At 61.0% G+C, this 55917-nt stretch carries 55 protein-coding genes (2 of these 55 running past the window's edge); 25 read left to right on the top strand and 30 right to left on the bottom strand.

Annotation, left to right across the window (positions count from 1 at the left end; genetic code table 11):
• The 7 genes from BLX89_RS04485 to BLX89_RS04455 all read left to right on the top strand — a co-directional run.
• Positions 1–602, top strand: partial view of a DUF1295 domain-containing protein gene (locus BLX89_RS04485; protein ID WP_075289458.1) — the 3' portion only. Its footprint begins 190 nt before the window's first position; 602 of the gene's 792 nt are visible here — the last part of the coding sequence; its start codon lies beyond the left edge, outside the window; its stop codon occupies positions 600–602.
• Positions 599–1627, top strand: coding sequence for an SAM-dependent methyltransferase (locus BLX89_RS04480; RefSeq protein ID WP_075289457.1), 1029 nt, complete (start codon positions 599–601; stop codon positions 1625–1627). The genes BLX89_RS04485 and BLX89_RS04480 overlap by 4 nt, the downstream gene beginning before the upstream one ends.
• Positions 1624–2151, top strand: a complete 528-nt coding sequence (locus tag BLX89_RS04475; protein ID WP_075289456.1) for a hypothetical protein — start codon at positions 1624–1626, stop codon at positions 2149–2151. Before BLX89_RS04480 ends, BLX89_RS04475 begins: the two co-directional genes overlap by 4 nt.
• 159 nt (positions 2152–2310) lie before the next feature.
• Positions 2311–5745: a response regulator gene (locus BLX89_RS04470; protein ID WP_075289455.1), complete on the top strand. Its 3435-nt coding sequence runs from the start codon at positions 2311–2313 to the stop codon at positions 5743–5745.
• Positions 5745–6581: a CheR family methyltransferase gene (locus BLX89_RS04465; protein WP_075289454.1), complete on the top strand. Its 837-nt coding sequence runs from the start codon at positions 5745–5747 to the stop codon at positions 6579–6581. The genes BLX89_RS04470 and BLX89_RS04465 overlap by 1 nt, the downstream gene beginning before the upstream one ends.
• Positions 6578–7153, top strand: a complete 576-nt coding sequence (locus tag BLX89_RS04460; protein WP_075289453.1) for a chemotaxis protein CheB — start codon at positions 6578–6580, stop codon at positions 7151–7153. Before BLX89_RS04465 ends, BLX89_RS04460 begins: the two co-directional genes overlap by 4 nt.
• Positions 7150–8694: a response regulator gene (locus tag BLX89_RS04455; protein ID WP_075289452.1), complete on the top strand. Its 1545-nt coding sequence runs from the start codon at positions 7150–7152 to the stop codon at positions 8692–8694. Before BLX89_RS04460 ends, BLX89_RS04455 begins: the two co-directional genes overlap by 4 nt.
• A gap of 71 nt (positions 8695–8765) precedes the next feature.
• Here BLX89_RS04455 and BLX89_RS04450 read toward each other — a convergent pair whose 3' ends face one another.
• The 4 genes from BLX89_RS04450 to BLX89_RS04435 all read right to left on the bottom strand — a co-directional run bounded on the left by BLX89_RS04450 (position 8766) and on the right by BLX89_RS04435 (position 14238).
• Positions 8766–9740 (bottom strand): threonine ammonia-lyase, encoded by a 975-nt coding sequence (locus BLX89_RS04450; protein WP_075289451.1) that lies wholly within the window; start codon positions 9738–9740, stop codon positions 8766–8768.
• A 148-nt stretch (positions 9741–9888) separates the two neighbouring features.
• Positions 9889–11700, bottom strand: a complete 1812-nt coding sequence (locus tag BLX89_RS04445) for a hypothetical protein (protein ID WP_075289450.1) — start codon at positions 11698–11700, stop codon at positions 9889–9891.
• 124 nt (positions 11701–11824) lie between these two features.
• Complete coding sequence (locus BLX89_RS04440; protein WP_075289449.1) at positions 11825–12787, bottom strand: DUF2950 family protein; 963 nt, start codon at positions 12785–12787, stop codon at positions 11825–11827.
• A gap of 26 nt (positions 12788–12813) precedes the next feature.
• Complete coding sequence (locus tag BLX89_RS04435; protein WP_075289448.1) at positions 12814–14238, bottom strand: DUF3300 domain-containing protein; 1425 nt, start codon at positions 14236–14238, stop codon at positions 12814–12816.
• Between the two features lie 397 nt (positions 14239–14635).
• Between BLX89_RS04435 and BLX89_RS04430 the strand changes: the two genes are divergently transcribed.
• Both BLX89_RS04430 and BLX89_RS04425 read left to right on the top strand, forming a co-directional pair.
• Positions 14636–15634, top strand: coding sequence for a 2-hydroxyacid dehydrogenase (locus BLX89_RS04430; protein ID WP_075289447.1), 999 nt, complete (start codon positions 14636–14638; stop codon positions 15632–15634).
• A 48-nt stretch (positions 15635–15682) separates the two neighbouring features.
• Positions 15683–17302, top strand: a complete 1620-nt coding sequence (locus BLX89_RS04425; RefSeq protein ID WP_075289446.1) for an L-lactate permease — start codon at positions 15683–15685, stop codon at positions 17300–17302.
• Here the strand turns inward: BLX89_RS04425 and BLX89_RS04420 are convergent, their stop codons facing one another.
• Positions 17303–18280, bottom strand: a complete 978-nt coding sequence (locus BLX89_RS04420) for a GlxA family transcriptional regulator (RefSeq protein WP_075289445.1) — start codon at positions 18278–18280, stop codon at positions 17303–17305. It lies immediately after the preceding gene.
• Positions 18281–18370: 90 nt separating this feature from the next.
• Here BLX89_RS04420 and BLX89_RS04415 point away from each other — a divergent pair, with 90 nt between their 5' ends.
• Genes BLX89_RS04415 through BLX89_RS04400 form a run of 4 tightly spaced genes read left to right on the top strand, consistent with a single transcriptional unit; the run spans position 18371 to position 23408 of the window.
• On the top strand, positions 18371–19621 hold the full coding sequence (locus BLX89_RS04415) for a sarcosine oxidase subunit beta family protein (protein WP_075289444.1): 1251 nt from the start codon (positions 18371–18373) through the stop codon (positions 19619–19621).
• Positions 19622–19643: 22 nt separating this feature from the next.
• Positions 19644–19910, top strand: coding sequence for a sarcosine oxidase subunit delta (locus BLX89_RS04410; protein ID WP_075289443.1), 267 nt, complete (start codon positions 19644–19646; stop codon positions 19908–19910).
• Entirely contained in the window at positions 19907–22873 is a 2967-nt protein-coding gene (locus BLX89_RS04405) for a sarcosine oxidase subunit alpha family protein (protein WP_075289442.1), read from the top strand. Before BLX89_RS04410 ends, BLX89_RS04405 begins: the two co-directional genes overlap by 4 nt.
• A gap of 16 nt (positions 22874–22889) precedes the next feature.
• Positions 22890–23408, top strand: coding sequence for a sarcosine oxidase subunit gamma family protein (locus tag BLX89_RS04400; RefSeq protein ID WP_075289441.1), 519 nt, complete (start codon positions 22890–22892; stop codon positions 23406–23408).
• Positions 23409–23542: 134 nt separating this feature from the next.
• On the opposite strand, the gene BLX89_RS04395 is transcribed toward BLX89_RS04400, so the two are convergent.
• Positions 23543–25327, bottom strand: coding sequence for a trimethylamine N-oxide permease (locus BLX89_RS04395; protein ID WP_075289440.1), 1785 nt, complete (start codon positions 25325–25327; stop codon positions 23543–23545).
• A gap of 328 nt (positions 25328–25655) precedes the next feature.
• On the opposite strand from BLX89_RS04395, the gene BLX89_RS04390 reads away from it, so the two are divergent.
• Together BLX89_RS04390 and BLX89_RS04385 are read left to right on the top strand one after the other, a co-directional pair.
• Positions 25656–28025, top strand: a complete 2370-nt coding sequence (locus tag BLX89_RS04390) for a trimethylamine N-oxide demethylase (protein WP_075289439.1) — start codon at positions 25656–25658, stop codon at positions 28023–28025.
• 5 nt (positions 28026–28030) lie between these two features.
• The gene (locus BLX89_RS04385; protein WP_075289438.1) at positions 28031–28426 is read left to right on the top strand and encodes a GFA family protein; all 396 of its coding nucleotides are present in this window, start codon (positions 28031–28033) and stop codon (positions 28424–28426) included.
• A gap of 135 nt (positions 28427–28561) precedes the next feature.
• On the opposite strand, the gene BLX89_RS04380 is transcribed toward BLX89_RS04385, so the two are convergent.
• The 12 genes from BLX89_RS04380 to BLX89_RS04325 form a co-directional block, all read right to left on the bottom strand.
• The gene (locus BLX89_RS04380) at positions 28562–29899 is read right to left on the bottom strand and encodes an NAD(P)-binding domain-containing protein (RefSeq protein WP_075289437.1); all 1338 of its coding nucleotides are present in this window, start codon (positions 29897–29899) and stop codon (positions 28562–28564) included.
• 195 nt (positions 29900–30094) lie between these two features.
• Positions 30095–31135 carry a heme-dependent oxidative N-demethylase family protein gene (locus BLX89_RS04375; protein WP_075289436.1) on the bottom strand — a complete coding sequence of 347 codons (1041 nt, stop codon included), beginning with the start codon at positions 31133–31135 and terminating at the stop codon, positions 30095–30097.
• A 19-nt stretch (positions 31136–31154) separates the two neighbouring features.
• Positions 31155–32120, bottom strand: coding sequence for a PDR/VanB family oxidoreductase (locus BLX89_RS04370; protein WP_075289435.1), 966 nt, complete (start codon positions 32118–32120; stop codon positions 31155–31157).
• Positions 32117–32722: a dimethylamine monooxygenase subunit DmmA family protein gene (locus tag BLX89_RS04365; RefSeq protein ID WP_075289434.1), complete on the bottom strand. Its 606-nt coding sequence runs from the start codon at positions 32720–32722 to the stop codon at positions 32117–32119. Before BLX89_RS04365 ends, BLX89_RS04370 begins: the two co-directional genes overlap by 4 nt.
• A gap of 4 nt (positions 32723–32726) precedes the next feature.
• On the bottom strand, positions 32727–33860 hold the full coding sequence (locus BLX89_RS04360) for an aminomethyl transferase family protein (protein ID WP_075289433.1): 1134 nt from the start codon (positions 33858–33860) through the stop codon (positions 32727–32729).
• A 115-nt stretch (positions 33861–33975) separates the two neighbouring features.
• Positions 33976–34875, bottom strand: a complete 900-nt coding sequence (gene folD / locus BLX89_RS04355; RefSeq protein WP_075289432.1) for a bifunctional methylenetetrahydrofolate dehydrogenase/methenyltetrahydrofolate cyclohydrolase FolD — start codon at positions 34873–34875, stop codon at positions 33976–33978.
• Positions 34876–34881: 6 nt separating this feature from the next.
• Positions 34882–35766 (bottom strand): formyltetrahydrofolate deformylase, encoded by an 885-nt coding sequence (gene purU, locus BLX89_RS04350; RefSeq protein WP_075289431.1) that lies wholly within the window; start codon positions 35764–35766, stop codon positions 34882–34884.
• A gap of 104 nt (positions 35767–35870) precedes the next feature.
• Positions 35871–37178: a type III glutamate--ammonia ligase gene (gene glnT, locus BLX89_RS04345; protein WP_075289430.1), complete on the bottom strand. Its 1308-nt coding sequence runs from the start codon at positions 37176–37178 to the stop codon at positions 35871–35873.
• An 85-nt stretch (positions 37179–37263) separates the two neighbouring features.
• Positions 37264–38592 (bottom strand): FMN-binding glutamate synthase family protein, encoded by a 1329-nt coding sequence (locus BLX89_RS04340; RefSeq protein WP_075289429.1) that lies wholly within the window; start codon positions 38590–38592, stop codon positions 37264–37266.
• Between the two features lie 15 nt (positions 38593–38607).
• Positions 38608–39294, bottom strand: coding sequence for a GltB/FmdC/FwdC-like GXGXG domain-containing protein (locus BLX89_RS04335; RefSeq protein ID WP_075289826.1), 687 nt, complete (start codon positions 39292–39294; stop codon positions 38608–38610).
• 39 nt (positions 39295–39333) lie between these two features.
• Positions 39334–40239 (bottom strand): class II glutamine amidotransferase, encoded by a 906-nt coding sequence (locus BLX89_RS04330; RefSeq protein ID WP_075289428.1) that lies wholly within the window; start codon positions 40237–40239, stop codon positions 39334–39336.
• 92 nt (positions 40240–40331) lie between these two features.
• Complete coding sequence (locus BLX89_RS04325) at positions 40332–40994, bottom strand: helix-turn-helix domain-containing protein (RefSeq protein ID WP_075289427.1); 663 nt, start codon at positions 40992–40994, stop codon at positions 40332–40334.
• Between the two features lie 187 nt (positions 40995–41181).
• Here BLX89_RS04325 and BLX89_RS04320 point away from each other — a divergent pair, with 187 nt between their 5' ends.
• A complete protein-coding gene (locus tag BLX89_RS04320; protein WP_075289426.1) occupies positions 41182–41682 on the top strand; it encodes a YciE/YciF ferroxidase family protein in 501 nt (166 codons plus the stop codon).
• A gap of 35 nt (positions 41683–41717) precedes the next feature.
• Here BLX89_RS04320 and BLX89_RS24115 read toward each other — a convergent pair whose 3' ends face one another.
• Positions 41718–41987, bottom strand: a complete 270-nt coding sequence (locus tag BLX89_RS24115; protein ID WP_075289425.1) for a hypothetical protein — start codon at positions 41985–41987, stop codon at positions 41718–41720.
• A 268-nt stretch (positions 41988–42255) separates the two neighbouring features.
• On the opposite strand from BLX89_RS24115, the gene BLX89_RS04310 reads away from it, so the two are divergent.
• From BLX89_RS04310 to BLX89_RS04300, 3 genes are all read left to right on the top strand, one after another.
• Positions 42256–42699, top strand: coding sequence for a hypothetical protein (locus tag BLX89_RS04310; RefSeq protein ID WP_075289825.1), 444 nt, complete (start codon positions 42256–42258; stop codon positions 42697–42699).
• A 77-nt stretch (positions 42700–42776) separates the two neighbouring features.
• Positions 42777–43040 carry a hypothetical protein gene (locus BLX89_RS04305; protein ID WP_075289424.1) on the top strand — a complete coding sequence of 88 codons (264 nt, stop codon included), beginning with the start codon at positions 42777–42779 and terminating at the stop codon, positions 43038–43040.
• A 55-nt stretch (positions 43041–43095) separates the two neighbouring features.
• Positions 43096–43662, top strand: a complete 567-nt coding sequence (locus tag BLX89_RS04300; protein WP_075289423.1) for a DNA-3-methyladenine glycosylase — start codon at positions 43096–43098, stop codon at positions 43660–43662.
• 24 nt (positions 43663–43686) lie between these two features.
• Here the strand turns inward: BLX89_RS04300 and BLX89_RS04295 are convergent, their stop codons facing one another.
• The 4 genes from BLX89_RS04295 to BLX89_RS04285 form a co-directional block, all read right to left on the bottom strand.
• Complete coding sequence (locus BLX89_RS04295) at positions 43687–43938, bottom strand: hypothetical protein (RefSeq protein WP_143523491.1); 252 nt, start codon at positions 43936–43938, stop codon at positions 43687–43689.
• A gap of 72 nt (positions 43939–44010) precedes the next feature.
• Positions 44011–44157: a hypothetical protein gene (locus BLX89_RS24595; RefSeq protein ID WP_158025936.1), complete on the bottom strand. Its 147-nt coding sequence runs from the start codon at positions 44155–44157 to the stop codon at positions 44011–44013.
• A gap of 44 nt (positions 44158–44201) precedes the next feature.
• Positions 44202–44378 carry a hypothetical protein gene (locus BLX89_RS24110; RefSeq protein ID WP_210187153.1) on the bottom strand — a complete coding sequence of 59 codons (177 nt, stop codon included), beginning with the start codon at positions 44376–44378 and terminating at the stop codon, positions 44202–44204.
• 205 nt (positions 44379–44583) lie between these two features.
• Positions 44584–44763, bottom strand: coding sequence for a hypothetical protein (locus BLX89_RS04285; RefSeq protein WP_075289420.1), 180 nt, complete (start codon positions 44761–44763; stop codon positions 44584–44586).
• Between the two features lie 218 nt (positions 44764–44981).
• Here BLX89_RS04285 and BLX89_RS04280 point away from each other — a divergent pair, with 218 nt between their 5' ends.
• Complete coding sequence (locus BLX89_RS04280) at positions 44982–45188, top strand: hypothetical protein (RefSeq protein ID WP_075289419.1); 207 nt, start codon at positions 44982–44984, stop codon at positions 45186–45188.
• 42 nt (positions 45189–45230) lie between these two features.
• On the opposite strand, the gene otsB is transcribed toward BLX89_RS04280, so the two are convergent.
• The gene (gene otsB / locus BLX89_RS04275) at positions 45231–45980 is read right to left on the bottom strand and encodes a trehalose-phosphatase (protein ID WP_075289418.1); all 750 of its coding nucleotides are present in this window, start codon (positions 45978–45980) and stop codon (positions 45231–45233) included.
• A 158-nt stretch (positions 45981–46138) separates the two neighbouring features.
• Here otsB and BLX89_RS04270 point away from each other — a divergent pair, with 158 nt between their 5' ends.
• The gene (locus BLX89_RS04270; protein ID WP_075289417.1) at positions 46139–47206 is read left to right on the top strand and encodes an ROK family protein; all 1068 of its coding nucleotides are present in this window, start codon (positions 46139–46141) and stop codon (positions 47204–47206) included.
• A gap of 7 nt (positions 47207–47213) precedes the next feature.
• Here the strand turns inward: BLX89_RS04270 and BLX89_RS04265 are convergent, their stop codons facing one another.
• On the bottom strand, positions 47214–47960 hold the full coding sequence (locus BLX89_RS04265; RefSeq protein WP_075289416.1) for an endonuclease/exonuclease/phosphatase family protein: 747 nt from the start codon (positions 47958–47960) through the stop codon (positions 47214–47216).
• Between the two features lie 72 nt (positions 47961–48032).
• On the opposite strand from BLX89_RS04265, the gene BLX89_RS04260 reads away from it, so the two are divergent.
• Positions 48033–48971, top strand: coding sequence for a lysylphosphatidylglycerol synthase transmembrane domain-containing protein (locus tag BLX89_RS04260; protein WP_075289415.1), 939 nt, complete (start codon positions 48033–48035; stop codon positions 48969–48971).
• Here the strand turns inward: BLX89_RS04260 and BLX89_RS04255 are convergent.
• Complete coding sequence (locus BLX89_RS04255; RefSeq protein WP_075289824.1) at positions 48945–50396, bottom strand: phospholipase D-like domain-containing protein; 1452 nt, start codon at positions 50394–50396, stop codon at positions 48945–48947. The two genes, BLX89_RS04260 and BLX89_RS04255, sit on opposite strands and share 27 nt — an antisense overlap.
• Before the next feature lie 125 nt (positions 50397–50521).
• Here BLX89_RS04255 and BLX89_RS04250 point away from each other — a divergent pair, with 125 nt between their 5' ends.
• Genes BLX89_RS04250 through ku (BLX89_RS04240) form a run of 3 tightly spaced genes read left to right on the top strand, consistent with a single transcriptional unit; the run spans position 50522 to position 52526 of the window.
• On the top strand, positions 50522–50770 hold the full coding sequence (locus BLX89_RS04250) for a DUF982 domain-containing protein (RefSeq protein ID WP_075289414.1): 249 nt from the start codon (positions 50522–50524) through the stop codon (positions 50768–50770).
• A 41-nt stretch (positions 50771–50811) separates the two neighbouring features.
• Positions 50812–51696, top strand: a complete 885-nt coding sequence (ku, locus tag BLX89_RS04245; protein WP_075289413.1) for a non-homologous end joining protein Ku — start codon at positions 50812–50814, stop codon at positions 51694–51696.
• A gap of 14 nt (positions 51697–51710) precedes the next feature.
• Entirely contained in the window at positions 51711–52526 is an 816-nt protein-coding gene (ku, locus tag BLX89_RS04240; protein ID WP_075289412.1) for a non-homologous end joining protein Ku, read from the top strand.
• A gap of 27 nt (positions 52527–52553) precedes the next feature.
• On the opposite strand, the gene ligD is transcribed toward ku (BLX89_RS04240), so the two are convergent.
• The 4 genes from ligD to BLX89_RS04220 form a co-directional block, all read right to left on the bottom strand.
• Positions 52554–55172, bottom strand: a complete 2619-nt coding sequence (gene ligD / locus BLX89_RS04235; RefSeq protein WP_075289411.1) for a DNA ligase D — start codon at positions 55170–55172, stop codon at positions 52554–52556.
• Positions 55173–55178: 6 nt separating this feature from the next.
• Positions 55179–55466, bottom strand: coding sequence for a hypothetical protein (locus BLX89_RS04230; RefSeq protein WP_075289410.1), 288 nt, complete (start codon positions 55464–55466; stop codon positions 55179–55181).
• A gap of 75 nt (positions 55467–55541) precedes the next feature.
• Positions 55542–55793 carry a hypothetical protein gene (locus BLX89_RS04225; protein ID WP_075289409.1) on the bottom strand — a complete coding sequence of 84 codons (252 nt, stop codon included), beginning with the start codon at positions 55791–55793 and terminating at the stop codon, positions 55542–55544.
• A 9-nt stretch (positions 55794–55802) separates the two neighbouring features.
• A protein-coding gene (locus BLX89_RS04220; RefSeq protein WP_075289408.1) for a DUF982 domain-containing protein crosses the window boundary here: on the bottom strand, positions 55803–55917 show its 3' portion. The gene runs 185 nt beyond the window's last position; 115 of the gene's 300 nt are visible here — the last part of the coding sequence; its start codon lies off the right edge, out of view; its stop codon occupies positions 55803–55805.

Genomic DNA, 55917 nt, shown 5'->3' with positions numbered 1-55917 from the left:
TCGTCATTGCGGCCTGGGCCCTGCGGCTCGGCGGCCATATCGGCCTGCGCACCAAGGGCAGCGGGGAAGATCCACGCTATGAAAAGCTGATGGCCGAATGGGGCGATCAAGGGCCATGGCGGCTTTTCGTCTTCTTGCAGGTCCAGGCGCTCGCAGCCTTCATTCTGGTGCTTGCGGTTTATCTCGCCGCGGTGAACCCTGCCGGTTTTCCTCGCCTACTCGATATCGCCGCTATCGCAGTCGCGGTTGCAGGTCTTTTGGGCGAGTCCATCTCGGATGCGCAACTCGCGCGCTTCCGCAAGACGCCACAGGCGAAAACGGATGTCTGCGAAACCGGTTTCTGGCGCTACTCCCGCCATCCGAACTATTTCTTCGAATGGCTGTTCTGGTGCGCCTGGCCGCTGCTCGCGCTCAATGCTTCGCCCTGGAGCTGGCTGTCCCTTGCTGCTCCGCTCCTGATGTATTGGCTGCTGGTGCACGTCTCCGGCATCCCGCCGCTGGAAGAACACTTGCTGCGCTCGCGCGGTGATAAGTTCCGGGCGGTACAGAGGCGCGTCAACGCTTTTTTCCCTGGACCCCGTAAAAATGGAGCCCCCTTATGAACATGCTGGCCTTGGCCATCAATGCGGCAGAACGCGCGCCCATCGGCGACGGGATGACCCTTTCGGCAATTGACTTCCTCTGCGGCCGCACCCGTCGTCGCCTGGAAGCCACATCGGCAGACACTGAAAACGCCTTTGTCGAGACAATGACCAAGTTTCCGATCGCAACCCACACCCAGGATGCCAACCGGCAGCACTACGAGGTCCCTGCGGAGTTTTTCGCCCTGGTCCTGGGTCCGCAGCGGAAGTATTCGAGCTGCCTCTATCCATCGGCGGATACCACGCTGGCGGAAGCCGAAAACTATGCCCTGTCTGACACAGTGCGGCATGCCGCGATCGAGGACGGGATGCGCATCTTGGAGCTTGGCTGCGGCTGGGGTTCGCTGTCGCTTCACCTCGCCCGCCAGTTTCCGAACTCCCGCATTACGTCCGTCTCGAATTCGGCGTCGCAGCGCGCCCACATCCTCGCGCTTGCCAGAGCCTCCGGGCTGGACAATCTTGAGGTGGTGACCGCAGACATGAACGACTTTTCGACCGATGACCGGTTTGATCGCATCGTCTCGGTGGAAATGTTCGAGCATATGTCCAACTGGCGGATGTTGCTGGAGCGCCTGCGCGGGTGGTTGACGCCGCAGGGCAAACTGTTTCTCCATGTCTTCACGCACAGGAACCGGTCGTACAGGTTCGATCATGACGACCCGGCGGACTGGATTGCCCGGCATTTCTTCACCGGCGGCATCATGCCGGCCCACGACCTGCCACACCGCTTCGGCGATCTCTTCAGCGTGGAGCACGAATGGCGTTGGTCCGGCACCAACTACCGCCGGACAGCACTTGACTGGCTCGCGAATTTTGACCGCAACATCGAGGATATCCGCCCGATCCTGCAGAAGGTCTATGGCCGAGATGCGAGCCTCTGGCAGCAGCGCTGGCGGCTGTTTTTCCTCGCGACCGCCGGTCTGTTCGGCCATGAGGACGGCAAGGTCTGGGGGGTGGGCCACTACCTGCTTGCGCCCGCGCGATGAAGCCCAACGAAGCTGAAGAGCTTGATCCGCTGACCCGGGCAACGGTTACGGTTGCCTGGGTGATCTTCCTCAACAAGCCCTTCTACCCGCTTTACGTCTGGTATCTCGTCGGACACGGCATCACCGCGTCGCTCGCGACGCTGATATCAGCCCCCTTCTTTTTCGCGGTCGTCCTTGTGGCGAAACGTTCGCCTCTGGCATCCCGCATCCTGCTTCCGGCAGTCGGGACGCTGGATACCGCCTTTGAAACAACGCTGTTCGGCCAGGGCTCCGGCACCGAACTGTTCTTTGCCGCCTGCATCATGCTGGTCGCCTTGTCGTTTCGACCGCAGGAGAAATTTTGGCAGTATGCCATGACAATCTTCGTCTTTGGCGTCTTCGTCGCCTCTCGCACCTTCAACGGCCAACCCTGGTATCCCTGGAATGCAGGCGAGCTTTCCACCCTGCTCAACCTCAACATTTTCGCGGTGGCCAGCCTTTTGGCATTCATTGCGCTTCGTTACGCCAGCAGCGCGCGGGCGTAGACGCCTCATCCTTTCATTCATCGTTCATAACGTTTCGATCAAGCCCTTGATACCGCCGCGCGACGCTCTATGTCGCGCGAGCGGCCTTGCGCTTGATCCGTCGATTATCAGGCGCTCGGGGTAGCTGCAGTTCCTACCTTTGATGAAATCGAGTTCTTTATGAATCAGCCTAAAGCGCCGGACACGTTCACAAGCCGGCTCGGCCTTGATCCCGTCGTGGCCATCAGCCTGGCCGGAGCCTTCGTGTTTTTCCTGGTCAGCGGTGCGATCGGTTATCTCAATCTGCAGACGCTGCGGGCCAACACCGAAAGGGTCGTGCACTCGCACAACGTCATCGTTTCCATCAACGAGCTTCTGTCAAAAACGCAAGATGCAGAGACAGGGCAGCGCGGCTTTCTTCTGACGAACGATGCTCGATATCTCGATCCCTACAACGCGGCGCTGATCGCGATACCGCAACTCATCAACAGGATCGGCGAACTCACGATCGACAATCCCGTACAGCAGCGGCGCCTGCAGGCTGCCAAACTGCGCGTCGATGCGAAGCTTGCGGAGCTCAAGGAAACCATCGACGCCCGGCGAGAGCGAGGCCTGGAAGCCGCCATTGCGATCGTCAACTCCGATCGTGGCAAGGTCGAGATGGATGCCGTGCGCGGACAGCTTTCCGTCATGAGCAGCGAGGAACTGAAACTTCGGGTCGAGCGCCTTGCGGAAAACGACAACGCCTACAACACGGCTTTCATCAGCAGCGTGCTTGCCGCCGTCCTCGGCATCTTGCTGACAGGGGCGGTCGGTATGCTTATCCGGCAGGCAACCCTCGCCCGCCGCCGCGAGGAATGGCTGCAATCCGGTCAGGTCGGGCTTTCCGGTGCCCTGATGGGGGATCAGAAGCTTGACGAACTCGGAGACAAGATTCTCGAATTTCTGGGGCATTACGCAGGCGCCGTCGCCGGCGCGGTCTTCGTTGCCGGCAATGACGACTACGAGCGCGTGGCAACCTACGGCGTGCCTCCGGAGGCCAACGTTCCGACCCGTTTTCGCTCCAAGGAAGGCCTGCTTGGGCAGGCGGCGTCCCAGGGGCGTGCGGTCATCGTCAGCGACGTACCGGATGGTTATCTCGCCTTCGGCTCGGCGCTCGGCCGCGACAAGCCACGACATCTTGTCATCTCTCCCGGCCGCGTCGATGGCGTGGTCAACACGGTCATCGAACTCGGCTTCGTCCGCCCGGTCAGCGAAAATCTCCTGACCCTGCTCGAACAGGCCTCGACCGTGATCGCAACAGCTGTCCGTTCGGCCAACTATCGCACGGAACTGCACAAGCTCCTTGCCGAAACGCAGCGCCAGTCGGAAGAACTTCAGGTTCAGGGCGAGGAGTTGCGGGTTTCCAACGAGGAGCTGGAAGAACAGAGCCGCGCCTTGAAGGAATCCCAGGCGCGACTGGAGCAGCAGCAGGTGGAGCTTGAACAGACAAACTCCCAGCTCGAGGAACAGACCCAGCAGCTGGAAAGCCAGCGCGACGAACTTGAGCGCGCCAATGCTGCAACCCAGCTGAAGGCACGTGAGCTGGAACAGGCAAGTCGCTACAAGTCCGATTTCCTTGCCAATATGTCTCACGAACTGCGCACGCCGCTCAATTCGTCCCTGATCCTTGCCAAACTGCTCGCCGACAATCCCGACGACAATCTGACGGCAGAGCAGGTGAAATATGCACAAACGATCCAGTCCTCGGGCAACGACCTGCTGAACCTGATCAACGACATCCTCGACCTCTCGAAGATCGAAGCCGGCCATGTCGAAATCCGGCCGGAAACAGTCTCCGTCGAGCGGCTGGCAGGCAATCTCCGCCAGGTTTTCGAGCCCATCGCCGGCAACAGGAATCTCGGCTTCGACATCGAGATCACGCCGGAAGCACCGGCCATCATCGAAACGGACCTTCAACGACTGGAGCAGGTGCTGAAGAACCTGCTCTCGAACGCCTTCAAGTTCACCGAAACCGGCAGCGTGAAACTTTCCGTTCGCCCGGCGCCCGATGGCCAGCTGGCGCTCTCGGTCACCGACACCGGCATCGGCATTGCCGAAGCGCAGCAGAAAAGCATCTTCGAGGCCTTCCATCAGGCCGATGGCACGATCAGCCGCAGATACGGGGGCACCGGGCTCGGGCTCTCCATTTCGCGCGAACTCGTGCGGCTTCTCGGCGGCAGCATCCACCTGAGGAGCAAGGAAGGCCAGGGCAGCACCTTCACCGTGATCATTCCCGTCGCCTACGATCCGGCGCTGGTCGCACCCCGCGATGTCGCCTCGCCCGCCCCCTTTGCTGCGGCCGCCGCGCCGGCGGAGAAGCCGCAGGTTCCTTCCGTGGTTCGTCAGGGCATCGTGGAAGACGACCGGGCCGCACCGTCAGACGACAAACGCATCCTGCTCGTCATCGAGGACGACAACAGTTTTGCCGCGATCCTGCGTGACCTTGCCCGCCAGATGGGTTTTCGTGCACTCGTTGCCGGCACAGCTCAGGAGGCCCTGCAGCTTGCCAAGCAGCACATGCCGAGCGCCATCGTCCTCGATATAGGCCTGCCGGACCAGTCCGGGCTCTCCGTGCTCGATCGGCTGAAGCGCGATATCCGCACACGCCATATCCCGATCCACATCGTTTCCGCCGATGACCATACTGAAACCGCGCTCTCGCTCGGCGCCGTCGGCTATGCGCTGAAGCCGGTCAAGCGCGAGCAACTCGTTGAAGTGTTGCAGAAACTGGAAAGCAAGCTCTCGCAGCGCATGCATCGCGTTCTGATCGTGGAAGACAACGAGGTTCAGCGCGAGGCCGTATCGAAGCTTCTGACCTCGCACGACGTCGAGACGGTCGCCGCCGGCACCGCTGCCGAGTGCCTGAGCCTACTGAAGGAACAGACGTTCGACTGCATGGTGCTCGACCTCTCGCTACCGGATGCCTCAGGGTATACGCTGCTGGAAACCCTGAGCCAGGACAGCGAACACTCGTTCCCGCCGGTCATCGTCTATACCGGCCGCGTGCTCTCCCCCGACGACGAACAGCGCCTGCGTCGCTATTCGAAATCGATCATTATCAAGGGCGCGAAATCGCCGGAGCGGTTGCTCGACGAAGTCAGCCTCTTCCTGCATCAGGTCGTTTCCGAGCTGCCGGACGAACACCAGAAGATGATCCGCAAGGCGCAGAGCCGGGATGCCCTGCTGGAAGGTCGCCGCATCCTTGTGGTCGAGGACGACGTTCGCAACGTCTACGCGCTTACCAATATTCTTGAGCCGCGCGGCGCGATCATCGAGATCGCCCGCAATGGGCAGGAAGCGCTGGACAAGCTGCAGAAGGCCGCGGAGCGGCAGGACGGCGCCATCGATCTCGTGCTGATGGACGTCATGATGCCGGTGATGGACGGGCTTACCGCCACCCGGGAAATCCGCAGGAACCCGGACTGGAAGAAACTGCCGATCATTACGCTGACGGCCAAGGCCATGCCCGACGACCAGCAGCGCTGCATCGATGCCGGCGCTAATGACTACATGGCAAAGCCGCTCGACGTGGAAAAGCTGTTGTCGCTCGTGCGCGTCTGGATGCCCCGCTGATGGAAATGCCCGGCCCGGAAAAGGTAGAGGACATCGAAATCCGGCTTCTTCTGGAAGCGCTCTACCATCAGTATCACTACGACTTTCGCAATTATGCCATGGCTTCGGTGAAGCGGCGGCTGAAGCAGGCGCGCGAGCAGCTGGGTTTCTCGACCATCTCGGCATTGCAGGAAAAGGTGCTGCACGATCCGTCCATGCTGCCGCGGCTCTTGGGCTTCCTTACCGTGCAGGTCAGCGAGATGTTTCGCGACCCCAGCTATTTCAAGGCGATCCGTGAACAGGTCATCCCGCACCTTGGCACCTATCCCTCGCTGAAGGTGTGGGTCGCCGGCTGCAGCGCGGGCGAGGAACTGTATTCACTCGTCATCCTCTTTCGCGAGGAAGGTCTCGAAGAGCGCACGCTGTTCTATGCGACCGATATAAACCAGGACGCCCTGCGTATGGCCGAAGCGGGTATCTACAGCCTCGACCGTATCCAGCAGTTTACCGAAAACCACCGCCGGTCCGGCGGGAAATCCTCGCTCTCCGACTATTACACCGCCGCCTATGGCCACGCCTCCTTCGACAAGTCACTGCGCCAGCGGGTCGTGTTTTCCGACCACAGTCTGGTGACGGACGCCGTCTTTGCCGAAATGCACCTGATCTCCTGCCGCAATGTCATGATCTATTTCGACCGTCCGCTGCAGGACCGCGCCATCGGCCTCTTCAAGGAGTCCCTGACCCGCAAGGGTTTTCTGGGGCTCGGTGCCAAGGAAAACCTGCGCTTTTCCGCTCACTCCAGCGCCTTCAACGATTTCGTGCGCGAAGAGAAAATCTATCAGCGGTGCGCGACATGAGCGACGTGCCGGAAAAAGCCGTCGTTATCGGAGCCTCCGCAGGCGCGCTGGAAGCGCTCTCCGTCATACTTCCGCAACTGCCGGCGGATGTTACGCCTCCGGTTATGATCGTGGTCCACGTCCCGCCGGACAAGCGAAGCGTGCTTTCCGAGCTTTTTCAGGCGAAATGCCGTGTTGCTGTTCTGGAAGCGGAGGACAAGGAGCCGATCCGGTCCGGCACGGTTTACTTCGCGCCGCCGGACTACCATCTGCTTGTCGAGACGAACGGATTGTTGTCTTTGTCGAGCGATGAACCGGTGCTTTTCTCCCGCCCGTCGATCGACGTCCTTTTCGAAAGCGCCGCCGACGCCTATGGTGCAGGTCTGACTGCCGTTGTCCTGAGCGGTGCCAACCAGGATGGCGCGCAGGGCCTGGCAAGCGTCGTGGAAGCCGGCGGCACGGCCATTGTTCAGGACCCGGACACGGCATTTGCGTCGGCGATGCCGCAAGCCGCTGTCGCGATGTGCCCGACCGCCCTAATTATGTCTCTGGAAGAGATCGCAACCTACCTGCAGAAAGCCCGATCAGCATGACCCCCGTTTCCTTTCTCCTTGTGGATGATCTCGAGGAGAACCTCCTATCGCTCGAAGCGCTCCTGCGGCGTGACGGCCTTCAGCTGCTGAAGGCGCGTTCCGGCGATCAGGCCCTGGAACTGCTGCTGGAACACGACGTCGGGCTAGCCTTCATCGACGTGCAGATGCCGGGCCTGAACGGTTTCGAGCTCGCCGAACTGATGCGCGGCAACGAGCGCACCCGGCGTGTGCCGATCATCTTCGTGACCGCCGGCAGTGCCGACGGCCAGCGAAGATTTCGCGGATATGAAGCCGGCGCCGTCGATTTCATCCAGAAGCCGATCGAACCGGACATTCTGCGCAGCAAGGCCGATGTATTCTTCGAACTGTGCAGGCAGCGGCAGCAGATCGCCGAGCAGCGCGACGCGCTGGAAGCGCAGGCCGCCGCCCTGAAGGAAGCCGACCGGCGAAAGGACGAGTTCCTCGCGACACTGGCCCACGAGTTGCGCAACCCACTCGCGCCGCTGCGCCACGGGCTGGATATCCTGCGCCGCAACCCGAACGTCGAGGCGTCCGCCGATGTTCGCGACATGATGGACCGCCAGCTCGTCCACATGATCCGGCTGATCGAGGATCTTCTGGACGTGTCGCGGGTCAGCCAGGGCAAGATCGAGCTACGCCGGCAACAGACACGGGTGGAAGACGTTGTTCGCGCGGCCATAGAGACAAGCCATCCGCTGATGGAACAGGCCGGGCACAAGCTTTCCGTCGATATGCCGCCTCACCCCATCTGGCTCGATGCGGATCAGGCCCGTCTCTCGCAGGTGGTGGCGAACCTCCTCAACAACGCCGCAAAGTATACGCCAGCCGGCGGCAGCATCGGCGTGACCGTGGCCGTCGAGGGGAACAACGCCGTCATCGACGTATCCGACACCGGCGTCGGCATTCCCGCCAATATGCGCTCGAATATCTTCCATCTGTTCGAGCAGGTAGATCATCACCTTGACCGGTCGCAGGGCGGTCTCGGTATCGGCCTTGCACTCGTTCGGCAACTGGTCGCGTTGCATGGCGGAACGGTGGAAGCGTTGGAAGGTCGAGGCGGTCGGGGCAGCATTTTCCGCGTTCGCCTGCCGCTCGCAGCCGGCTTCGACCTTACACCGGACGTCCCCGCCCCGCCGAAGGATGACCTGCCATCGCGCCCGCTCAGGGTGCTGGTGATCGATGACAACGTGGATGTCGCGAACACCATGGGCTGGATGCTGGAAGAGATCGGCCACGACTACGAACTTGTGCATGACGGCCGTGAGGCGTTGCAGACGGCGCACCACTACCGCCCCGACGTCATCCTGCTCGACATCGGGCTACCGGGCATGAACGGCTACGAGGTCTGTCAGGCCTTCCGCCAGGACGCGCTCTTCACCGGCACGCCGATCATCGCCCAGACGGGCTGGGGGCAGGATCGCGACAAGGAACGGGCCTCCGAAGCCGGCTTCAGCCATCACCTCACAAAGCCGGTTGCGCTCGATACGCTTCAAGAGACGCTCGCAAAGATCACCGCCTGATCTCCCACGCGCGCGGCGCCGACACTGCTCAGTAGCGGGATGTCACATCCTCCGACTGCGCGAACGAGGCGTTATCCGAAACGCGCCAGAGCAGTGGCAAACATCTGCGTGTCGACATTGCCGCCCGAGGCGACGGCGATCACGGCATCGCCGTCCAGAGCGTGACCATGGAACAGGGCAGCCGCGAGCGCCACGGCACCGCCCGGCTCAATGACGAGCTTCAGCCTTTTGAACGCCAGCGCCATCGCCTGCAAAACGTGTTCTTCGGAGAGGGCGATGCCGGCGCCGGCCAGACGCTGCAAGATCGGCAACGTCAGTTTTCCCGGCTCCGGGGTGACAATGGCATCGCAGATGGAGCCGCTCAGCGCCGCATTGCGTTCGACCTTGCCGGATGCCAGCGAGCGGGCAGTGTCGTCGAAATCTTCAGGCTCGCAGGTCCGCACGCGAAACCCGGGAGCAACCGCCTCGAGCGCGAGCGCGATGCCCGAACTCAGACCGCCGCCGCCGCAGGGCACCAGCACATCCGCCGCGTTCACCCCCTCATCCTGCGCCTGCTCGGCCAGTTCGAGACCGACGGTGCCCTGACCGGCAATCACGAAAGGCTCGTCGAAGGGCCGTATCAGCGTGAGGCCCCGTTCTGCGGCGATACCCGCGCCGATCGCATCCCGGTCCTGCGTTTTGCGGTCATAGAGCACGACCTCCGCTCCAACGGCCCTGGTATTGTCGATCTTCAGCCGCGGCGCATCCGACGGCATGATGATCACGGAGTCAACGCCGTGCAGCTTGGCGGCCAGCGCGACACCCTGAGCATGATTGCCGGAGGAGAACGCGATCACGCCCCGCGCCCGTATCTCCGGGTCGAGGCCCGACACCGCCGACCATCCGCCGCGAAACTTGAAGGACCCGGTGTGCTGGAGGCATTCCGCCTTGACCAGCACCCGTCTGCCCGCGATCTCGTCGAGGAAAGGCGAAGACAGCAAAGGCGTGCGCCGTGCCCGTCCCTGTAGCCGGGCGCGCGCGGCGACAATCATTTCGATCGAACTCATGTACGTCTCTTCCCACCTGAATGATCCTCCCTGATTAGAGGGCAAACCGGGGAATGTGAACGCAGGATATTGTCACCGTGACATACCCAAGAGGCAATGCGGGAAAGGTGATGGGCCTGCGATATGCATGAATCCGTAGCCGATCCGGTTATCCGCGCGATAGCGCAATCGGCGTTTCCTGCTGTTCGGATCGCAGGGTGCGCTGCACGGAAACATCGATACCGGCTTTCCGCAGGCCGTCGATGAAATGCTCCTGATCCTCGGTCCGCAGAATGCGCCGGGCCACCTCATCGCGCGCGCCCGCGACATATTCCGGGGCGTTCAGCTCCAGCCAATTCCTCTCCAGCTGCGCCTCCAGAAGCTTTCCGCGCTGGCCGTATATCGCCGTCAGGATCAGGTGGTGGATCGGATTGTCCTGCAGGTCAACCGCACGGGCCAGGCGCTCGGCCTCTTCATAATCGCCATCCATGTAGTTGCAGACGGCCATGGCCGCCCGGAAATAATCGACCGGGCCGGGATTTCGATCGACCGCCCGGGAAATCAGGCCGCAACCGCGCGCCCAGTCGCCGGAAAGGGCAAGGCGGAAGCCATATTCACCCGTGAATTCGGTATCGTTCGGATTGAGGGCGAACGCCCGCTCGCCGACGGCGAGTGCATTTCGCACGTCGCCTTTGAAGAAATAGCTGAGCATTTCCGCCTGGAGCGCGCGCACATTGCCGGGGTCGAGCTCCACCGCACGCTGCGCCGCCTGCACGGCCATGTCCAGCGGCGGCGGGCCTTCGGGTTTCAGGCGGTATCGAAACCGCAGTTCGTCGAGATAGGTAAGCGACAGCAGCGCCCAGCCGGTCGCATGGTTCGGGAAGCGGGAGACAACCTCCTTGAGGCAGGTCTGGACCGCGGCGTGGCTCTGCCGCTTGAGGTCGGCGCGATAACCGTAATAGGACAATCCGCAGGCATAGGCCGCGGCGTCTTGGGAAGGCGCGTCGAGTACCTCCGACGCATTGGCCTGAAAGATCACGCCGTAGGGCTGGGCCAGCGCGGTCGCCACCTCGCCGGAAATCTCGGTTTCGACGTCCATGAGCGCACGCTGGCTCATTTTCGCGTCATAGGTTTTTGTCCAGACGATCGCGCCATCGGCACGATCGACCAGCCGGGCCGAAAACCGCAGCCGTTCGTTATCGAGCCGGATGCGCCCCTCCAGCCGATAGAACGGGAGATCCGACACGGAAGACGCCGCACCGCTTGCCGTCGCGGCGTCTTCCGAGACGACCCTGATCTCCTTGAAGCGCGCCATCTGGCCGATGACTTCATCGTTGAGCCCCCGCGTCAGGAGAGCGGATGTCGGCGTTCCCGTAATATCCTCGAAGGTGGCGACCATCACGTTCGGCATGGCCGGCACGGTGTTGTCGGCGACACTTTGGCCCGTTCCCGAAAGTTTCTGCAAGGAGAAGCGATCGGCCAGGCCCCAACATGCAAGCCCTACGACCAGAAGGGCGGCGCCCGCCAGCAAGACTGTCTGGGAACGGCTCCTGGGTAGCGCAACCGCTGGCTCGGTGGCCTCCCTCGCCGTCCTGATCGTGAGCTCGTTGAAACGGGTGAAAGCCGGAACGTAGCCGCCTTTCGGGATCGTGATGAGGATCGGGTCCCTCTGCCCGGCAAGCAGATAATAATGCTCAAGCGCACGACGCACCCGCCCCGCCTCGATGCGAACCACGGGATCGTTCTGGGCATCGAAGGATGCGTCACGCCCAAAGACCTCGATCGCGATGGAATAAGCCTTGATCCGGTCGGCGCGGCACTGCAGCGTCTCCTCGATCACGTAGGCGAGAAACCTCTGCGCCCGCTCGGGCGCATCGAAAGCAGGACTCGACCGGATTTTCGCTAGCTGTTCGCGGATTTCCTGATCTGTGGGCGGCGCATAGGCATCCGCAGAAATCTCATCGGGACGTGCAGATGTCATTCTGTTACCCCCACTCTGGCGCTCTCCCAGAAGAACGGCCCCCGCACGTCTGGGTACGCGCAGATACACTACGCAACATAAGGGCGCAGATCAACGACAGTTTCTTGCACGATTGTGGTCGCGGCTACTCCTTCACGATGTCCCAACGGTCGCCAGGATTGAATGTCCGGATTTTTTCCGCGAGCGCGGACGTCTCGCCGCCCAAGTTCGCTTCGTAGAGAATACCGCTCTTGTTGATCACAAAGGTCTTGACGCCGGTGATGCCGTATTTGACCGGCCATGCGACGAGCCCGAAGCCGGCGATCATGTTGCCGTTGATCACGTAGTCATACCTTCCACCGGCCACGTTTTCGCCTTGCGCGGTCAGGATACGATAGCGATAACCGTTATAGCCGAGCCCTGCCTTCGCCTTCTCCAGGGCATCGCCCTCCACGAGGCCGGAGCCGGCCGGGCTTTCATCGGCGTCTCCCTGTTCGGATGGCCAGTAAAGCCCGTCATGCTGGCCATCGCTGCTGATCAGCTTCTGCGCATATTCCAGCACGCCGTCGTTGTCATGGTCTTGCGAGGTGTAATCCTCCTGCGCCTCGACATAAGCGCGCATGGTGTCGATCGTCGATATCTCGTTTTCGCCCACGCGACGATCGGCAATCTCCTCAAGCCCCGCATAGGTATCGAAAGACCATTTGCCGTTGTCGGCCTTCACAAGCGGAAATGGCAGCGGCCAGAGCTGGTCTCCGATTTCCAGGATCTTGTCGCCCTCGCGGTCCTCAAGAACCAGCTTTTCCTTCACGCCGGCCTGGATGTCGGCATAGGTATCAGTTGCGCCGTCGCTGCCCTTGGCCTTGGCCGCATCCAGCCCGAGAAGGCCCGCCAGCGCGTCGAAATCGCCACCCTCGACTGTCGACCTGAAAGCCTCGACAGCCTGCTCGGGCGTATCGAACTCCGGCGGGGCAGTCTGCGAAATATACGCCTCAAGCGGTGGATCGTTATCGTCTTCGGCGGCGAAGGCCATTCCCGTCAGGAACGTACCGTTCAGCAAAAGCGCCGCGAGCGCCGAAAGCATCAGTCTGTTGCGCGCCATGGTCATTGTTTTCGCCTCCTGATCGCTCGCCCTTACCGCCGACGTCCGCCACCGCCGCCGCGGTGAACCTGACGTCCACCACCGCCCCGGTTGCCCATGGACTGCGGACGGCGTTGGCCGCCGCCGTGCATCGACTGACGGCCGCGATTGGACGATATCTGCGTCTGCCGCTTGTTGCTTACATTGCCGATCGCCGACTTGTTTCCGGACTTCTTCTTGATCTGCGTTCCGGGCTTCGGCTTGGTGACCTTGCGGTTGGCATTCGGCTTGTTGCTGATCTTGTTGCCTCCGGCCGGACGGTTGGCAGCCGCCTTTCCGCCCTCGCGCCGCGCCGAGGCTGCCGGCGCGGCTTTCTGCCGATCACCACGGTTTGCGCTGGCCGCCCGATCGCGCTCTGAACGGGCCCGGTTGGCATCCACCTTGCTCTTGCGCACATCGTCCACCGTGATCTTCGGCTTTCCGGCAGGCCGATCGCCGCCGGCGCGGCGCACGTCCTTTGCCCGGGCGGCGATGTTGTTGTCGCGGTTCGCCTTGAAGTCGTTCTTGAATTTCGTCCTGTCGATATTGGCGATCTGGTTCTTGTCGAACTTGATCTTGGAGCGGTCGATATTCTTCCAGTCGACATCGCCCATCTTGAACTTGTCGCGGTCTATATCGATGTCGTTGAAGCACTTGTTACAGTCGATATCGACATCGCCGCCGTTCCAGCGACCGCCCCAGACACCCCAATCGTCCCAATCCACCACAGCGGCCCAGATGGCGGCACCGGTGATCGCCGCCGCGAAATAGGGAGCCGAGGGATAATAATAGCTGGGATACGGCTCTTCGTAATAGGTGATCGGCGCCTGCACGTAACCCGGCTCGTAGAGCATTTCGGGCTCGTATTTCGGCACGTAAATCTTTTCCGGGTCAGCCGCCTGGATGACGATGTTTTCACCCTGGGTCTCAACCTTGACCTTCTCGTCCGTCTTGATGACGTTGTTGGCAACAGCTTTGTCGCGCAGGGTCTGGATGGCGATCAGCACATCCCGCTGCTGATAGCTGAGAGCACTGCCGAGCGCTTGTGTCCAGTCCAGGTCGTCGCTCATCATCTTGACGATCTCGGGATAGTTCAGAAGCGAGATGATGCTGTCGTCCCAGCTGTCCTTGGGCAGCGCAGCCTTGTCCTTCGTTTTCTGTTCCAGGAAGCGCTGCGCCTCGATGACCTGCAGCGGATAGAGGGAGGCAGACGATACCAGCGCAACCAGTTCGTCCGGATAGAGTGCGATGCGGGCGACCAGAACTTCCAGTTCGTCTTCCGTCAGCAAAGGCGGAGTTTCCTGCTCTTGCCCGCTTGCGGGCGCAGCTGCAGCCGTCTGTTGCTGGGCTCCGGCCGGAGCGGCCGTTATCACCGCAAGACCAAGTCCGAATGCCAGAAACAGCGAAAAATTGCGTTTGGAAAGGCCGTGCAGTCGCATCACAGAAACCCTCACGCTGGGCGGCGCCACACACGGCGCCTCTCCTGAAGCGGAAGACCGCTATCCGAAATCCGCGGATCGCAAAACATGGACGCACGCATCCGGACGGGTCGCTCCCAGCCGAACACTGCGCCCCAATCCGGACGGAAGGTAGTATTCTGCCAGTAGATACGTGTAACTTCGGGTGGAAGACCCCTGAGGATTTCAGGGGCGCCAAGGCGAGAAGCATCTCCTCCGGCGGATAGGCACAGGCCCGACCGCATCCATCCCGACAGAGCCTACGTGATACTACACGCCTTGTCGTAAACCCCGTGATACCGTTCCCATGGGTCAAGAGAGTCGATGGCGCTTCCGGCGGGCGGAAGGATGCACGCCCGAGCTTCAGGATGGGATTTTCATGAAAATTGCGGTGTTCAGCGCCCACTCCTACGACAGGAAGTTTCTGGACGAGGCGAACGGGCGTCAGTCGACCCCCTTTGAACTGGTCTACCAGCAGGCCAGCCTTTCCCTGCAGACCGTCGCCTTCGCGCAGGGGTGCGACGCGATCTGCGTTTTCGTCAACGACGTGGTCAACGCAGCCGTTCTCGAAGCCTTGAACGGCCTTGGCGTAAAAGGTGTGTTTCTGCGCTGCGCAGGGTTCAACAACGTCGATATCGAGGCGGCGCGCAAACTGGGAATACTCGTTGCCCGCGTGCCGGCCTATGCTCCGGAGGCGGTTGCGGAACACACCATCGCGCTGATCATGACGCTGAACCGGCACACGCACCGCGCCTATAACCGCGTGCGAGAAGGAAACTTCATGCTTGGCGGCCTTTTGGGCATGACACTTCACGGAAAGACGGTCGGGATCGTCGGAACCGGCAAGATCGGCCTTGCCGTCGCAAGGATCATGAAGGGCTTCGGCTGCCACGTCCTCGGGTTCGACCCTGCCCCGTCCCCGGAGTTCTCTGCCCTGGGCGAGATCGTCGATCTCGATCAACTCCTGGCCCGCTCCGATATCGTCACGCTGCACTGCCCGCTGTTCGAATCCAACCGGCACATGATCGATGATGAGAGGCTTGCCCGGATGAAACCCGGCGCCATGCTGATCAACACGTCGCGCGGGGCGCTCATCGATACCCGCGCGGTTATCTCCGCCCTGAAGTCCCGTCGGCTCGGCGCCCTCGGCATCGATGTGTACGAGCAGGAAAGCACGCTGTTTTTCCATGACCGCTCGTCCGACATCATTGACGACGACATCTTCCAGCGGCTGATGACGTTTCCCAACGTGCTCGTCACGGGTCATCAGGGCTTCTTCACCATCGAGGCCCTGCGCGAAATCGCCGCCGTCACCTTCGACAACCTGAATTGCATGGCGAATGGAACGCCCTGCGCGAATGCTGTCCTGAAAGCGTAAGCCCCCTATCGACATAAGACCTGAAACCGGACCAGCCAGGAAAAGCAGATGTGGCAGCAGACATACGATCCTTTGGGAAATCTCTATCTTTCCGCGCTGGTGTCCGCCCTGCCGATCCTGTTCTTCCTCGCCGCCCTGACGCTGCTGAAACTCAAGGGGTTGACGGCGGCCATCCTCACGCTCGCGCTGTCGATCGTCGCATCCTTCGTCGTCTTTCACATGCCGCTGGAGAAGATCATCGGAGCCGCCGTCTTTGGCATTCTGGGCGGCCTTTGGCCGATCGGCTACATCGTGCTCATGGCGGTCTGGCTTTACCGGCTTGCAGTCAAGAGCGGCAAGTTCGACGTCATTCGCGCCAGCATCGCCACGATTTCCGATGATCAGCGCATCCAGGTCATCCTGATCGCTTTCTGCTTCGGGGCCTTTCTGGAAGGTGCTGCCGGGTTTGGCGTGCCCATTGCCATCTGCGCGGCGCTCCTCGTGGAACTGGGCTTCAAGCCGATCAAGGCGGCGATGCTCAGCCTCTTGGCAAATGCCGCAAGCGGCGCCTATGGGGCAATCGGCATCCCGGTTCTGGTAGGGGCGCAACAGGGCGGCGTCGATCTGCGGGATATGTCCATGATGATGATTGCGATCGTCCAGCTTTCGACGCTGTTCGTGCCGCTGTTGCTCATCCTCGTTCTCGACGGCCTGCGCGGGGTCCGCGAAACCTGGCCCGTGCTGCTCTTGATCGGCTTCCTGTTCAGCGGCCTGCAGACGCTCACCCTCTATTTCATCGGGCCGGAGCTGACGGATATCATCGCGCCGCTTGGCTCCATGGGAACGCTGGCCCTGTTCATGCAGTTCTGGCAGCCGGGCCGGATTTACCGGGAGGAGGGAGCGCCGCCGATCTCGGCCCAGCGCTGGTCGCTGACGGAGGTGATCAAGGCCTGGTCGCCGTTCTACATCCTGACGGCCTTCATCCTTCTTTGGAGCCTGCCGCAGTTCAAAGCCCTGTTTGCTGCCGATGGCCCGCTTGCCGCAACGGTGCTGAAACTGGAAATCCCGTTCCTCCATCTTCAAGTGGAGGAAATGCCGCCGATCGCCGCGGCCGCACGTGCGCTTCCCGCCGTGTGGAATGTCGCCCTCATAAGCGCGTCGGGAACAGCCATCCTGATTTCCGTTGTGCTGACCACGTTGCTCTCGTCTCGGCTTTCTCCGTCAATAGCCTATGCCCAGCTCAAGGCGGTGATACGCGATCTCTGGAGCCCGCTTGCGATGATTTCGCTGATCATGGCCGTCGCCTATATCGCCAATTTCTCCGGCGCCTCCTCCAGCATCGGGCTGGGGCTCGCCCAGACGGGCGGGGTCTTCCCGCTGATTGCGCCCGTGATCGGCTGGTTCGGCGTGTTCATCACCGGTTCTGTGGTCAACAGCAACACGCTGTTTGCCCATCTGCAATCGGTCACCGCATCCCAGATCGGAACCAGCCAGGCGCTGCTGGTCGCGGCCAACACGAGCGGCGGCGTGATGGCGAAGCTCATCTCGCCCCAGTCTATTGCCATCGCGGCGGCGGCGGTCGGTCAGGTCGGGCGCGAAGCCGATATCATGCGCACGACCCTGCTCTACAGCTTTGCGCTCCTCCTCTACGTCTGCCTGTGGACGTTCCTGCTGTCGTTTGCGGTATGACTATCGATCGTGCAGAGCATCGGCGCGAAAGCCGCCCGGTGATTTTCCCGTCAGGGCGCGAAACGCCCTGGAAAAATGACCGGCGCTGGAAAAGCCTGTCGCATAGGCGATCTCGGCAATCGAGAGCGGGCTTTGCTCCAGAAGCCGTCGGGCATGATCAAGGCGGATCCTGCGATAGGTTTCCAGAAAACCGCTCATGAGATGTTCGTTGAACAGCCGGTCGAGATGACGACTGCTGATACCAGCGAGCTTCGCCATCGCCGCCCGATTGACCGGTTGCTCGATCGTCGCCTCCATCTTTTCAAGAACGGTCAGCAGCGCCGGATGATGCGTCCCAAAACGCTCGGCGGCGGAGCCGCGCTGCGGGGCACCGGGCTCGGCCACGGCCGTATGCAGGTACCAGTCGCTGACCCGACGGGCGAAATGCGATCCCATGCGATCCGATATCATCGCATGCATAAGGTCGAGCGGCGCGACGCCACCGGCGCAGGTCACCCGATCGCCATCGATCACATACCTCGCCTGACGTGGTGTCAGATGCGGGAATGCTTCTTTCAATACCGTCGCATGTTCCCAGTGAATGGTGAAATCGCTGGTTCCGAGCAGTCCCGCAGCGGCGAGAACGTAGGCGCCGCTCGATATGCCGCCAATTCGCACCCCTTGCCGCGCAAGCCGCCGCAATGTGCCGTGCAACTCGTTCATCGCCGCCCAGTCCTTGGGATCACCGCCGGCGCAAACGAAGATCGTGTGGCAGCTGGCGCCCACCGTTTCCAACGGCCCGCACCCCACCACCAAGCCAGAAGAACTCTCTACCGGCTCGCCACCGCCCGACAGCGGAACGATGTCGTAGAGATCGACACCCGCCAGGAGATTGGCTGCCCGAAGAGGCTCCACGGCCGAAGCGTAGGACATCAGCGCAAAATTCGGCGCGAGCAGGAAACCGATCTTCTGAGTGCTTTTTGAATCGAAAGATATCATGTCCTTTTTTTATATGGAAACGTCCCCTTCATGCAACGCAATCTCCCCCAAACACGCTAGTTTCTCGCCAGATATGTTCGAGGCCCCGCGATGCGCTATTCCGCTTTTTCGATCTTCCTGAACGGCCTGAAAGGCAACAAGAGCTGGGCGCCCGCCTGGCGCGATCCGCAGCCGAAGCAGCACTATGACGTGATCATCGTGGGTGGTGGCGGACACGGGCTGGCAACGGCCTATTATCTCGCCAAGGAATTCGGCATCACCAATGTCGCGGTGCTGGAGAAGGGCTACATCGGCTCCGGCAATGTCGGCCGCAACACCACGATCATTCGCTCCAACTATCTGCTCGAAGGCAACAACCCGTTCTACGAGCTTTCGATGAAGCTTTGGGAAGGGCTGGAGCAGGACTTCAACTTCAACGCCATGGTTTCCCAGCGCGGCGTGCTCAATCTCTATCATTCCGACGCCCAGCGCGACGCCTATACGCGGCGCGGCAATGCCATGCGGCTGCACGGCGTCGATGCCGAACTGCTGGATCGCGCGGCGGTGAAGGCGAAGCTGCCCTTCCTCGATTTCGACAACGCCCGTTTCCCGATCCAGGGCGGGCTTCTGCAGCAGCGCGGCGGCACCGTGCGCCATGACGGCGTGGCCTGGGGTTACGCGCGCGGTGCCGACAACCGTGGCGTCGATATCATCCAGAACTGCGGAGTGACCGGCATTCGCCGGGAGAATGGCCGCGTCGTTGGGGTCGAGACGTCCAGAGGCTTCATCGGCTGCGGCAAGATCGGGCTCGCTGCCGCCGGCAATTCTTCCCGCGTTGCGGAAATGGCCGGCATGAAGCTGCCGATCGAAAGCCATGTGCTGCAGGCCTTTGTCTCGGAAGGCCTGAAGCCCTTCATCGATTGCGTCGTCACCTTTGGCGCCGGGCATTTCTATGTGTCCCAGTCCGACAAGGGCGGCCTCGTTTTCGGCGGCGATATAGACGGCTACAATTCCTATGCCCAGCGCGGCAATCTCGCGACAGTCGAGCATGTCGCGGAAGCCGGCAAGGCGATGATCCCGGCCCTGTCGCGCATCCGGGTGCTGCGCTCCTGGGGCGGCATCATGGATATGTCGATGGACGGCTCGCCGATCATCGACAAGACGTCCTTCGACAATCTCTATCTCAATGCCGGCTGGTGCTACGGCGGCTTCAAGGCGACGCCTGCCTCGGGCTTCTGCTTCGCCCACCTGATCGCTCGGGACATGCCGCACGCCACCACGCGGCAGATGCGGCTCGACCGGTTCGAGCGCGGCTACCTGATCGACGAAAAGGGCCAGGGCGCCCAACCAAACCTACACTGATTGCCGGACCAAGGAACACGACATGGCAAGCCTCGTCACCTGCCCGCATTGCGGCGCACGCCCCAAGGAAGAATTCACCGTCAAGGGTGCAGCCCTCACCCGCCCGGCGCCGGATGCGTCGCAGGAAACATGGTTCGACTACGTTTACCTGCGCGACAACCCGCGCGGCGCCTATCAGGAATACTGGCATCACACCTCCGGCTGCCGGCGCTGGCTGGTGGTGAACCGCGATACCGCCACGCACGAGATTTTCGAGACCAGAGACGCAGCGCGCAAGGTGACCGCATGACCCCCTATCGCCTTTCGTCCGGCGGCCTTGTCGACCGCAGCAAGCCCCTCTCCTTCTCCTTCGATGGCAAGGAGATGCAGGGTTTTGAGGGCGACAGTCTCGCTTCGGCGCTTCTGGCAAACGGCCGGCTGCTCGTCGGCCGCAGCTTCAAGTATCACCGGCGGCGTGGCATCCTGACAGCGGGGGCGGCCGAACCCAACGCCCTGATGACCATCGGTGAAGGCGGCCGCACGGAGCCGAACACCCGCGCCACAGTGCAGGAACTCTATCAGGGTCTGACAGCGCAAAGCCAGAACCGCTGGCCCTCGCTCGATGTTGATGTCGGCGCGCTCAACAGCCTTCTTTCCCCCTTCCTCGGGGCCGGGTTCTACTACAAGACCTTCATGTGGCCAGCAGCGCTCTGGGAAAAGCTCTACGAGCCCTTCATCCGCCGCGCCGCGGGCCTCGGCCGCGCGACCTACGAAGCCGATCCGGATGGCTATGAAAAGAGCTGGGCGCATTGCGACCTGCTTGTGGTTGGCGCAGGCGCTACCGGCCTTGCAGCAGCTCTTGCCGCCGGCCGCGCCGGCGCGCGGGTCATTGTCGCCGATGAACAGTCGCAGGCCGGCGGCGGTCTTCTGTCCGAGACCGCAACGATTGACGGAAAAGCCGCACACGCCTTCGCGGCCGAAACGCTGGCCGAACTCGCCGCCCTGCCGAATGTCACGCTGCTGCCGCGCACCACCGTCTTCGGCTGGTATGACGGCAATGTTTTCGGCGCTGTCGAGCGCGTGCAGAAACATGTCGGCATCCCTGCAGCTCATCTCCCCGTCGAACGCCTCTGGCGCATCGTCGCCAAGGAAGCGCTGCTGGCCACCGGCGCCGAGGAGCGTCCGCTGGTTTTCGGCGGCAATGACGTCCCCGGCGTGATGATGGCGGGTGCGATGCGCACCTATCTCAACCGCTACGGCGTGGCGCCGGGCCGGCAGGTCGCGATCTTCACCACCAATGACACCGGCTACGCGCTGGCCGCCGATCTGGAGGCAGCCGGCATTCCGGCGGCGGTGATCATCGACAGCCGGTCGAGGCCGGCACCGAGCGGCTATAACGGCAGAACCCGGATCATCTCCGACGCCGTTGTCAGCGACGCCAGCGGCGGCAAGGCGCTTTCCGGCATCACCGTCCGCACGAGAAACGGCAGCGAGACGATCAAGGTCGATGCACTTGCCATGTCGGGCGGCTTCAACCCGGTGATCAATCTCGCCTGCCATCGCGGCGGCAAGCCGCAATGGTCGGATGAGAAGGCGACGTTTCTTGCACCGTCAGGCCTGAAGGGGCTCTCGCTTGCCGGTGCAGCCGCCGGTATCGACGGGCTCGCTGCTTGCCTGGAAGATGGCGCGGCAAAGGGCACGGCTCTCGCCGAAAGCCTTGGCTATGGCAGCACGCAGCCGTCTTTTGGCGCTGTAACGGGTGAAATCGCCCCTGCCCCGGCAAAACCGCTCTGGACGATCAAGGGCGTGCGCGGAAAAGCCTTTATCGATTACCAGAACGACGTGCACCGCAAGGATCTGGGCCTCGCCGTACAGGAAGGCTATGGCCATGTGGAGCTTGCCAAGCGCTACACCACCAACGGCATGGCAACCGATCAGGGCAAGCTTTCCAATGTCAACGCCATTGCGCTTCTCGCCGAAGCACGCGGCGTCTCGCCGGCCGAGGTCGGCACCACCACCTTCCGGCCGTTCTACACACCCGTTTCCTTCGGTGCGCTGACGGGCACCTCCCATGGCCATCATTTCCAGCCGGTGCGCAAATCGCCGCTGCACAACTGGGCGAAGAAGAACGGCGCGGTCTTTGTCGAAACAGGCCTCTGGTATCGCTCCTCGTGGTTTCCGCGCGCCGGCGAAACCGGCTGGCGTGAAAGCGTCGATCGCGAAGTCAAAAATGCCCGCAAGAATGCCGGGCTTTGCGACGTCTCCATGCTCGGCAAGATCGAGATCACCGGCGCCGATGCCGCCGAGTTTCTGAACCGCGTCTATTCCAACGCTTTCCTGAAACTGCCGGTCGGCAAGGCGCGCTACGGCCTGATGCTGCGCGAAGACGGCCATATCTATGACGACGGCACCACCAGCCGTCTCGCGGAAGATCGCTACTTCATGACGACGACCACGGCCTATGCGGCCGGCGTCATGAACCATTTGGAATTTTGCGCCCAGGCGCTTTGGCCGGACCTCGATGTCCGCCTCGCCTCGGTCACTGACCAGTGGGCGCAGATGGCGATCGTCGGCCCGAAAGCGCGCGCCATCCTCGAGCGCATCGTCGATGCCGATCTGTCGAACGAAGCCTTCCCGTTCCTTGGCGCGGCAGAGATTTCGCTGTTCGACGGTGCGGTTCACGGCCGCCTGTTCCGCATTTCGTTTTCGGGCGAGCTTGCCTATGAGCTTGCGGTTCCGGCCGGCTATGGTGAGTCGGTGGCCGATGCGATCATGGAAGCCGGCCGCGAAGACGGCATCCAGCCTTACGGCGTCGAGGCACTCGCGGTCCTGCGCATCGAGAAGGGCCATGTCACCCACAATGAAATCAACGGCACGGTGGTCCCGGGCGATCTCGGCTTCGGCCGCATGGTTTCGAGCGCAAAGCCGGATTTCATCGGCAAGCATATGCTGGCCCGCGAAGGCCTGAACGCGCCGGAGCGGCCGCAACTGGTTGGCGTCGTGCCGCTCGATCCGGCGAAGAGTTTCAAGACCGGCTCGCATATTCTGGCGAAGGACGCGGCCGCGACGCTTGAGAACGATCAGGGCTATGTCACGTCAAGCTGCTACTCGCCACATATCCACTCGACCATCGGCCTCGCGCTCGTGCGTCGCGGTTCAAGCCGCCATGGCGAAGAGGTGATGATCTGGAACGGGCTGCGTGACGAATTCACACCAGGGCGCCTCTGCGATCCCGTCTTCTTCGATCCTGCCAATGAAAAGCTGCATGTCTGATCAAGGGAACTCTACGATGTCGAAATACCGCGTCACCCTTCGCCCCGCTCTTGACGGCAAGCAGCCGATCCAGCGCAACGGCGTCAGCCTTGAAGCCCGGCCGGAAGGCACGCTTCTGCATCTGCTGGCCCCGCCGAGCACAAACGAACTGCCGTGCTTTTCCGAGTACGCTGCCAATCTGTCGCTGCGTCCAGTATCGCCGGGCCAATGGTTTGCCGTTGGCGATACCGCCCTGCCGCATGCCGATCTTCAAGCGCTTGCGTCCTCGCTAAAATCGGAGGCCGATATCGTCGATCAGAGCCACGGGCGCATTCGCATTCTTGTGCGCGGACCGATGGCGATGCGGGTGCTCGCCAAGGGCACGGCTGTCGATCTCGCTATCTTCCCCGTCGGCCATTCGGCGACAACGCTGATCGGGCATATCACTGCCCATGTGACGCGGATCGATGAGGATGCATTCGAACTCATCGTGCTGCGCGGCTTTGCCGAAAGCCTGTGGGATGAGCTGGTGCAAATGAGTCTGGAATTCAGCTGAGGCAAGCGGCTTGCTCCCTCTCCTCCCCGATGGGAGAAGTGCCGAGCGAATGCTCTCCCGGCCTCTCATCATTTTCACCCTGAAACGCAAAAGGCGCGGGCCGAAACCCGCGCCTTTTTCAGTCGTTCTGCCGGTCAAGCAGGGAGCTGGAACACATGGTTGGCGATCAGCACGATGGCCAAGCCGAGAAGAAGCGCCAGATAGGGCAGCGTGCCCGCCTTTTTCACACCGAGATCCTGGCCGGTAAGACCGAGATCCTCCATCGCGCCCGCCGGGAACTTGCCGCCGTCGCGCACATAGTGGCGATAGGCGAAGACCGGGAGAATGAGCGCGGCGAAGATAAAGCCGACCCAGAGCGCGTTGGAGTAGCCCCAGACCTTGGCGCCAGCGCCGAGGAACAGGGCGTTGACGAAGGCGAGCACGGTGTTGACACCGATCAGCCATGTCGGAGCCTTCCAGGGGCGCGGAATGTGGCCCGAATCCATCCGGTGAATCCAGCCGGAGTTGAGGTTCAGGAAGTTGAAGATGATGTAGCCGACGTTGGAGACGGCCAGGACGAAGAAGTATCCACCCACATCGGACGCGATCGCCAGAAGGATGAGGTTGAAGCCGAAATCGGTCCACATGGCGCGGGTCGGGGCCCCATGTTCGTTGACGTGATCGAGGTACTTCGGCAGCCAGCCATCCTTGGAACCCTGATAGAGCGTGCGTGACGAGCCGGCCATCGCGGTCATGATCGCGAGGAACAGAGCCAGGATCATCAGGATGACGAGCAACTGGGTGACGATGCGGCCTGCGCCGATCAGCCCGCCGAGCGCCTCGCCGACGCCGGTGCCATCGACGATGCCAGGTGCCAGCATGCCGGCATGGCCGAGAACACCCTGGAAGGCGAAGGGAACCAGGAAGAAGAACAGGCAGCAGACAAGGCCGGAGTAGAAAATAGCCTTGAAGGTATCGGTCTTCGGGTTCTTCAGTTCGCGGGTGTAGCAGACCGCGGTTTCAAAGCCGTAGGTCGACCATGCCGCGATATAGAGACCACCGAGGAACAGTGTCCACCCGCCGATGTTCCAGGTGCCATCGACACCCGAATAAGCGGCGGTCGGCGGCACGAGGCCGGTGACATTCGACCAGACGATCTGTCCGCTGATGATCGGATAGACGCCGATCAGCAGCAGCGGAACCAGCACGATAATCGCCAGCCATTTCTGAACGCTGGCGGTCTCGGAGATGCCGCGATGCTGGATCGCAAAAATGATCAGCATCAGGGCGGCGCCGATGAAGAAGGTCGCGTTGAGATTGGCCGTCGCCAGGAACGGAATGTTGAAGCTGAACAGAGACCAGCTGCGGATGGCAGGGGTCAGGGCAGCAACGGCATCGCTGTGCAGGAGGACCGTGATCGCATCCGCCGGCGCTGTGCCGGCGTTGGCCGCAATATATTCGGCGACGCGCGGGCTATCGGCGGTCAAGGACGCGGCATTGGCTGCGATCCAGTCGAGCACAGGCTGCGCATCAGCCGCCGGAATGGGGAACAATGCGTTGAGAATATAGCCGGCAGCGATGGCGCAGCCGAGGGACAGAACCGGTGACCAGGCGAACCAGTTGCACCACACAGAAAGCGGCGCGATGAATTTCGAATAGCGCAGCCACGCGGTTGCGCCGTAGACGGAGGCACCGCCGGACTTGTTGCCGAACATGCCGGCAATCTCGGCATAGGTGAAGGACTGAAGGAAGCCCATCACCATCGAGATGATCCACACCAGGAATGCCAGCTTGCCGGTCACGCCGGCGATGCCGCCAATCGAGAAAAGGACGAGCGGCGGCACACCGGCAGCCACCCAGAAAGCGCCCTTCCAGTCGAGCGCACGTATCAACTTACTTTCGACGGCGGGTGTTATCCCCGTCTCCACAGCGTCGGTCATGCTAGTTCCCCATTTATTGTGTTCGGATGTCATTCCGTACGGTCCAAAGCGCGTCGCGATTTTCCCTTTCGCGTCGACACTTCAGGTCTCAGTTTTCACGTCTGCACTGCCGCGGAATTGCTCGAACGCTCTTGCGCGACATGCCTTCGTGAACGCGCCTCCCCAATCTGTCCCGCCGCATTTTCTGGTTTCGTCACGGTTTTTCGGAGGTCAGGTTGTTTATGATAGTGAAGATATTTTCTTTTTAGTCAACGGGCCTTTACTTTTTTTTGACATTTCGTAGGCTGTTCCAGCACGCCTGAGTGCGTAGCCCCTTGCGAGAATTGAAATGCGCGAACTTCATTCGACGGCGGGCGCGGTTCGGACCGTTTCCCCCAGCCTCATCCGTTATCCCGGCCTTCCCGGAATCCCACCCGGCACCGAGCGTTACCGCGTCAAAGGCGGCGGCTCCGTCGTTCTCAGGGTCGAGCCGGGCGATCATGTCACCGTTACTGATATGGAGGGCGGGCAGCCTTGCGAGCTTTCCTTTGTCGATGAGAGCGGCCGTTTCGTTGCTGCCGGGCTGGGCGTCGCCTTCACCAATGCGGCGGAGGGCTTGAAGACCATTCTGGCTTCGGACGATGAAAGCGTTCGCCGCACACGGGCGGCCTTTGCGCGGCGCAATGTCGATCTGGCAAAGGCGGGTGCCGTGCGCCTTTTCGGTGAGGCATCGACGGCCGGCAGCCGGGCGGAATTCACCATTGCAGCGAAGGGCTTGCTGATTGCCGCGGCCCCCGCCTCCGCCATGTCGCCCGAGACGCAGGATACGGCAACGCCGATCGAACTGAGGGTTCGGCGCAGCACGCTGATCCGGGACTATTCCGCAGCGCTTCCCGAACCGATGGCCGATCCGATCGAGGACATCCGGATCCGGGCGGCGACGGCGAAAGCCTATTTCGTGCGCGCCGGCGAGTTCATCCAGATCATTGATGTCTACGGCCGGCAATGCACCGACTTTCAGGCGTTTTCGGCCCGCAAGGTCGACAAGGGGCTTGATCTCGCTCTTGATTCGACGGTCACCCGCACGCTGCTCGGCCGCAGCTATCCCGCGCCCGGCCTGCCGTCAAAAGCCTTCGACCGCGATTTCGAGCCGCTGGTCGAGATCGTGCAGGATACGGTCGGTCGGCACGATGCCTTCGCGACCGCCTGCAATTCCCGCTATTATGACGATATGGGCTATCCGGGCCACGTCAACTGCACGGACAATTTCAATGGGGCACTCGCGCCCTATGGCATTGCCCCGCGAAAAGGCTGGGAAGCGCTGAACTATTTCTACAACACCAATGTCGATCACAACAATCAGCTCTATCTCGACGAGCCTTGGTCTCGGCCGGGGGATTATGTGCTGATGCGGGCGTTGACCGATCTGGTCTGTGTCTCGTCGTCCTGCCCCGACGACATCGATGCGGCGAACGGCTGGGACCCGACGGATATCCACGTTCGCACCTTTTCCGGAAAAGAGAAATTCTCACGAGCGGTTGCCTATCGCATGAGCCCTGACGCCGACGCCGAACTGACGCGGGAAACCGCATTCCATCCCCGCCTCTCCGAAATGACGCGGGATTTCACTGAATATCGCGGCTTCTGGCTGCCCAACCGGTTCGCGACCGCCGGCCCTGTCGAGGAATACTGGGCCTGCCGCGAGCACGCTGCGCTGATCGATCTTTCTCCGCTCAGAAAATTCGAGGTCACCGGCCCGGATGCGGAAGCGCTGATGCAGTATTGCCTGACCCGCGACGTGCGCAAGCTCTCGAACGGACAGGTCGTCTACTCGGCCATGTGCTATGAGAACGGCGGCATGATCGACGACGGCACGCTGTTTCGTCTTGGCGACACGAATTTCCGCTGGATCGGCGGTGATGACTACAGTGGGATCTGGCTGCGCGAACAGGCGGAGAAGAAGGGGTTCAAGGCCTGGGTGCGCTCGTCCACCGACCAGATGCACAATATCGCCGTCCAGGGGCCTAAGAGCCGCGATATCCTGAAGGACATCATCTGGACCGGTCCACGCCAGCAGACCGTCGCCGAGCTCGAATGGTTCCGTTTCACCGTCGGCCGCATCGGCGGCTTCGAGGGCGCACCGGTCGTCGTCTCGCGCACGGGTTATACCGGGGAGCTGGGCTACGAAATATTCTGTCATCCCAAGGATGCGCTCACCGTGTTCGATGCGGTGTGGCAGGCAGGCGAGCCGCACGGACTGAAGCCGATGGGGCTTGAAGCGCTGGACATGGTGCGTATCGAAGCCGGGCTGATCTTTGCCCATCACGAATTTACCGACCAGACCGATCCCTTTGAGGCCGGAATCGGCTTCACCGTGCCGCTCAAATCCAAACCCGACGATTTCATCGGTCGCGAGGCGCTCATCCGGCGCAAGGAGCATCCGCGCCACCTGCTCGTCGGTCTCGATATTCACGCCAACGACGCGATCGGCCATGGCGATTGCATCCATATCGGCCGCGCCCAGATCGGCGTCGTCACCAGCGCCACCCGCTCGCCGATCCTCGGCAAGACGATTGCGCTCGCCCGCGTCGATGTCGCTCACGCTGCCGTGGGTACGGAGGTCGAGATCGGCAAGCTCGACGGCCACCAGAAGCGCATCCCGGCGGTGATCGTGCCCTTGTCGCATTACGACCCGCAGAAAACGCGGCCGCGGTCGTAAGCGAGGTGATATCCGGAGGCTGCCTGTGCGGGAAAATTCGCTATCGTCTGGATGGCGCGCCCGCGCTGTCGGTGAATTGCCACTGCCGCATGTGCCGCAAACACAGCGGCTCGGCTTTCCTGACCTATTACCTCGTGCAGAGAGCAGCGCTGCACTTGGAAGGCGATGCGCCAGTCGCTTTCCGGTCGTCAACTGATGCCGTTCGGGCCCATTGCGGGTCGTGCGGGAGCCCCTTGACCTTCGTGTTTGATGCCGACAGCGACAACATCTGGGTGACGCTCGGCAGTCTGGATGATCCGAACAGCGTAACACCGCATGAAAACTGGTTCGTGAAGGACAAGCTGGACTGGGTGGCGCTCGACCATAGGCTGAAAAACTTCGAAAACGGCCCGTCCGATTGACAGGCGCCTTTGACCTGAAGGGATGAGGCGTTCGTGACGACCGTACCCGCGCGGTACCATGACGAAGAGAAATGAGAAGGGCCGCAGCGAGCGGCCCTTTCGTTGCAGATGCGGATTGAACTCAAGCGCTAGCCATCAATTCCGCAGATACGTCTCCATCGTATCGTCCAACGCCTCAAGCCAGGGCGTGTGGTGTTTCGGTGCCATGGTGCCGGTCATCAGCGAGCGATAGCCGTTGTCGCGGAAACCCATGATGTTTTCGGCCTTGTGGTGCTCCCATTCCATAAACGTCTGGTTGGTGCCCTCGATGTCGAACTTCGGGTAGTCCGTCTCGGCCAAGAGTTCCAGCACATAGTCGCCCTGGAACCAGATCATCTGTTCGGCATCCTCAAGCGTTTCCTCGCGGGCGCGCCACTTGTCGAAATGCGCCTTCCGCTCCGCCTCATTCGGGATCGAAATCCGCCCGAGCATGATGTCGCGGGCGTACCATGCTTGTACGTCGAACATGTTGAACGTGTAGAATTGGTCCTGCATGCCGATGTAGAACAGCTGCGGATTACCTTCATAGACGATCCCCTTGTAGAGATTGTCGGTCCACAGGCGGTTTGCGGTCTTCAAACGCAGGTCATCCGGCAGGAACGGGAAGTGGTGCTGATAGCCGGTGCAGAGGATCAGCGCATCGACGTCCTTCGTCGAGCCATCGGCAAAGTGCGCCGTCTTGTTTACGAGTTTCTGCAGCAGCGGCCGCTCTTCGAAACGCTCCGGCCATTTGAAGCCCATCGGCTTCGAACGGTAGCTGGTGGTGACGGAGCGGGCGCCGTATTTCCAGCACTGCGAACCGATGTCTTCGGCCGAGTAGCTGCGACCGACGATCAGGACATCCTTGTCCTTGAACTCCAGCGCATCGCGGAAATCATGGGCATGGAGAACGCGGCCGCCGAAGGTCGGCACACCCTCGAAGAACGGCACGTTCGGCGTCGAGAAGTGGCCGGAGGCGACAACGACGTAATCGAACACCTCATCATACATGCGATCCTCGACGCGGTCGTGCGCGGTCACCGTGAATGTCTTCGTGTCCTTGTCGAAGGTGACCATGCGGACCGGCGTGTTGAAGCGCACCCATTTGCGGACATCGGCCTTTTCGACGCGGCCCTTGATGTAGTCCCAGAGCACGGCGCGCGGCGGGTAAGACGCGATCGGCTTGCCGAAATGTTCCTCGAATGTGTAGTCGGCGAATTCCAGGCATTCCTTCGGCCCGTTGGACCAGAGATAGCGATACATGCTGCCGTGGACGGGCTCGCCATATTCATCGAGCCCCGTGCGCCAGGTGTAGTTCCACAGGCCACCCCAATCGGCCTGCTTTTCGAAGCAGACGACTTCGGGGATTTCGGCACCATTTTTTGCGGCGGACTGGAAGGCTCTCAGTTGGGCAAGGCCCGATGGCCCCGCGCCGATAACGGCTACTCTGGTCATGTCTGTCTGTTCCCTTTTTATATGTTGCCAGTGTTCTCGGTCGTTGCCGATAGTCCTTTGCCGGGGCTTTGCCCCTCACCCTAGCCCTCTCCCCGCTTGCGGGGAGAGGGGATTACAGAGTTTGCCGCTTGTCCCTTCTCCCCGTAAACGGGGAGAAGGTGCCCGACAGGCCGGATGAGGGGCCACCCCTACGTTTCAATCCGGATGGATCCCCGCGCTGGTCGGCGCACCGTCATCGTACTTCGCCAGCCAATCGATCATGATCGGACGGTTGCGGGTGAGCCCCTTGTAATCGACGATCTCAGGCGGCAGGCTTTTCAGCACCCGCGGCAGGCGGCGGCCCCATTTCGGCACGGTCACCAGTTCGTTGAGGCTGATCAGGTAGCAGCGAATGACGAAGAGGATGGCGTTGGAGCGCGGCAGGCGCCAGAGGCTCTGCAGCTCGACGCGCAGGTGCATCTTGTCGCCGACATTCTCCGGCGTCACCGTCGTCCGGTCCGGACCCCATTTGTGATAGTTTTCGGGGGACGTATCGAGCCGCGGATTGACCGTCATCGTCCAGTTGAGGCGGCGCGTCGGCTTGCCCTGCTGCAGGTTCAGGAGAAACTTCAGCGCCCGGTCGAACACGCCGATCTGGTGGGCGAGCGGCACCGGGCCGTGCCATTCCATGAAATTCATGCCGATGTCGAAATCCAGCGACCAGTCGGCCTGGGTGGTCACCATGCCGGCATCCATCCAGAGATTGTTGTCGCGCTGGTCGACGATGCAGAAATCGCCCTGCGCCTGCCGGGTGATGTATTCCATCGGCGGATAGGGAAGCGTCGACGGGTCGCCGAAGGTGAAGGTATCGTCAATGCCGAGCGGCCGGTTGATCCAGCGCCAGCGGTCGCCGTTCTTTGTGAGCGTGAAGTGTTCGGGATAATCCCGCGCCTGATGCTCCATCAGCAGTTCCAGCGTGTCCCACTGGGCCGTCATCATATGCGGCAGGGCCTGGCAGCGTAGCGGGTCCTCCTTCAGCACGATCGCCCGGTCCTGCATCTCCGCGACATAGTGTTCGTCGACATCGATCAGGTTCTCGAAAACGCTGTCCTTCTTGCCCCGGACATGCGGCTCCATGTTGACGGAGTACATGTACTCGTCGCGATCGAAGGGAAAGGGAAAGCGCCGGATGTTGTAGAGGCTGTTGCGGAAGGTGAAGTCGTCGCGAAACGTTTCGTTCCTGAACGTAATGGTCATATGTCCGGCCCTGCTGAAGCTAGAGTTGAAGAACGAGTTGCTGGCCTTTGAACCGCGAGACGCAGATCATGATCTTCTTGCCGGACGCTTTTTCCTCGTCCGACAGGTAGATATCGTTGTGTTCCAGCGTGCCGTCGCAGGAGGAAACCGCGGTTTCGCACTGGCCGCAGGCGCCGCCCCGACACAAGTAGGGGGCATCGCAGCCATGGGCTTCTGCCGCCTCCAGAATGCTCTGATGCTCGCCAACGGTCATGTGGATGTTTGATTTCTCGAGGAAGACCTGGAACGGCAGGCCGGCAGGCGGCGCAAGGAAGCGTTCCGAATGCAGGTTTTCCTTCGGCCACCCGGCTTTCAGCGCCGTCATCAGCACGCCATCGATCATGCCGGCGGGGCCACAGACATAGAGATGCGTGCCAAGCGGCTGGTTGTCGGCGATCTCGGCCACGGGAATGGTGGTCTTTTCCTCGTCGACATAGATCTTGATGCGGCGCGGGCCGTAACGATCGAGCAACTGCTGCCAGTAAGCCCCGTGCGCGCGGGAGCGGATGGCGTAATGCAGTTCGAAGGCGATGTTGTCGCGGCTGAACTGCTCCATCATGGCGATGAACGGGGTGATGCCGATGCCGCCGGCAAACAGGATGTGCTTGCGGCCGCGATGGTCGGGCGCAAAGAGATTGACCGGCTGGCTGACGATCAACTGGTCGCCGGGCTTCACCTGTTTATGCATGAAGATCGAGCCGCCGCGGGAATTGGGAACCCGGAGCACGCTGATCTCATAGGCGCTGTTGTCATCGGGATTGGACATCAGCGAATAGGGGTTGCGACGCAGAAGGCCGTTGTCGTTCATCGAGACAACGACATGGGCGCCGCCGGAGAAAAACGGCATGGGATGGCCGTCCAGCCGCTCGAAGCGGAAGCGTTTAACCAGATCGGTCACTTGGGTCACATCGGCGACCCGCACGGGCATATCGGTGTTGAGGCTCACGGGAACATCTCCTCGGGGGGAGGCGCCGTCCCCGGTTCTTCCGCATCGATATTGACGCCCTGGAAGGCGCCGAGACGTCTGGAGTAGTGATCGCGCACCAGCAGCGGCAGCCCGCAATGGGTGCAGGCAAAGGGGCTGGTGGTGACGTTGTCGGTGATGCCCTTGCAGTGGACGCATTGCACCCGGCGGGCCGTCGAGCCGCGATGTTCGGTATGGATCGAGTTGAAATCGATGCCGAACTCGAGCGCCAGCTGCATGACCTGGCCGATAAAGCCTTCCGTGCCGGCGATATAGAGCCGCGTTCCCATCCGGGCCTGCTCAAGACAGGCACGCAGGCGAAACAGCAGAGGCTGAAGCGTCGGTGCCTGCCAGAAGATATCGGGCGACAAGGCGGTGAGCGTGATGTCATAGGCCTTGGGTGCTGCACCCGCCGCCAGATACAAAATTTCCGATTGCGCGAGGAAATCCCTGCCCTTCAGTTCCACCTGATTGGCGAGGGCTGCCGCCCCCTCGCCCTCAAGGACGAAGAGGTGGCGCTTGGCGTGGGGATCAATGCTGAGCCCCTTATATTCCGGCCTGCTTTTGATCCCTTGTACGAGCATGCTGTCAGCCCTGCGCCGTCCGTTTCGTTTTCTTCGGATCGTCGAAGGTGATGGTGTGGGCGATGGCCTTGGCGGTCAGCGACTTGCCGCGCACCTCCAGCGGCGTGCCCTGCACGGCCTTGTCGACATCGAGGCGGGCGATTGCCATCGAGCGGTTGGTGAGCTTGGAATAGCTCGGGCAGGTGATGACACCCACCTTCTTGCCATCGGCAAAGACCTCGTCGCCGAGATCGGCGGGACCATCCGCCTCGATCAGCAGACCGAAGATCTTGAAGCGTTCCTTGCCCTTGAGACGCGCATGCTCCTCGGCACCACGGAAACCGGTCTTGCCGGGGCTGACGGTAAAGTCGAGGCCAAGCTCCCACAGGCTGTCGCCGGGCTGCTCGTTGGCGAATGGATACATCTGCGAATTGTCGTAGGGGTAGAAGAGCAGGTAGCTTTCCACGCGCAGCATATCAAGAACGCTGAAGCAGACGGGGATGATGCCCATCTCCTTGCCTTCATCGACGATGCGGTCCCAAACCATGCCGGCATCCTGCCCGCGCACGAAGATTTCATAGCCGCGCTCGCCGGTATAACCGGTGCGCGAGATCATCACCGGCGCGCCGAACAGCGTCGTCTGCATGTGGTGGAAATACTTGAGATCGCGGATGCCCGGCACATGCTTTTCGAGGTAATCGACAGCCAGCGGGCCTTGCAGCGAGAGATCGTGCAGATCGTCGTCGAAGAGAACGGCACAGTTGCGGCCGGCGGCCTGCTTGACGATTTCCTCGTGGCCGGAACCCGAGCCATGAACCAGCATCCACGAATTCGGGCCGGTGCGGTAGATGATGCAGTCATCGGTGAAATGACCGCGATCGTTGAGCATGCAGGCATAGACGGACTTGCCGGGATAAATCTTGGTGACGTCGCGGGTGGTGATGTAGTCGAGCACCGCAATCGCATGCGGTCCGACGAGATGCACCTTCTTCAAACCCGACACATCCATGATGCCGGCCTTGGTGCGCACGGCGATGTGTTCTTCGTAGATATCCTTGTCGTAAGTCCAGGCGGTTCCCATCCCGCTCCAGTCTTCCAGTTTCGATCCCAGCGCCCGGTGACGATCCGCGAGAGCTGAAAAGCGCCATGAAGCAGTCATAATATCCCGTCCCCTATTTTTACTGTATGGAATATTTGTTTCCTGACTATAATGCTGTTTTTGCGGCTGGCAAGCGATGGAACCAAATTTTATGGCCACCCGCCAGCGCGCTTTTTCAGAATTTCGGCGGCACCTCGTAGCTTGCGCGATAGGCCGCGATCACCGTGTTTGCCATCAGCATGGCGATGGTCATCGGGCCGACACCGCCCGGTACCGGCGTGATCACGGCGGCGACCTCAGCGCACTCAACAAAGGCGACATCGCCCACCAGCCGGGACTTGCCCTCGCCCCTTTCGGGCGCGTCGATCCGGTTGATACCGACGTCGATCACGGTAGCGCCAGGCTTGACCCAGTCCGCCTTGACCATTTCCGGGCGACCGACGGCGGCAACGAGAATATCGGCCCTGCGGCAGATGCCGGGCAGGTCTTTCGTGCGCGAATGGGCGACGGTCACCGTCGCGTTGGCATTGAGCAGAAGCTGCGCCATCGGCTTGCCGAACAGGTTGGAACGGCCGATGACCACGGCATCAAGGCCGGAAAGATCATCTCCATGGATGCGTCGCACGAAGAGCATCGCACCGGCCGGCGTGCAGGACACGAGCCCGGTTGAAAGATCGCCGGTGGCAAGCTTGCCGGCATTGACGACATGAAGCCCGTCAACATCCTTTTCCGGCAGGATGGACTGGATGATCGCTTCGGAATTGAGATGTTTCGGCAACGGCAGCTGCACGAGGATGCCGTGGATCGAGGCATCCGCATTGAGAGCGCCGATCAGCGCCGCAAGCTCCTCCTGCGTTGTCTCGCCGGGAAGCGTGTGCTGGATCGAATTGAAGCCGCATTCCTTGGCCGTGCGGCTCTTGGCGCCAACATAGGTATGGCTTGCCGGATCGTCACCGACGATCACCACAGCAAGCCCCGTCTTAGTGCCGGTCTTCGCCTCCAGGTCCGCAACCGCCGCCGTCACGGCAGCAATCACCGAGGCGGCAACCAGCTTGCCATCAATCACCTCAGCCATGGCGGCTCACCCCATCCGCTCGGACGCATAGCTGCCCGGACTTGCCGGGAAGACGACCGTGCGGTTGCCGTTGATGAAGGTGCGGTGGTGGATATGGGCGTGGATGGCGCGGGCCAGAACCTGGCTTTCGACATCGCGGCCCATCGATACATAGTCTTCCGCCGATTGCGCATGGGTGACGCGCACCGTGTCCTGCTCGATGATCGGACCTTCGTCGAGATCGGCGGTGACATAGTGGGCCGTTGCCCCGATCAGCTTCACACCGCGCTCATAGGCCTGCTTGTAGGGGTTTGCGCCCTTGAAGGACGGCAGGAACGAGTGATGGATGTTGATGATCCGGCCGGACATCTTCTTGCACATGGCATCCGACAGAACCTGCATGTAGCGGGCGAGCACGATCAGTTCCGCGCCGGTCTGCTCCGCCAGCTCCAGCAGACGCGCCTCCGCCTGCGGCTTGTTCTCCTTCGTCACCTTGATGTGGTGGAAGGGAATATCGTGGTTCACCACGACCTTCTGATAGTCGAAATGGTTGGAAACGACGCCGACGATATCGATTGGCAAAGCTCCAATCTTCCAACGATAGAGAAGATCGTTGAGGCAATGGCCGAAGCGCGAGACCATCAGCAACACCTTCATGCGGTGCTCGCTGTCATGGAAGCTGTAGTCCATACCGAAGGGCGCGGCGACAGCTGCGAAGCCTGCGGCAATGTCCTTGCCCGAAACACCCTCCTCCGAAACGAAACTGACCCGCATGAAGAACTTGCCGGTATCGAGATCGTCGAACTGCGACGAGTCGACAATGTTGCAATCCTTCGCGGCCAGATAGCCGGAAATGGCCGCGACAATCCCGCGCGTGGATTTGCAGGAAACGGTCAGGATGTGTTTCGTCATAGAGCGGCCCTCCTCGAAGGCGAGACTTTCAGAAAAGCATGCGGGAACACATCCCCGCGCTGATAGCGCAGGGATCGATGGTGTATTGGAACGGAAATGGACCGTCAGACGTCAAGCGTCGTCTGGTGTTCCCAGGCGGTGAACTGCGAGCAGTAGCTGTTCCACTCGCCGTGCTTGAGCTTGAGATAGGCCGCGGAGAACTCCGTTCCCAAGGCCTGCTGCAGCGCCGTGTCCTTCTCGTATTCGCGCAAGGCGTCGAGCAGGTTCAGCGGCAGCTTCGGTGCATCGGTGACTGTGTGGCCTTCACGATACATGTCGATATCGTAGTGGCGACCCGGATCGGCCTTCGTGCGGATACCGGAAAGCCCGGCAGCGACGATGATCGCCTGCAGCAGATAAGGGTTCACCGCGCCATCCGGCAGACGAAGCTCGAAGCGGCCGGGACCGGGCACGCGCACCATATGGGTCCGGTTGTTGCCGGTCCAGGTGACGGTGTTGGGCGCCCAGGTCGCGCCGGAGATCGTACGCGGTGCATTGATGCGCTTGTAGGAATTGACCGTCGGATTGGTGACGGCGGCAAGCGCCGAGGCATGCTTCATGATGCCGCCGAGGAAGGTGCGGCCCTGCGCGGACAGGCCGAAATCCATCGACTTGTCGGCAAAGGCATTGACCTTGCCATCCAGGTCCCAGACCGAGATGTGGGCGTGGCAACCATTGCCTGTCAGCCCCTTGAAGGGCTTGGGCATGAAGGTAGCGCGAAGGCCGTGTTTTTCGGCAACCGACTTCACCATGAACTTGAAGAACGAATGTTTGTCGGCGGTCTGCAGAACGTCGTCATATTCCCAATTCATCTCGAACTGGCCGTTCGCGTCTTCATGGTCGTTCTGGTAGGGCTTCCAACCCAGTTCCAGCATGTAGTCGCAGATTTCGGCGATGACATCGTAACGGCGCATCAAGGCCTGCTGATCGTAGCAGGGCTTTTCAGCCGTATCGTACTCGTCCGAGATCGTCGAACCATCCGGCGAAATCAGGAAGAATTCGGGCTCGACGCCGGTCTTGACCCGCAGGCCAGCCTCTGCGGCCTCGGCGATCAGCCGCTTCAAGACGACGCGCGGCGCCTGCTCGACCGGCTTGTCATCCATTACGCAATCGGCGGCGACCCAAGCGACATCCTTCTTCCACGGAAGCTGGATGACGGAAGACGGGTCCGGCATGGCGAAAAGATCGGGATGGGAAGGCGTCAGGTCGAGCCAGGTCGCGAAACCGGCAAATCCCGCGCCATCTTTCTGCATATCGGCAATCGCTTCTGCCGGAACCAGTTTGGCGCGTTGTCCACCGAACAGGTCGGTGAAGCTGATCATGAAATATTTAATGCCCTTTTCGGCGGCAAATTTGGAAAGGTCCAGTGCCACATCGTTCCCCTTGGTTGGCTATCAGACACGCAATTGCAAGAGGAGCCGCATCCTCCCAGATGCAGCTCCCGTAATGATTTCCTGCTTAGAACCCTCCCTTGCCCGGATACCAGTTCGTGCCGGCGAGCGGGATTTGCGCCATCGCAGCCGCTTCCATCGTCAGAGCGCAGAGGTCTTCGGGCTCAAGGTTATGCAGGTGGTTCTTGCCGCAGGCGCGGGCAATCGTCTGCGCCTCCAGCGTCATCACCTTGATGTAGTTCGCAAGCCTGCGGCCCGCGGCAACCGGGTCCAGACGTTTTGCCAGCTCAGGATCTTGTGTCGTGATGCCGGCGGGGTCCTTGCCTTCGTGCCAATCGTCGTAAGCGCCGGCAGTCGTGCCGAGCTTCTGGTATTCTTCTTCCCAGCGCGGGTCGTTGTCGCCGAGCGCAACGAGCGCCGCCGTGCCGATGGCAACCGCGTCCGCGCCCAAGGCCAGAGCCTTCGCCACGTCAGCCCCGGAGCGGATGCCGCCGGAGACGATCAGTTGTACCTTACGGTGCATGCCGAGATCCTGCAGCGCCTGAACGGCGGGACGAATGCAGGCGAGGATCGGCATGCCGACATTCTCGATGAAAACGTCCTGCGTGGCGGCCGTGCCGCCCTGCATGCCGTCGAGAACGACGACGTCAGCACCGGATTTGACGGCAAGGGCCGTATCGTAATAGGGCCGCGCGCCGCCGACCTTCACATAGATCGGCTTTTCCCAATCGGTGATTTCGCGCAATTCATTGATCTTGATCTCGAGATCGTCCGGGCCGGTCCAGTCGGGGTGTCGGCAGGCAGAGCGCTGATCGATGCCCTTCGGCAGCGTGCGCATTTCGGCGACGCGATCGGAAATCTTCTGGCCGAGCAGCATGCCACCGCCGCCGGGCTTGGCGCCCTGGCCGACAACCACCTCGATGGCATCGGCGCGGCGCAGGTCCTTCGGGTTCATGCCGTAGCGGGACGGCAGGTACTGATAGACGAGCGTCTGCGAATGGCCGCGCTCTTCATTGGTCATGCCACCGTCGCCGGTCGTGGTCGAGGTACCTGAGATGGTGGCGCCACGGCCAAGGGCTTCCTTGGCATTGCCCGACAGGGCCCCGAAGCTCATCCCGGCAATGGTGATCGGCGTCTTCAGGTGGATCGGCTTCTTGGCAAAGCGGGTGCCGAGCACGACGGAGGTGTCACACTTCTCGCGATAGCCTTCGAGCGGGTAGCGCGAGATCGAGGCGCCGAGAAACAACAGGTCGTCGAAATGCGGGACTTTGCGCTTGGTGCCACCACCACGGATGTCGTAGATCCCGGTTGCGGCGGCGCGGCGGATTTCGGCCAGCGTCTGATCGTCGAAGGTCGCAGACTTGCGCGGCGGGGTGTAGGGGTTGTGATAGCTCATGCGTGTTCCCTCGCCTCAGTATGCGTCGGCATTGTCGATATTGAAGGTGTAAAGCTTTCGGGCCGAGCCGTAGCGCTTGAACTCCTCAGGCTTGACGTCGGTGATCCCGGCCTTTTCCAGCAGCTTGGCGAGATGCTCGATATGCTCCGGCCGCATCTCTTTTTCGATGCAGTCGGCGCCAAGGCTCTTGACCGTACCGCGCACGAAGAGCTTGGCTTCGTAGAGCGAATCCCCCAACGCATCGCCGGCATTGCCGAGCACGACGAGACTGCCGGACTGCCCCATGAAGGCCGACATATGGCCAATATTGCCGTGAACGACGATATCGATGCCCTTCATCGAGATACCGCAGCGCGAAGCCGCATTGCCCTTGATGACGAGCAGGCCGCCGCGGCCGGTGGCGCCGGCATACTGGCTGGCGTCCCCTTCGATGACGACAATACCGGACATCATGTTTTCGGCGACACCCGGCCCGGCCGAGCCATGAACCGTCACGGTCCCACCGTCATTCATGCCGGCGCAGTAATACCCGACCGAACCGTGGACATTGACGGTCACGGGCGCATCGATGCCGACGGCGACAGAATGGCTGCCGCGCGGGTTGATGACCTCGAAATTCATATCATTGGTGCCGGCGGAGATATTGTGCAGGGCGCTGTTCAATTCACGCAAGGGCGTGATCGACAGGTCGAAAACGGACATGGTTCTTGAGCTTTCTTTCTGTGCGGCTGCATCCATGGATCAGGCCGCCTTCTCGTGATCCCAGAAGTAAACGGTCGCCGGTTCCGGCTCCCAGACGCGGGCCGTCTCGATGCCCGGCAGATTGACCAGCGCGCGGTACTCCGAGCCGAAAGCAACATACTGGTCTGTCTCGGCCATGACGGCGGGCTTGCAGGCGATCGGATCGCGCACGACGCCGAAACCGGACTTGGTGCCGACGACGAAGGTGAAGAAGCCATCGAGATCATCGAGCGCGCCGGTCAGCGCTTCGCCGAGATCCTTACCCTTGGCCATCTGCGAGGTGAGATAGGCGGCGGCAACTTCGCTGTCGTTCTGGGTTTCGAAGGTCATGCCTTCGCGAATGAGTTCGCGGCGGATGTTGTTGTGGTTGGAGAGCGAGCCGTTGTGCACGAGGCACTGGTCGTCGCCGGTCGAGAACGGATGGGCGCCAAGCGTGGTGACCGCCGATTCCGTCGCCATGCGGGTATGGCCGATACCGTGGGTACCCGACATCGAGCGCACATCGAAGACCGAAACCACATCCTTCGGCAGGCCGGTTTCCTTGTAAATCTCGACGCTGTCGCCGGAGCCCATGACACGCACGTTCGGGCGCACGGAGGCCAGGAGTTCGCGGATATCACCCGTCTTGTCGGCCGGAATATCCAGAACCGCATGGGTGCTTTTTACGACAACGGAAGTATCGAGACCCTTGGCCTTCAGCGCATCGGCGAGGCCGGCAAAATCGGTGTCCGGGCTCGCGGACTGGATGGTGACTTTCGCCCGGCCATCGGCCGCGGTGCCGTAAATGGCAATGCCCGCGCTATCCGGTCCGCGGTCGGTCATGGTGATCAACATATCGGAGAGCAGCGTCCCCAGCTGCGGCTCCAGGCTCCGGTCTTTCAGGAACAATCCAACAATTCCGCACATGACTTGCGCCTCCATTCGTTACCGACTGAAGAGCTAACATGGGCCTGACGTGAAATCAATTGTGAAGAATAGTTTTTTCTTGAAAAGAAAATTCAGTCGGTCTGTGGATGCCGCTGCGGATAGCTGATGATCGACAGATAGCGGGCCGGCAGATGCACCAGTTCCTGGGGTCCATGCGGAGCATCGGCATCGAAGAAAAGGCTATCGCCGGCCTGCATGGTGTAAAGCTGCTCGCCATGGCGATAGACCACTTCGCCCTCCAGCATATAGAGGAACTCCATGCCCTCGTGCTGAAAGGTCGGGAAGACGTCGGAATCGGTGGTCAGCGTGATCAGATAGGGCTCGACGGTGACGCCGCTGGTGTTGTTGTCGATATGGCCGAGCAGGCTGTACTGATGGCCGGCCCGCGTACCGCGGCGTTCGATGTTAACGCCCTGCCCTGCCTTGACGAAGATCGCGTTGCGCGGCTCCTCGAAGCGGCGGAAAAATGCAGTGAGCGGAACGCCAAGTGCGCGTGAAAGGGCCTGCAGGGTCGTCAGGGATGGCGAGATATTGCCGTTCTCGATCTTCGACAGCATGCCGACCGACATGCCGGTGGCAGTGGCAAGGTCGGTGACCGTGATGCCGAGCGTCTTGCGATAGGTGCGAACCTCGTGACCGATTGCCATTTCGAGATTGTTTTCGCGCGGCTCACGTACCGCATGCGGATCCTGCGAAAGGGCTGCATGTCCGATCTTGTCGCTTTTCCCTGACATCAAATACCTCTTGTTGCAGCAGAGAATTACTCCTCTACAGGAAAATTCGTTTCCAGGTGCGATTAATCGTTCAAAGCGCACAGGTCAGAGAATAGCGCAGGGATAGAGACCCTTTGGAAATGAGGGAACGATTCCACGTCCGATAAGTTTGTAGCCGTCATCCTTATTCACACCCATGGAGAGAACAATGGCTACCAAAACGCTTGAGGACCTGTTTCTGGATACGCTGAAGGACATTTACTTTGCTGAAAAGCAAGTCCTGAAGGCACTGCCGAAGATGGCCCGCGCCGCACAGTCCGAGGAAGGCAAGGCGGGCTTTCTTCAGCACCGCGAAGAAACCCAGGGCCAGATCGAACGTCTGGAACAGGTTTTCGAAATCCTCGGAAAACCTGCTCGTGGCAAAACCTGCGAAGCGATCCAGGGCATCCTTGCAGAAGGCGAAGAAATCATCGAGGACTTCAAGGGTTCTCCTGCTCTTGACGCCGGCCTCATTTCGTCGGCGCAGGCGGTCGAGCACTACGAAATCGCTCGTTACGGCACCCTGATCGCCTGGGCCAAGCAGCTCGGACTGAAGGACGCCATTCCGCTTCTCAAGGCAAATCTTCAGGAAGAAGAAGCGACCGACAAGAAGCTGACGGCGCTCGCCGAGGCCTCTGCCAATGCGAAGGGCCAGGGCAAGGCTGCCTGACCTTCTAACGGGTCACCCTCTTGGGTGGCCCGTTTTTACATTGACGGCCAGTAGTGGTCCGCCGTGATATCCTGAGGGGTCGGAGACAGCTGCGAAAGCGCCTGAACCGCAAATTCGATCTGCATCCTTAAATGCCTGACCGGCGCCGGCATGGACATGCCCGTCAGACGCTCGCGGGCTTCATAACGATCGACACCCGCCTCGCTCAACCGTCGACGGCCTTCCGCTACGATTTGCGATGTATCCGCAGGCACTTCCTTCGGCGGTAACGAGCCCCTTCGCCCACCTTCAATGACTTGAAACAATCTCTACCCCTTAACGTCACCGTTGATCCACTCGGCTGATTTTAAGAAGCAAAGCTTGTGCCAGGTATGGCAACTGCACGGCATCTTGATGTGCAAAAAGAGCCTTGGAACTTTCCGCCACCCCATCAGTTGGAGTTCGGTCCGCTGAAATGGCAGAATGCTGTCATTCCCCGCAAGGCCGTCGCTTTTTTGCCGACACGAAACGACGGCGCGGCCGCATTCGCGCCCAGCGGATAGTCGGTCCATCCTTATTGAGAAGGAATACATGATGTCCAACGCCACGAACGATCAGACCGATCTCGGCCCCACCAATGCGACCAGTTCAACGACATTCGGACGATCGGCGGAGAGCAGGTCGCAGCAGGATGACGCCACCACCACCGGCGATACGCGTGAGCTTCTGAACATCTACCGGCTGGAACCAACCGCGGAGGCGGACGACCCGCGCTGGGATAACTCTCCCTATCAGGGCGTTGTGGTTGTCGCCGCGCGTACCTCGGGTGATGCGCGCATCGTGGCGACCGAGCGGGAACTTGATTTCATGGAAATCGACTCCGCGCCCGCAGAGGACGTGACAACCAGCAATGCAAGCGCCTTCCGCTCCGAGAAGCTCTATACCGTCATTGAAGTGGATCACGGCCGCGCGGACCTGAAACGAGGCGTGCTCGAAGGCGAAATCTCGGTCGGAACCATCAAACCGGTACAAATCTGACGAAAATCGTCGAGCCGATTTGGAGCAAGGCGATTGTATCCGCCTGGATGACGGCGAGCACTGTCGAGGAGTTAAGAATGTCACCGATGAAATCCATTTCGCATCCCGCGGGTACGCCTTCGCTTGAAGACGCAGTCGCGGCGATAAAGCCGTCATTCGACGATCTGGCTGAACTATCGGACGTCAATGTCGCCGCAGCGGCCGGTCCTGATCTTCCCGAGGTTTTCGAAGCGCTTGCCAGACGCGCTGAGAGTGTCGGATGGGATTTTGGCGTCGCGGGGGATGCCATTCGGGAACTGGCCCGGCGGCGATTGGGCGCCGAAGGCACCTTGTACGATTGATAACGGTGTAAGTGCTCGTTCTTCATTCCATCAAGAAGACGTGCAAAAAACGACAATGCCGATCCGCTCCGCCACGCAACCACCGACAGGTTTTTTCGAACGACCCGCCGAGAACGTGGCTGCCGATCTTATCGGCTGGCAGTTTTTGGTCGATGATGTGGGCGGCGTTATCGTCGAGACTGAGGCCTATTCGCCGGACGATCCTGCCTCGCACAGCTTTGGCGGCCAGACACCGCGAAATCGTTCAATGTTTGGCAGTGCCGGGCATGTCTATGTCTACCGCTCTTACGGCCTTCACTGGTGCCTGAACTTCGTGTGCCTGCCCGGAAGCGCCGTGCTGATCCGGGCACTGCGACCGACAAGCGGCCTCGACATCATGCAACAGCGGCGTGGCGATATCGGTGTGCGAAAACTTTGCAGTGGCCCCGGAAAGCTCTGTCAGGCGCTGGCCATTGACAGAAGTTTGGATGGCGTTCCCTTGAGCAACCCCATCTTCAAACTCACCGCTCCCGCTGAGGCTCCCGAATGTGTCGTGGGAAAACGAATTGGCATAACGAAAGCGGCAGAAACCTTGTGGCGTTTCGGTGAGCAGAACTCCCCGTTTCTGAGCAGGAAATTCTGACCCGTCCGTCGCACCCGACAGGCGTCACTTTGCGGGATGATGATCGCCTATCGGCCTTGTCGACAGTTCGCTGACCTCGTCAGCAGGGTCTGGATCGGCCTCGATCGATCTCCATCGCTTTTTGAGCGATACTTCTGCCGCCTCGAGCACTTCCAGGCTGTCCCAGCCATTCGTGACCATGACATCGACCACCTCTGCAATCAGTTGATCGACACGGGCCTGGCAATCCTTGGTGCGGCGAAGGTCTCCGACCTCGAATTGTGGGCTGTTCTGCACGATGGTTCTCCGGCTTTTCTCGACAACCAGGCCAAAGGCCGGAGGTTCCATCATTGTGTACCTTGATCGAGACTATTCCTTTCGTCTCGACACAAGCAGGTCGCGATAACGACGCTGGACCTCCGACATTGGGATAGCTCCGCTGATCCAGTCCTCGATCCACTCCAGAAAACGCGCATCAGCCTCGATAAACTGTCCCATCGTCGTTTTGGCTGCCACGGAATGATCCCATAGGCGCCGCCGTTCAATCTCATTCCAAGCTTTCACGATGCACTCTTGCCTGCGTCATTTTTATCGCGCTGCTCCCGCAGCGCTCTCAGTTTTTCCGTCTTGAGACGTTCGGCAGCCTTCTGGGCGGCAATCGCCTCCAGCGCAGCCGATTTCGTCTCCTCGAACACGCCTCTTGGGGATACACCCCTGGTTTTACGATCTTTTTCCATCAAAGCACCTCCTGTCCCGCCCATTGTGACGGCACATCGGTAGGGGAGGCATTCAATAATTTTAAAGCGCAAAGCCCCCAAATCTCGCATACGCAACAATCAGGGAAATGTTCCGCCACGGTCGATGCGATAGTCGCGATGGTCAACGCATGCGCCGGCTCCGGGGAACTGGAGAGCCGTGAATACGCACGCATTTCGCTGCTGGTCAGAGGCTGCCACGCCCCTTGAAATAACCGGGATACTGGACCTCCTGCGGGTCCGGCGTGTTGGGCTTCGGCTTCTGTCGCTGGCCCTTTTCCGGCTCGCAGACTGTGTCCTCCGGTGCTGGATCAGGCTTCGCTCCTACTTCGGCCAACAGGGATTTTGCATAGTCTTCAATCGACATGACAGGCTCCTTTCCTTTGGAAGGCGAACGATCATGGATCGCAATGGTTCCCGGCGATTGGCTGTTTGAGGTCTTGCCGGTCAGGCGCTCCGCTCCATATCGCAGAACTCAGGAGATCACGCTGAAAGCGACGACGACAGCGATGATGCATCGCGTTGTCCCGCATCCGGCGAGCCCGGACAGACGTCTATTTCGCTACACCCATCAAGGAGTAACCCATGCAACCCGTGCGACCACCGAAAGAAGAAAACGAATATGAAAACCGAGCGGCCGATTGCCGCGAGGCGCTCGAGGGCAAAGTGCAGCAACTGATCGAGGAATCCGTCCGCGCCGGCTGGAGCCGTGCGGAGGTCGCCGCCGCGCTTCGCGAGATTGCCGAACACACGGCATCCCTGATCGAGGCACACGAAGAACGCCAGGACTGAGTAACCTGAGAGGTAAGCCTCTTTATACTTTTGCCGACGAACTTACGGCAAAGACCGAGCCTGCGCGGCCATGGCTTTCAGCACGTTGCGAACAAGCGCCGGCGACGAAAGCCGGTGCCGGGCGTGGCTCGGGGCATCGATTGCACCGACACGGACGGACAGACCGCTGAAGTCATTGGCAACGGCAAACATCGCTTCGTCGGTCAGATCGTCGCCGATGGCGACGGGCCGCCTGTCCTTGAACGGTTCCGCCTGCAGGAAACGCCGGACAGCGTCCCCCTTGCTCGCCCGGGCCGGGCGCAGTTCGAACACCATCTTGCCCGGCTGCAGAGTCCATTCCGGCCCGGCAAGCGCCGCGTAGTGAAGCATACGCTCCTCCAGCACCTTCTCGTAATCCGGCGCCAGCCGGTAGTGCGCCGCGACGGCCGCTCCCTTGTCCTCGATCAGGACACCGGGATAGGCCTCCGCCTCCTTCACCAGCAAATGCTTCAGCCCTTGGAAGGCATCGGTTTCGGCAACGACGGACACACCGGCTGCATCCCGGAACTCCGCGCCATGCAAGCCGGCGAGCGGAAAGACGTGGGGTCGAAAGAGCCTGTCGGCATAATCGAGCGAACGCCCGGTCACCAATGCCATGGCTCCGCCCAGCTTCCGGTGCAGTTGCGCGAGATGGCCGGGCAGTTCCGGCGGAACCACGATCGAATCCGGCGTCGGCGCGAGGTTGAGGAGTGTGCCATCGATGTCCAGAAACAGGGCCCATTCGCCGGGAGACCCCATCAAGGCTTCCAGCATCGGTACTGTCACGTCATCATCCTGCACGATCCATCCTCCGGCTTCGAACAGGAGAGCAAGTAGCTCGCGCGGCGATCACGGCAAGGGAAACGTCGGCTGGAACATCCGCGTCACAATGACGTTGTGCCTGCGGCTCACTTCACCCGAAAGGTTCGTCTATGCCACAAACGCGCGCGGCCCAAAAAACGCAGGGACACACGCCTCTCGGTCACGGCGCGACCGAACTTCCATCGGTTGTGGTCGATGACTACAACAACGAGGAGCGTGAGCGCGGCCATTTCATCGGTGACAAAGCCAACAAGGGCGCCTTCCAGGTCAAGCTTCACGACTGGCGCAAGGTCCTGCGGGAATACGCGGACGACCCGCTCGGACAGAATCTTACCGACCCGATTTCCAAGAAGAAGGTGGACGGGCTTCTTGAAAGCGGGGACGCTCTCAGCATGGCTTTGGCCATGGCCGCGATTGAAGACTTTTCCCGCGATTTCGCGGAAGTCATCGAGAAATACCTGACGTTCAAATCCTGGGCCAAGACAGAACGCATCGTTGTCGGCGGCGGCTTTCGGGAGGGCCGCGCGGGACAGATCGCCATTGCCCGCGCGAACATGATCCTGCGCGCCGGCGGCGTGAACATCGACCTTGTGCCGATCACCCACCACCCTGATGACGCCGGTCTCATCGGCTCGGTGCACCTTATGCCGTCCTGGATGCTGAAGGGCCATAACGCCATCCTCGCCGTCGACATCGGCGGCACCAACATGCGGGCTGGCATCGTCGAGTTTGTCCGGGAAAAGCACCGCATCGTCGATGCCTCCGTCCGCGAATCCGATATCTGGCGCCATGCCGACGACCAGCCCAGCCGAAGCGCCGCCATCGACCGCCTCGCCGACATGCTGAACGGTCTTGTGGGCAAGGCCGGCAAGCTGAAGCTTGCGCCGCTGATCGGCATCGCCTGCCCCGGCATCGTCAATCCAGATGGCGCCATCAAGCGCGGCGGCCACAACCTGCCCGGCGGAAACTGGGAGAGCGATCATTTCAATCTGCCGACTGCCGTGACCAAGGCGATACCGACGATTCACGACCACGAAACCCTGGTAATAATGCACAACGACGCGGTGGTTCAGGGGCTTTCGCAGCTTCCGTTCATGGAGGATGTGTCCCGTTGGGGTGTTATGACGATCGGCACCGGCCTCGGCAACGCCCGTTTCACCAACAGGAAGCCTGACTGACGACCAATTACCCTTGTCGCAGCCGGAACGTACCAAGCAGCGGCAGGTGATCGGAGGCTTTCACGGCAAGCGGCGTCGCAAGCACGTCGATATCGATGATTTCGACATGCGCGTTGCAGAATAAATGATCGAGCCGAAGCAAAGGAAACCGCGACGGAAAGGTGGGCCGCAGCCGGCCTGCCCGCCGATCGGATCCGAGCCGATCGCGAAGCACCTTGAAAACCGCTGACGACGGGACCGCGTTCAGGTCGCCGCCAAAGATCGTCGGGGTCTCCATTTGCTCGGGATGGCCAAGCCACCCCTTTCCCAGAAGTTCGAGCGTCTGCGCCATCCTCTCCCCTCGCCTCAGGCCCAGATGGGTATTGACGATATTGACCGGCTGCCCTGCCACGCTGACCTGCACCCATATCGCCCCGCGTGGCTCTCCCCAGGATGGGATGCCGGCAGAGCGTTTGTGTTGCGAGGGAAGCGCGGTCATGATCGCGTCGCCGTACTTCTCCTCTTCTAGGTGCAGGGCGGGATGAAAGTGCGGGTCCATCCGGAGATGGGATGCGATCTCGGCAGCCTGATCGGTCCCGCCGGTGCGTTTGCGCCCGACGTCAAGCTCCTGCAGCAGCACGATGTCCGCAGCACTTTCCGCGATGACATCGGCAACGCGTTTCACATCCAGTTTCCGGTCGGTGCCGATACAGCTGTGAACGTTGTAACTCAGGACGGTGAAGGTCGGGGTAGAGATGGGTGTGGGTTCGTTCATGGGCAAGGGAACCGATCGACCCGCCATTTCGTTCCGCCGTCATCGTCAATTGCCAACTGAAGCGCAGGACAAATGATCTTACGTTATATTTTCAAGGCTATGGTCTTCATCGCCGTCGCCATCGCCGCCTATCTGCTCTTCCAGACGCTTCGGCAATATACCGTCGCTCAAATCTACGACGCGCTTCTGGCGATACCTGCGTCAAACCTGGCGTTCAGCCTCGCCTTTGCCGCCGCCTCCTATTTATGCCTGTCTTTTTTTGATGCTCTGGGCGTTCGCTACATCGGCAAGCCCTTGCCGCTCCATCAGACAATGCTTGCTTCCTTTGTCAGCCTTTCGATCGGACACAACGTCGGCGTCGCGGCGCTCAGCAGCGCCGCCGTGCGCTATCGCTATTATTCCCGCTGGGGCCTGTCATCCGCAGATGTCGCCCTGATCGTCGTCTTTTGCGGGGTCACGGTCGCGCTCGGGCTTTCGACGCTGGGGTCGCTGGCGCTCTTTCTCAGGCCGCAGGATGCGATGTCGATGACGGGCCTTGGACCGACCGCGGTAATGGCCGTGGCCGCCGTTGCCGCTCTTATACCGCTCTGCTACGTCGGTCTTTCCGCCGTCCTCAGGCGTTCGATCACCCTGCGCGGCCACAGCTTCAGATTGCCGACCCTGAAGATCGCCGCGTTGCAGGTTCTGGTCGGCACCATGAATTTTGCCTTCGTCGCGGCAAGCCTTCACCAGATGCTCTCGGCACTCTCCGATGCCAACTACCTGAAGGTCGCGGCCGTCTCGATCATAGCCAATGTCGCCGCGATCGTCAGCCATATCCCCGGCGGTATCGGCGTTCTGGAGGCGACGGTTTCCCATATCCTGCCGGGCGCCGAAGCGCTCGCGGCCGTCATCGCCTTTCGCGTCGTCTATTATTTCATTCCCCTTGCCCTCGGGCTGTTGCTGCTGGGCGCGAGCGAGGTCGTGATCGCCGATGAGCCCGAGCTAGACGAACATCCCCAGAAGACGTGAACCGACCTGCTGGACGTGATCACGTAAGGTCCCAAGCGGCCGGAACGGGCGTGGCGGATCGATGATCGCGGTTCCGGCAACCGGATTGACAGCGCCTTTTGAAACGTCGACATCGAAATGCCGCAGGCCTCGCCGGTTGGTGTTGTGCGTTTCGATGGTGCGCATCAACGATCCGCATGAGGCAAATGTCGCAGCAATAGCTGCGGCCTCACCAGCGGTATGTTCGGCGATAAGACGATGCCTGAGGTGAGCGATCGCCTCACGCTCCTCGGGGCGATACGCCTCGATCGAAAGATCGGCTTCGGTATCCAGCCCCTCGGAGCGGTTGTTGAGGTTGGAGGAGCCGATACGAACGAAAATATCGTCCACGATCAGCAACTTGGAGTGCACCAGGATTTCCTGCTCCTCGCCCTTCTCGTCGGGCACCACGGCGTACATGACCCAGAGGCGGTCCCGGACGTCGCTCCGCTTCAGCCGCCGAATGATCCTGTCACGGTTTTTGCCCATGAACAGCTTTTCGAGAAATCCATGAGAAATGCGCGTCACGACGATGACGATCTCAGGACCGTCTTCTTCCGCAAGACGTTTCTCCAGAGCTTCGGCCACCCCGAAGGAGGCGAGATATTGCGCCTCGATGTAGATGCATCCCCGCCCGCGGGCGATTGCATCCTGCGCGAGCTGGGTGGACTGCGCCAACGCCTTGCTCCGCCTCGTTTCCGGTTCCGTCAGGGAAATGCCAACGCGGCAATTGCAAAGATCGGCTGGCCGCTCCGAAGGCCAGAGTTCGGTCGTCTCCGGCGGTTGGCGAACGAGTTCGCGCGTGGCACGCCCCCATCGCCGCCGCGCGATATCGCCCAGACGCCGTGCGGCCTCGCCGTCAACCATGACCTGCAGGTCATGGACCGGCTCGTAGGGTTTTCCATCCGGGCTCACGCGCAACGGATTAGACGGCAAATGGCGGCCATCATCCCAGCGCCGCGCCGTCAGATCGATGCCGCCGACGAAAGCAAGCGCGTCGTCGATGACAACCACCTTCTGATGATGCGATCCCCACAGCGGATGCCGGCCGTCGAACTCGATGCGAACGCGCTCGTGCGCCAGAAAACCTTCGCGCTGGAACAGCTTCAGGGATTTTCCGGAATAGACGGGGCCCATCGCCCAGACAAGAATTCGGATTTGCAGATCAGGCTTGCTATCGAGCTGCGCTTGCAGGAAATCGCCAAGCGTGTGGCTGTCTTCCTCTCCCGGCGTGAGCCGGATATCGGGATCGAAATCCCAGCCGATGATCCAGATTTCCTTCTGCGCCAACGGCAGCACCGCGACAAGCTCGCGGAAATAGGCAGCACCGTCGATAAGGAACGCCAGATGGTTTGCGGTGGCAGTTGCCCAGGCGTTACGACCTGGTTCGATAATGGATGTGTTCAAGGAGCGGGTTCTCTGTGATTGCGGTTGGACCGCAACGTCGAACGGGTCCAAATGTTCCACACCACGGAACGAACTGCGCTTCAACGGGTTAAGCATTGATCGTCACCATAAGAAGGTTCGGAAACATGAGCCAAAAGATATGGCCTACGCCCGTGCAGTTCGAAACCTCCGACGGTTATCCCTACACCGTAACCGGCCCGAGAGAGGCGCTGGAAGCCCTGCTTTCGATCTTTTCGGACAAATTCGGCACCCGTTACGACGAGGCCGTTCAGGCCTGCAACGCCGTGCTGGATGATCAGGAAGCGGTCGATACGACACGCACCAAATTCCTATCGTCCCTGAACGAAAACGGGCTTCGGATTCTGAACGCCTGAATTTCAGGAAAACTAAGAGCGACGAGCAGGAGCAAAATCGAATGGGCACGCCTCGGGTCAACTGGAAGGGCCATATCAAGGTCGGCGAGGTCACCTGCCCGGTGGGACTTTACACCGCCGTCTCCGCCTCTGATCGCATAAGTTTCAACATCCTCAACCGCCAGACGGGAAACCGTGTGCGCCGGGAGTTCATCGATAGCGAAACCGGTGATACCGTCGAGCATGACGAGCAGGTCAAGGGCTATGAAACCGGCAATGGCCGATATGTGATGCTGGAGCCGGAGGAGATCGCCGCCGCCATCCCGGAAAGCGACAAGGTGCTTGCAATAGAGGCCTTCATCCCCTGCGACGAGATCGACATCCTTTATCTCGACAAGCCCTACTACATCGCGCCTCAGGAAAACGGCGCGGACGTTTTCGCCCTGTTGCGTGACGGCATGCGGGAGGCCAAGGTCGCGGCTATCGCCAGCACCGTTCTCTTCCGCCGCCTGCGAACATTGCTCATTCGCCCCCATGGCGACGGATTGATCGGAACGACGCTGAATTACGACTACGAGGTCCGTCCGGCCGACGAAGCCTTTAACGACATTTCTGCCGTCAAGATCGACAAGGAGATGCTCGATCTCGCCGCCCACATTATCGGCACCAAGGAAGGCAGCTACGACGCGAGCGGCTTTGACGACCGCTACGAGGATGCACTCGCCGCCCTGGTAAAGGCGAAGCTTGAGGGCAAGACGTTCAAGAAGCCCAAGGTGCCGAAAGCATCGAAACCCAGCGACCTGCTGCAGGCCCTCAGAGACAGCGCCGCGGGCAAGAAGGCCGCGACCCCGCTCAAATCGGCCAATACCAACGCATCGCGCAAACCTGCCGCAAAAGGCAGTAAAAAAACCGCGGAACCGCGCTCGACAAAACGCAAGTCCGCCTGAAAGGAAGAGGCTCCATGGCAACGAGGCCCTATTGGAAAGGTTATCTGAAGCTCTCGCTCGTGACCTGCTCGGTCGAGATGACGCCTGCGACCTCGGACAGCGACAAGGTCAAGTTCCACACCCTGAACCGAGAAACCGGAAACCGGGTGATGAGCCAGTATGTCGATGCTGTTACCGGCAAGGTCGTGCGAGATCGTGACGAGGTGAAGGGATACCAGCGCGCCGAAGACGACTACGTGATGCTCGAGGACGAAGACCTCGAGCACGTCGCGCTGGAAAGCACGAAAACCATCGATATCTCGACATTCACGCCGCGAGAGGAGATCGACTGGATCTGGCTCGACACGCCGTATTACCTCTCGCCCAACGACAAGGTGAGCCAGGAAGCTTTCGCGGTCATCAGGGCAGCCATGGAAAAGCAGAGCATGGTGGGCATTGCCCGGCTGGTGCTCGGCCGGCGCGAACGGGCCGTTATGCTGGAACCGCGCGACAAGGGCATCGTGCTCTGGACACTGCGCTACGGCAACGAAGTTCGCGACGAAGCCGATTATTTCAAGGGACTGTCAGCCGCGAAACCGGAAAAGGAAGCCCTGCCGCTGATCCGAAAGCTGATCAAGAAGCACACCCAAACCTGGGATAGCAAGATGGTCTCCGATCCGGTGCAGGACAATCTTCTCGACATCATCGCGTCGAAAAAGAAGCGCCGCAAGGCTACGGCACCACGGAAGGCCGAACCGGAAAAGGCAGAGCGTCCCGACAATGTCATCGACATCATGGACGCGCTGCGCAAATCCGTCGAGGCCGACAACAAACGGTCAAAGAAGACGTAGGTCCGGCACGAGAAACAAAGCTCCCCCTCAGCTTCCCTTGTCCAGCCGACGGATCGCCTCTGAGAGCGATCTTTCGCTATCGCAATAGTCTTTCCAGGCATCACTTTTCGCGATAAGCGCCGGCACGCTGCGGACCGTGAAGCGTTTGGGATCGAGGTCGGACTTGACCTGGCTCCATGTCAGCGGCATCGAGACGGTGGCCCCCGGCCGTGCGCGCGGCGAGAGCGGCGCGACCGCCGTCGCCATGCGATCGTTGCGCAGATAGTCGAGGAAAATGCGGCCCTTCCGCAGGTTCTTCGCCATCTTCGTTACGTAAAGTTCAGGCTTTTCCTCGGCCAGTTGGTCGCAAACACGGTGCGCAAAGTCTTTCGCCGCATCCCAATCCGGCGACTTGGCAGCCGTGAGCGGCGTGACCACATGCAATCCCTTGCCACCGGTCGTCTTGCAGAAACTGACAAGCCCCAGGGCCTCAAGCCTGTCGCGCATGTCCCGCGCAGTCTCGACCACCTGGGAAAAGGCAACGTCGGGACCAGGATCAAGGTCGAAGACCAGGCGGCCGGGAACCTCCGGCTTGCCCGGCTGGCAATTCCATGGATGCAGTTCGAGCGCGGCCACCTGCGCCAGCGCCGCCAGTCCCTCGACGCGATCGACCTGCAGATAGGGTTTCTTGTCGCCGGCGATCTTGACGAGTTCCAGCAGGTTCGACATGCCCGGTGAAGCATGGCGCTGCAAGAACTGCTGCCCGCCTATGCCGTCCGGCGCCCGGATGATCGAGCAGGGCCGGCCCCGGACATGGCCCATCAACCGTTCACCGACGGCCTCGTAGTAATGGGCCAACTCTTCCTTGGTGACGGTCTGATCGCCATCGTCCCAGAGCGGTTTGTCCGGGCTCGAGATCATCACGCCCATCACCTGCGCCTTCGCGTTTTTTCCCTTGCCCGTTCGTGCCGGCGTTCTGGCTGCAGGCTCCGCCTCTGCCTGATCGACCGGAGCCGGCTCGGTTGTCGTCACCTCGCGGGCAGGTTTGTCCTCGCGCAAGCCCTTGAACGCGGCCTGTCGTACCTGACCGTCACCGGTCCATCCGGCAAATTCGATCTCGGCGACAACCTCCGGCTTGACCCAGCGGATGTCCGGCGTCTTTTTCGGCGCGCCGATACCCGTGAACGCGGAGCGGGACACTTCCAGAGGTTGAAGCGTCTCCATCAGCATCCCGGCGCGGCCTGCACCGAAACCGGTTCCGACACGACCGACATAAACGAAGTGCTTGTCGCGGTAGACCCCGACCAGCAATGACCGGAACTTTTCGCCGGTCAGGGCATAGCCGCCGATCACCACCTCATGCCCGGCCCGGCACTTCGACTTGACCCATGTATCGCTGCGGCCGGATCGATAGGGCTCATCGAGTTTCTTGGAAACGATACCCTCCAGCGAAAGCCGGCACGCGGAGCGCAGGACGGCGTCGCCTCCGGTATCGAAATGATCGATATAGCGGATACGGGGGCTGGTTTTGGCGCTTGCCAGCAGATTTTCGAGAGCAGCCTTGCGCTCCACCAGGGGCAGGTCTCTTAAATCCTTTTCTCCGTCGAAAAGCAGATCGAAGGCGAAATAGACAAGCTCCTCGGTTTTTCCCTCCGAGAGCGCTGCCTGCAAGGAGGCAAAATCCGGGGCGCCATGCTCGTCGAGCGCGCAGATTTCGCCATCGATGATCGCGTCCGGCAGGCTTGCGGCGTCCTTGGCGATCTCCCCGAAGCGTTCAGTCCAGTCCAGACCTTTCCGGGTTCTGAGTTCGACTGCGCCGCCCGAAATCCGCATCTGGACACGATATCCATCGAACTTGATTTCGTGCAGCCAGCCGTCGCCGACCGGCGGACGCTCCGCGATCTTGCAGAGCTGCGGTGGGATGAAGGCGGGCACTTCCGTTGTCGAACGTGCCTTGCCGGGCCGTGGCTTCGCCTTCCCGGCTGCCCGCAGATCGGCCGCAAGCCCCTGCTTGCTATCCCACACGGCGTCGGCATCGACCGCAGCCTTGTTGAGCATGAACGGTTTCGGTTTGCGGCCCTTTCCAGCCGCGATGGTTTCCATGTCGCGACCGGAGGCAACGGAGGTTGCTTCCCGTTTCAGGATCGCATCGCCGTTCTTGTTGACGGAAACATCGTCCCGGTGTTTGATCAGCAGCCAGTTGGTGCGCTTGCTGCCCTCCCGGTCTCTTTTCATACGCACCAGAACGAAGCTGCCCTTCAGGCGTTCGCCGTGAAGGACGAATTTGAAGTCGCCCTTTTTCAGCGCCGCTTCCGGCGACGTCTCTCCTTCAGGCTCCCAGTAACCGCGGTCCCACAGCATCACGGTGCCGCCGCCATACTGCCCCTTGGGGATGGAGCCTTCGAAATCGCCATATTCGAGGGGATGATCCTCCACCTCCACCGCAAGCCGCTTGTCTGCCGGATCAAGAGACGGGCCGCGAGTCACGGCCCAGGACTTGAACACGCCGTCGAGTTCCAGCCGCAGGTCATAATGAAGGCGCGTCGCATCGTGTTTCTGAATTACGAAACGCAACCGCTTCGACGGATGGACCTCGATTTCCCCGGAAGGTTCGATTGTCTTTTTGAAGTCGCGTTTGCGATGATAGGTCGACAGCTTGCCATCCATCGCGGCTCACCCTCTGTCATGGTCAGACTGAGCGAGCGTATCCGCCCAGGCGTTCTTCGGGTGAGCCAGCAAGGCGCGGACGGTTTCCTCCTGCCCAAACTCGTCGATCGGCGGGACGGGATCGGTTGCCATGGCTTCGATCACCTCGGCGGAGGCACCGTTCTGCGCCGCTTCGGCAATCGCTTGCCGGGTTTCCCACTCGGCCTTGAGCCGGAGGTAAAGCGCATGGATGATCTCGTCTCTCTTCGCGAGATCATCCGGCCTTCTGGAAATTTGGCGCTGCAATATCGTCATGCAGCAGAAAGACCTGGATGCGTACGATGTTCCAGGCATCGCTGAAAAAACCGCCTTAGCGAAGAAGGAACGACGCTATGCACCGTGGCGCAGATCAAGTTCCTTTAGTGCCCTCTGCACCTCATCGATCGTCACCGGCTCGGGAAGTCCCGGAATTTGCCTAAGGGCGGGTTTGCTTTCGACCGCGTGGTAATCCGACGCCCATGCGGCAAGGATGGCCCTCTTCTCGTGGGCCAACAGGCTTCGCGACTTCACGATGTCGCGCGGGCGCCGAAACCGGGTGTCGGGCGGCATCGGCACCGGTTGTTGCAACGCTGTTTCCAACATGGCAGCGCCTTATCGAATATGCCCATCGCGGTCGCGCTGTTGCCGCATCGCGATCAGCGGATCGCCGGATGGTAAAAGCAGATCATGCTTCTCCGCAAAAGCGGCATACAAGCCACGCGCGGTC

The sequence above is a fragment of the Pararhizobium arenae genome (genome assembly GCF_001931685.1).
Lineage (GTDB): Bacteria > Pseudomonadota > Alphaproteobacteria > Rhizobiales > Rhizobiaceae > Pararhizobium > Pararhizobium arenae.
Note: the sequence above shows the minus strand (reverse complement) of the source record. Positions and strands in the feature narration are given on the sequence as shown.

Excerpts from the sequence above, each read along its gene's own strand:
- BLX89_RS04480 (WP_075289457.1), top strand. The coding sequence starts at position 599 with ATGAACATGCTGGCCTTGGCCATCAATGCGGCAGAACGCGCGCCCATC.
- BLX89_RS04475 (WP_075289456.1), top strand. The coding sequence starts at position 1,624 with ATGAAGCCCAACGAAGCTGAAGAGCTTGATCCGCTGACCCGGGCAACG.
- BLX89_RS04470 (WP_075289455.1), top strand. The coding sequence starts at position 2,311 with ATGAATCAGCCTAAAGCGCCGGACACGTTCACAAGCCGGCTCGGCCTT.
- BLX89_RS04465 (WP_075289454.1), top strand. The coding sequence starts at position 5,745 with ATGGAAATGCCCGGCCCGGAAAAGGTAGAGGACATCGAAATCCGGCTT.
- BLX89_RS04460 (WP_075289453.1), top strand. The coding sequence starts at position 6,578 with ATGAGCGACGTGCCGGAAAAAGCCGTCGTTATCGGAGCCTCCGCAGGC.
- BLX89_RS04455 (WP_075289452.1), top strand. The coding sequence starts at position 7,150 with ATGACCCCCGTTTCCTTTCTCCTTGTGGATGATCTCGAGGAGAACCTC.
- BLX89_RS04450 (WP_075289451.1), bottom strand. The coding sequence starts at position 9,740 with ATGAGTTCGATCGAAATGATTGTCGCCGCGCGCGCCCGGCTACAGGGA.
- BLX89_RS04445 (WP_075289450.1), bottom strand. The coding sequence starts at position 11,700 with ATGACATCTGCACGTCCCGATGAGATTTCTGCGGATGCCTATGCGCCG.
- BLX89_RS04440 (WP_075289449.1), bottom strand. The coding sequence starts at position 12,787 with ATGACCATGGCGCGCAACAGACTGATGCTTTCGGCGCTCGCGGCGCTT.
- BLX89_RS04435 (WP_075289448.1), bottom strand. The coding sequence starts at position 14,238 with ATGCGACTGCACGGCCTTTCCAAACGCAATTTTTCGCTGTTTCTGGCA.
- BLX89_RS04430 (WP_075289447.1), top strand. The coding sequence starts at position 14,636 with ATGAAAATTGCGGTGTTCAGCGCCCACTCCTACGACAGGAAGTTTCTG.
- BLX89_RS04425 (WP_075289446.1), top strand. The coding sequence starts at position 15,683 with ATGTGGCAGCAGACATACGATCCTTTGGGAAATCTCTATCTTTCCGCG.
- BLX89_RS04420 (WP_075289445.1), bottom strand. The coding sequence starts at position 18,280 with ATGATATCTTTCGATTCAAAAAGCACTCAGAAGATCGGTTTCCTGCTC.
- BLX89_RS04415 (WP_075289444.1), top strand. The coding sequence starts at position 18,371 with ATGCGCTATTCCGCTTTTTCGATCTTCCTGAACGGCCTGAAAGGCAAC.
- BLX89_RS04410 (WP_075289443.1), top strand. The coding sequence starts at position 19,644 with ATGGCAAGCCTCGTCACCTGCCCGCATTGCGGCGCACGCCCCAAGGAA.
- BLX89_RS04405 (WP_075289442.1), top strand. The coding sequence starts at position 19,907 with ATGACCCCCTATCGCCTTTCGTCCGGCGGCCTTGTCGACCGCAGCAAG.
- BLX89_RS04400 (WP_075289441.1), top strand. The coding sequence starts at position 22,890 with ATGTCGAAATACCGCGTCACCCTTCGCCCCGCTCTTGACGGCAAGCAG.
- BLX89_RS04395 (WP_075289440.1), bottom strand. The coding sequence starts at position 25,327 with ATGACCGACGCTGTGGAGACGGGGATAACACCCGCCGTCGAAAGTAAG.
- BLX89_RS04390 (WP_075289439.1), top strand. The coding sequence starts at position 25,656 with ATGCGCGAACTTCATTCGACGGCGGGCGCGGTTCGGACCGTTTCCCCC.
- BLX89_RS04380 (WP_075289437.1), bottom strand. The coding sequence starts at position 29,899 with ATGACCAGAGTAGCCGTTATCGGCGCGGGGCCATCGGGCCTTGCCCAA.
- BLX89_RS04375 (WP_075289436.1), bottom strand. The coding sequence starts at position 31,135 with ATGACCATTACGTTCAGGAACGAAACGTTTCGCGACGACTTCACCTTC.
- BLX89_RS04365 (WP_075289434.1), bottom strand. The coding sequence starts at position 32,722 with ATGCTCGTACAAGGGATCAAAAGCAGGCCGGAATATAAGGGGCTCAGC.
- BLX89_RS04360 (WP_075289433.1), bottom strand. The coding sequence starts at position 33,860 with ATGACTGCTTCATGGCGCTTTTCAGCTCTCGCGGATCGTCACCGGGCG.
- folD (WP_075289432.1), bottom strand. The coding sequence starts at position 34,875 with ATGGCTGAGGTGATTGATGGCAAGCTGGTTGCCGCCTCGGTGATTGCT.
- purU (WP_075289431.1), bottom strand. The coding sequence starts at position 35,766 with ATGACGAAACACATCCTGACCGTTTCCTGCAAATCCACGCGCGGGATT.
- BLX89_RS04340 (WP_075289429.1), bottom strand. The coding sequence starts at position 38,592 with ATGAGCTATCACAACCCCTACACCCCGCCGCGCAAGTCTGCGACCTTC.
- BLX89_RS04335 (WP_075289826.1), bottom strand. The coding sequence starts at position 39,294 with ATGTCCGTTTTCGACCTGTCGATCACGCCCTTGCGTGAATTGAACAGC.
- BLX89_RS04330 (WP_075289428.1), bottom strand. The coding sequence starts at position 40,239 with ATGTGCGGAATTGTTGGATTGTTCCTGAAAGACCGGAGCCTGGAGCCG.
- BLX89_RS04325 (WP_075289427.1), bottom strand. The coding sequence starts at position 40,994 with ATGTCAGGGAAAAGCGACAAGATCGGACATGCAGCCCTTTCGCAGGAT.
- BLX89_RS04320 (WP_075289426.1), top strand. The coding sequence starts at position 41,182 with ATGGCTACCAAAACGCTTGAGGACCTGTTTCTGGATACGCTGAAGGAC.
- BLX89_RS04310 (WP_075289825.1), top strand. The coding sequence starts at position 42,256 with ATGTCCAACGCCACGAACGATCAGACCGATCTCGGCCCCACCAATGCG.
- BLX89_RS04305 (WP_075289424.1), top strand. The coding sequence starts at position 42,777 with ATGTCACCGATGAAATCCATTTCGCATCCCGCGGGTACGCCTTCGCTT.
- BLX89_RS04300 (WP_075289423.1), top strand. The coding sequence starts at position 43,096 with ATGCCGATCCGCTCCGCCACGCAACCACCGACAGGTTTTTTCGAACGA.
- BLX89_RS24110 (WP_210187153.1), bottom strand. The coding sequence starts at position 44,378 with ATGGAAAAAGATCGTAAAACCAGGGGTGTATCCCCAAGAGGCGTGTTC.
- BLX89_RS04285 (WP_075289420.1), bottom strand. The coding sequence starts at position 44,763 with ATGTCGATTGAAGACTATGCAAAATCCCTGTTGGCCGAAGTAGGAGCG.
- BLX89_RS04280 (WP_075289419.1), top strand. The coding sequence starts at position 44,982 with ATGCAACCCGTGCGACCACCGAAAGAAGAAAACGAATATGAAAACCGA.
- otsB (WP_075289418.1), bottom strand. The coding sequence starts at position 45,980 with ATGCTGGAAGCCTTGATGGGGTCTCCCGGCGAATGGGCCCTGTTTCTG.
- BLX89_RS04270 (WP_075289417.1), top strand. The coding sequence starts at position 46,139 with ATGCCACAAACGCGCGCGGCCCAAAAAACGCAGGGACACACGCCTCTC.
- BLX89_RS04265 (WP_075289416.1), bottom strand. The coding sequence starts at position 47,960 with ATGAACGAACCCACACCCATCTCTACCCCGACCTTCACCGTCCTGAGT.
- BLX89_RS04260 (WP_075289415.1), top strand. The coding sequence starts at position 48,033 with ATGATCTTACGTTATATTTTCAAGGCTATGGTCTTCATCGCCGTCGCC.
- BLX89_RS04250 (WP_075289414.1), top strand. The coding sequence starts at position 50,522 with ATGAGCCAAAAGATATGGCCTACGCCCGTGCAGTTCGAAACCTCCGAC.
- ku (WP_075289413.1), top strand. The coding sequence starts at position 50,812 with ATGGGCACGCCTCGGGTCAACTGGAAGGGCCATATCAAGGTCGGCGAG.
- ku (WP_075289412.1), top strand. The coding sequence starts at position 51,711 with ATGGCAACGAGGCCCTATTGGAAAGGTTATCTGAAGCTCTCGCTCGTG.
- ligD (WP_075289411.1), bottom strand. The coding sequence starts at position 55,172 with ATGGATGGCAAGCTGTCGACCTATCATCGCAAACGCGACTTCAAAAAG.
- BLX89_RS04230 (WP_075289410.1), bottom strand. The coding sequence starts at position 55,466 with ATGACGATATTGCAGCGCCAAATTTCCAGAAGGCCGGATGATCTCGCG.
- BLX89_RS04225 (WP_075289409.1), bottom strand. The coding sequence starts at position 55,793 with ATGTTGGAAACAGCGTTGCAACAACCGGTGCCGATGCCGCCCGACACC.